At 34.5% G+C, this 57,671-nt stretch carries 62 protein-coding genes and 1 tRNA gene (2 of these 63 cut by a window edge); 15 read left to right on the top strand and 48 right to left on the bottom strand.

The genetic code is table 11. The features are described from left to right. The 29 genes from BKH45_RS00535 to BKH45_RS00395 form a co-directional block, all read right to left on the bottom strand. Positions 1 to 975, bottom strand: partial view of a fatty acid--CoA ligase family protein gene (locus BKH45_RS00535; protein ID WP_095273521.1) — the 5' portion only. 405 nt of this gene lie to the left of the window's left edge; 975 of the gene's 1,380 nt are visible here — the first part of the coding sequence; the start codon lies at positions 973 to 975; the stop codon falls past the left edge of the window. Positions 976 to 1,018: 43 nt separating this feature from the next. Next, positions 1,019 to 2,383, bottom strand: a complete 1,365-nt coding sequence (locus BKH45_RS00530) for a fatty acid--CoA ligase family protein (protein ID WP_095273520.1) — start codon at positions 2,381 to 2,383, stop codon at positions 1,019 to 1,021. Further along, positions 2,376 to 3,113 carry an SDR family oxidoreductase gene (locus tag BKH45_RS00525; RefSeq protein WP_095273519.1) on the bottom strand — a complete coding sequence of 246 codons (738 nt, stop codon included), beginning with the start codon at positions 3,111 to 3,113 and terminating at the stop codon, positions 2,376 to 2,378. Before BKH45_RS00525 ends, BKH45_RS00530 begins: the two co-directional genes overlap by 8 nt. Continuing rightward, the gene (locus tag BKH45_RS00520) at positions 3,110 to 3,412 is read right to left on the bottom strand and encodes an acyl carrier protein (protein WP_095273518.1); all 303 of its coding nucleotides are present in this window, start codon (positions 3,410 to 3,412) and stop codon (positions 3,110 to 3,112) included. The genes BKH45_RS00525 and BKH45_RS00520 overlap by 4 nt, the downstream gene beginning before the upstream one ends. Before the next feature lie 10 nt (positions 3,413 to 3,422). After that, positions 3,423 to 4,193, bottom strand: a complete 771-nt coding sequence (locus tag BKH45_RS00515; RefSeq protein ID WP_095273517.1) for a hypothetical protein — start codon at positions 4,191 to 4,193, stop codon at positions 3,423 to 3,425. Positions 4,194 to 4,244: 51 nt separating this feature from the next. Continuing rightward, positions 4,245 to 5,081, bottom strand: a complete 837-nt coding sequence (locus BKH45_RS00510) for a formyltransferase family protein (RefSeq protein WP_180675547.1) — start codon at positions 5,079 to 5,081, stop codon at positions 4,245 to 4,247. Continuing rightward, positions 5,081 to 5,914, bottom strand: a complete 834-nt coding sequence (locus BKH45_RS00505; RefSeq protein WP_095273515.1) for a hypothetical protein — start codon at positions 5,912 to 5,914, stop codon at positions 5,081 to 5,083. Before BKH45_RS00505 ends, BKH45_RS00510 begins: the two co-directional genes overlap by 1 nt. Before the next feature lie 3 nt (positions 5,915 to 5,917). Then, positions 5,918 to 7,435, bottom strand: coding sequence for an amino acid adenylation domain-containing protein (locus BKH45_RS00500; RefSeq protein ID WP_095273514.1), 1,518 nt, complete (start codon positions 7,433 to 7,435; stop codon positions 5,918 to 5,920). A gap of 128 nt (positions 7,436 to 7,563) precedes the next feature. Continuing rightward, positions 7,564 to 8,001: an SDR family oxidoreductase gene (locus BKH45_RS00495; RefSeq protein WP_257874469.1), complete on the bottom strand. Its 438-nt coding sequence runs from the start codon at positions 7,999 to 8,001 to the stop codon at positions 7,564 to 7,566. Then, positions 7,988 to 8,275 (bottom strand): hypothetical protein, encoded by a 288-nt coding sequence (locus BKH45_RS00490; RefSeq protein ID WP_095273512.1) that lies wholly within the window; start codon positions 8,273 to 8,275, stop codon positions 7,988 to 7,990. Before BKH45_RS00490 ends, BKH45_RS00495 begins: the two co-directional genes overlap by 14 nt. Continuing rightward, positions 8,272 to 9,117: an AAC(3) family N-acetyltransferase gene (locus BKH45_RS00485; protein WP_095273511.1), complete on the bottom strand. Its 846-nt coding sequence runs from the start codon at positions 9,115 to 9,117 to the stop codon at positions 8,272 to 8,274. The genes BKH45_RS00490 and BKH45_RS00485 overlap by 4 nt, the downstream gene beginning before the upstream one ends. An 8-nt stretch (positions 9,118 to 9,125) precedes the next feature. Further along, positions 9,126 to 9,842 carry an SDR family oxidoreductase gene (locus BKH45_RS00480; protein ID WP_095273510.1) on the bottom strand — a complete coding sequence of 239 codons (717 nt, stop codon included), beginning with the start codon at positions 9,840 to 9,842 and terminating at the stop codon, positions 9,126 to 9,128. Then, entirely contained in the window at positions 9,842 to 10,057 is a 216-nt protein-coding gene (locus BKH45_RS00475) for an acyl carrier protein (RefSeq protein WP_095273509.1), read from the bottom strand. The genes BKH45_RS00480 and BKH45_RS00475 overlap by 1 nt, the downstream gene beginning before the upstream one ends. A gap of 15 nt (positions 10,058 to 10,072) precedes the next feature. Further along, complete coding sequence (locus BKH45_RS00470; RefSeq protein WP_095273508.1) at positions 10,073 to 10,729, bottom strand: acetyltransferase; 657 nt, start codon at positions 10,727 to 10,729, stop codon at positions 10,073 to 10,075. Positions 10,730 to 10,894: 165 nt separating this feature from the next. Then, the gene (locus tag BKH45_RS00465; RefSeq protein ID WP_095273507.1) at positions 10,895 to 11,131 is read right to left on the bottom strand and encodes an acyl carrier protein; all 237 of its coding nucleotides are present in this window, start codon (positions 11,129 to 11,131) and stop codon (positions 10,895 to 10,897) included. Then, the gene (locus tag BKH45_RS00460; protein ID WP_095273506.1) at positions 11,132 to 12,214 is read right to left on the bottom strand and encodes a ketoacyl-ACP synthase III; all 1,083 of its coding nucleotides are present in this window, start codon (positions 12,212 to 12,214) and stop codon (positions 11,132 to 11,134) included. Next, a complete protein-coding gene (locus BKH45_RS00455; protein ID WP_095273505.1) occupies positions 12,211 to 12,447 on the bottom strand; it encodes an acyl carrier protein in 237 nt (78 codons plus the stop codon). Before BKH45_RS00455 ends, BKH45_RS00460 begins: the two co-directional genes overlap by 4 nt. Beyond that, positions 12,444 to 13,091, bottom strand: a complete 648-nt coding sequence (locus tag BKH45_RS00450) for an acetyltransferase (RefSeq protein ID WP_095273504.1) — start codon at positions 13,089 to 13,091, stop codon at positions 12,444 to 12,446. Before BKH45_RS00450 ends, BKH45_RS00455 begins: the two co-directional genes overlap by 4 nt. A 1-nt stretch (position 13,092) precedes the next feature. Beyond that, positions 13,093 to 13,842, bottom strand: a complete 750-nt coding sequence (locus tag BKH45_RS00445; protein ID WP_095273503.1) for a galactoside O-acetyltransferase — start codon at positions 13,840 to 13,842, stop codon at positions 13,093 to 13,095. Positions 13,843 to 13,923: 81 nt separating this feature from the next. Then, the gene (locus BKH45_RS00440) at positions 13,924 to 14,208 is read right to left on the bottom strand and encodes a hypothetical protein (protein ID WP_095273502.1); all 285 of its coding nucleotides are present in this window, start codon (positions 14,206 to 14,208) and stop codon (positions 13,924 to 13,926) included. A gap of 64 nt (positions 14,209 to 14,272) precedes the next feature. Next, positions 14,273 to 15,037 carry a glycosyltransferase family 10 gene (locus BKH45_RS00435; RefSeq protein ID WP_095273501.1) on the bottom strand — a complete coding sequence of 255 codons (765 nt, stop codon included), beginning with the start codon at positions 15,035 to 15,037 and terminating at the stop codon, positions 14,273 to 14,275. Then, positions 14,971 to 16,041, bottom strand: coding sequence for a DegT/DnrJ/EryC1/StrS family aminotransferase (locus tag BKH45_RS00430; RefSeq protein WP_095273500.1), 1,071 nt, complete (start codon positions 16,039 to 16,041; stop codon positions 14,971 to 14,973). Before BKH45_RS00430 ends, BKH45_RS00435 begins: the two co-directional genes overlap by 67 nt. A gap of 27 nt (positions 16,042 to 16,068) precedes the next feature. Beyond that, entirely contained in the window at positions 16,069 to 17,094 is a 1,026-nt protein-coding gene (locus BKH45_RS00425) for a radical SAM protein (RefSeq protein ID WP_095273499.1), read from the bottom strand. Further along, positions 17,095 to 18,006: a glucose-1-phosphate thymidylyltransferase RfbA gene (gene rfbA, locus BKH45_RS00420; protein ID WP_095273498.1), complete on the bottom strand. Its 912-nt coding sequence runs from the start codon at positions 18,004 to 18,006 to the stop codon at positions 17,095 to 17,097. A gap of 65 nt (positions 18,007 to 18,071) precedes the next feature. Next, positions 18,072 to 19,001: a glycosyltransferase gene (locus tag BKH45_RS00415; RefSeq protein ID WP_180675546.1), complete on the bottom strand. Its 930-nt coding sequence runs from the start codon at positions 18,999 to 19,001 to the stop codon at positions 18,072 to 18,074. 17 nt (positions 19,002 to 19,018) lie between these two features. Continuing rightward, a complete protein-coding gene (locus tag BKH45_RS00410; RefSeq protein ID WP_095273496.1) occupies positions 19,019 to 19,147 on the bottom strand; it encodes a lipopolysaccharide 1,2-glucosyltransferase in 129 nt (42 codons plus the stop codon). Positions 19,148 to 19,299: 152 nt separating this feature from the next. Further along, a complete protein-coding gene (dnaK, locus tag BKH45_RS00405; protein WP_095273495.1) occupies positions 19,300 to 21,189 on the bottom strand; it encodes a molecular chaperone DnaK in 1,890 nt (629 codons plus the stop codon). 22 nt (positions 21,190 to 21,211) lie between these two features. Further along, on the bottom strand, positions 21,212 to 21,742 hold the full coding sequence (gene grpE / locus BKH45_RS00400) for a nucleotide exchange factor GrpE (protein ID WP_095273494.1): 531 nt from the start codon (positions 21,740 to 21,742) through the stop codon (positions 21,212 to 21,214). Between the two features lie 20 nt (positions 21,743 to 21,762). Next, positions 21,763 to 22,554 (bottom strand): HrcA family transcriptional regulator, encoded by a 792-nt coding sequence (locus BKH45_RS00395; RefSeq protein ID WP_095273493.1) that lies wholly within the window; start codon positions 22,552 to 22,554, stop codon positions 21,763 to 21,765. Between the two features lie 237 nt (positions 22,555 to 22,791). Between BKH45_RS00395 and BKH45_RS00390 the strand changes: the two genes are divergently transcribed. Next, a complete protein-coding gene (locus BKH45_RS00390; protein WP_095273492.1) occupies positions 22,792 to 23,424 on the top strand; it encodes a class II aldolase and adducin N-terminal domain-containing protein in 633 nt (210 codons plus the stop codon). Between the two features lie 64 nt (positions 23,425 to 23,488). Here BKH45_RS00390 and BKH45_RS00385 read toward each other — a convergent pair whose 3' ends face one another. Next, a complete protein-coding gene (locus tag BKH45_RS00385) occupies positions 23,489 to 24,085 on the bottom strand; it encodes a peroxiredoxin (RefSeq protein WP_095273491.1) in 597 nt (198 codons plus the stop codon). A 183-nt stretch (positions 24,086 to 24,268) separates the two neighbouring features. Between BKH45_RS00385 and metK the strand changes: the two genes are divergently transcribed. The 7 genes from metK to BKH45_RS00350 all read left to right on the top strand — a co-directional run bounded on the left by metK (position 24,269) and on the right by BKH45_RS00350 (position 29,702). Further along, positions 24,269 to 25,429 (top strand): methionine adenosyltransferase, encoded by a 1,161-nt coding sequence (gene metK, locus BKH45_RS00380; protein WP_095273490.1) that lies wholly within the window; start codon positions 24,269 to 24,271, stop codon positions 25,427 to 25,429. Between the two features lie 679 nt (positions 25,430 to 26,108). After that, the gene (gene ndk, locus BKH45_RS00375) at positions 26,109 to 26,522 is read left to right on the top strand and encodes a nucleoside-diphosphate kinase (RefSeq protein WP_095273489.1); all 414 of its coding nucleotides are present in this window, start codon (positions 26,109 to 26,111) and stop codon (positions 26,520 to 26,522) included. Positions 26,523 to 26,529: 7 nt separating this feature from the next. Beyond that, positions 26,530 to 26,883: a hypothetical protein gene (locus tag BKH45_RS00370; protein WP_095273488.1), complete on the top strand. Its 354-nt coding sequence runs from the start codon at positions 26,530 to 26,532 to the stop codon at positions 26,881 to 26,883. Between the two features lie 17 nt (positions 26,884 to 26,900). Then, positions 26,901 to 27,050, top strand: coding sequence for a 50S ribosomal protein L32 (gene rpmF / locus BKH45_RS00365; protein WP_095273487.1), 150 nt, complete (start codon positions 26,901 to 26,903; stop codon positions 27,048 to 27,050). A gap of 64 nt (positions 27,051 to 27,114) precedes the next feature. Then, positions 27,115 to 28,104 carry a phosphate acyltransferase PlsX gene (gene plsX / locus BKH45_RS00360; RefSeq protein ID WP_095273486.1) on the top strand — a complete coding sequence of 330 codons (990 nt, stop codon included), beginning with the start codon at positions 27,115 to 27,117 and terminating at the stop codon, positions 28,102 to 28,104. Further along, positions 28,104 to 29,093, top strand: a complete 990-nt coding sequence (locus BKH45_RS00355) for a beta-ketoacyl-ACP synthase III (RefSeq protein ID WP_095273485.1) — start codon at positions 28,104 to 28,106, stop codon at positions 29,091 to 29,093. Before plsX ends, BKH45_RS00355 begins: the two co-directional genes overlap by 1 nt. Before the next feature lie 3 nt (positions 29,094 to 29,096). Beyond that, a complete protein-coding gene (locus tag BKH45_RS00350; protein WP_095273484.1) occupies positions 29,097 to 29,702 on the top strand; it encodes a DUF1643 domain-containing protein in 606 nt (201 codons plus the stop codon). Here BKH45_RS00350 and mnmH read toward each other — a convergent pair. From mnmH to BKH45_RS08755, 6 genes are all read right to left on the bottom strand, one after another. Then, a complete protein-coding gene (gene mnmH / locus BKH45_RS00345; RefSeq protein WP_095273483.1) occupies positions 29,675 to 30,709 on the bottom strand; it encodes a tRNA 2-selenouridine(34) synthase MnmH in 1,035 nt (344 codons plus the stop codon). The two genes, BKH45_RS00350 and mnmH, sit on opposite strands and share 28 nt — an antisense overlap. Next, on the bottom strand, positions 30,696 to 32,720 hold the full coding sequence (locus BKH45_RS00340; RefSeq protein WP_257874458.1) for an alkaline phosphatase family protein: 2,025 nt from the start codon (positions 32,718 to 32,720) through the stop codon (positions 30,696 to 30,698). The genes mnmH and BKH45_RS00340 overlap by 14 nt, the downstream gene beginning before the upstream one ends. After that, complete coding sequence (locus tag BKH45_RS00335; RefSeq protein ID WP_095273482.1) at positions 32,695 to 33,273, bottom strand: hypothetical protein; 579 nt, start codon at positions 33,271 to 33,273, stop codon at positions 32,695 to 32,697. The genes BKH45_RS00340 and BKH45_RS00335 overlap by 26 nt, the downstream gene beginning before the upstream one ends. Beyond that, on the bottom strand, positions 33,270 to 34,409 hold the full coding sequence (locus tag BKH45_RS00330) for a sialidase family protein (protein ID WP_180675545.1): 1,140 nt from the start codon (positions 34,407 to 34,409) through the stop codon (positions 33,270 to 33,272). Before BKH45_RS00330 ends, BKH45_RS00335 begins: the two co-directional genes overlap by 4 nt. Beyond that, positions 34,406 to 35,425: a dihydroorotase gene (gene pyrC, locus BKH45_RS00325; RefSeq protein ID WP_095273480.1), complete on the bottom strand. Its 1,020-nt coding sequence runs from the start codon at positions 35,423 to 35,425 to the stop codon at positions 34,406 to 34,408. Before pyrC ends, BKH45_RS00330 begins: the two co-directional genes overlap by 4 nt. Positions 35,426 to 35,638: 213 nt before the next feature. Further along, positions 35,639 to 35,736: transfer RNA gene (locus BKH45_RS08755), tRNA-Sec, on the bottom strand. A gap of 69 nt (positions 35,737 to 35,805) precedes the next feature. On the opposite strand from BKH45_RS08755, the gene selA reads away from it, so the two are divergent. The 3 genes from selA to BKH45_RS00310 are packed head-to-tail and all read left to right on the top strand — an operon-like array spanning position 35,806 to position 40,083. After that, the gene (gene selA / locus BKH45_RS00320; RefSeq protein ID WP_095273479.1) at positions 35,806 to 37,149 is read left to right on the top strand and encodes an L-seryl-tRNA(Sec) selenium transferase; all 1,344 of its coding nucleotides are present in this window, start codon (positions 35,806 to 35,808) and stop codon (positions 37,147 to 37,149) included. Between the two features lies 1 nt (position 37,150). Next, entirely contained in the window at positions 37,151 to 39,037 is a 1,887-nt protein-coding gene (gene selB / locus BKH45_RS00315) for a selenocysteine-specific translation elongation factor (protein ID WP_095273478.1), read from the top strand. After that, positions 39,034 to 40,083 carry a hypothetical protein gene (locus tag BKH45_RS00310; protein ID WP_095273477.1) on the top strand — a complete coding sequence of 350 codons (1,050 nt, stop codon included), beginning with the start codon at positions 39,034 to 39,036 and terminating at the stop codon, positions 40,081 to 40,083. Before selB ends, BKH45_RS00310 begins: the two co-directional genes overlap by 4 nt. Positions 40,084 to 40,137: 54 nt before the next feature. Here the strand turns inward: BKH45_RS00310 and BKH45_RS00305 are convergent, their stop codons facing one another. From BKH45_RS00305 to gatC, 3 genes are all read right to left on the bottom strand, one after another. Continuing rightward, on the bottom strand, positions 40,138 to 41,508 hold the full coding sequence (locus BKH45_RS00305) for a 3-deoxy-7-phosphoheptulonate synthase class II (RefSeq protein WP_095273476.1): 1,371 nt from the start codon (positions 41,506 to 41,508) through the stop codon (positions 40,138 to 40,140). Between the two features lie 36 nt (positions 41,509 to 41,544). Beyond that, complete coding sequence (locus tag BKH45_RS00300; protein WP_095273475.1) at positions 41,545 to 42,363, bottom strand: TSUP family transporter; 819 nt, start codon at positions 42,361 to 42,363, stop codon at positions 41,545 to 41,547. A gap of 69 nt (positions 42,364 to 42,432) precedes the next feature. Next, entirely contained in the window at positions 42,433 to 42,720 is a 288-nt protein-coding gene (gatC, locus tag BKH45_RS00295) for an Asp-tRNA(Asn)/Glu-tRNA(Gln) amidotransferase subunit GatC (RefSeq protein ID WP_095273474.1), read from the bottom strand. A 453-nt stretch (positions 42,721 to 43,173) separates the two neighbouring features. Here gatC and BKH45_RS00290 point away from each other — a divergent pair, with 453 nt between their 5' ends. After that, positions 43,174 to 45,981 carry an autotransporter outer membrane beta-barrel domain-containing protein gene (locus BKH45_RS00290; RefSeq protein ID WP_095273473.1) on the top strand — a complete coding sequence of 936 codons (2,808 nt, stop codon included), beginning with the start codon at positions 43,174 to 43,176 and terminating at the stop codon, positions 45,979 to 45,981. A gap of 67 nt (positions 45,982 to 46,048) precedes the next feature. Next, positions 46,049 to 46,675, top strand: a complete 627-nt coding sequence (locus BKH45_RS00285; RefSeq protein ID WP_095273472.1) for a hypothetical protein — start codon at positions 46,049 to 46,051, stop codon at positions 46,673 to 46,675. Between the two features lie 163 nt (positions 46,676 to 46,838). Here the strand turns inward: BKH45_RS00285 and tupA are convergent, their stop codons facing one another. Further along, positions 46,839 to 47,633, bottom strand: coding sequence for a tungstate ABC transporter substrate-binding protein TupA (gene tupA / locus BKH45_RS00280; protein ID WP_257874468.1), 795 nt, complete (start codon positions 47,631 to 47,633; stop codon positions 46,839 to 46,841). Positions 47,634 to 47,752: 119 nt separating this feature from the next. Here tupA and BKH45_RS00275 point away from each other — a divergent pair, with 119 nt between their 5' ends. Together BKH45_RS00275 and BKH45_RS00270 are read left to right on the top strand one after the other, a co-directional pair. Continuing rightward, on the top strand, positions 47,753 to 48,442 hold the full coding sequence (locus BKH45_RS00275) for an ABC transporter permease (protein ID WP_095273470.1): 690 nt from the start codon (positions 47,753 to 47,755) through the stop codon (positions 48,440 to 48,442). A 13-nt stretch (positions 48,443 to 48,455) separates the two neighbouring features. Next, positions 48,456 to 49,442, top strand: a complete 987-nt coding sequence (locus tag BKH45_RS00270) for an ABC transporter ATP-binding protein (RefSeq protein WP_180675544.1) — start codon at positions 48,456 to 48,458, stop codon at positions 49,440 to 49,442. Between the two features lie 25 nt (positions 49,443 to 49,467). Here BKH45_RS00270 and BKH45_RS00265 read toward each other — a convergent pair whose 3' ends face one another. From BKH45_RS00265 to prfB, 8 genes are all read right to left on the bottom strand, one after another. After that, positions 49,468 to 50,007, bottom strand: a complete 540-nt coding sequence (locus tag BKH45_RS00265) for a hypothetical protein (RefSeq protein ID WP_095273468.1) — start codon at positions 50,005 to 50,007, stop codon at positions 49,468 to 49,470. A 1-nt stretch (position 50,008) separates the two neighbouring features. Beyond that, positions 50,009 to 52,414, bottom strand: a complete 2,406-nt coding sequence (locus BKH45_RS00260) for a molybdopterin guanine dinucleotide-containing S/N-oxide reductase (RefSeq protein ID WP_095273467.1) — start codon at positions 52,412 to 52,414, stop codon at positions 50,009 to 50,011. 158 nt (positions 52,415 to 52,572) lie between these two features. Continuing rightward, the gene (locus tag BKH45_RS00255; protein ID WP_095273466.1) at positions 52,573 to 53,478 is read right to left on the bottom strand and encodes an ARMT1-like domain-containing protein; all 906 of its coding nucleotides are present in this window, start codon (positions 53,476 to 53,478) and stop codon (positions 52,573 to 52,575) included. Then, positions 53,468 to 53,971: a DUF3972 domain-containing protein gene (locus BKH45_RS00250; RefSeq protein ID WP_095273465.1), complete on the bottom strand. Its 504-nt coding sequence runs from the start codon at positions 53,969 to 53,971 to the stop codon at positions 53,468 to 53,470. Before BKH45_RS00250 ends, BKH45_RS00255 begins: the two co-directional genes overlap by 11 nt. 262 nt (positions 53,972 to 54,233) lie before the next feature. Further along, positions 54,234 to 54,728, bottom strand: a complete 495-nt coding sequence (purE, locus tag BKH45_RS00245; protein ID WP_095273464.1) for a 5-(carboxyamino)imidazole ribonucleotide mutase — start codon at positions 54,726 to 54,728, stop codon at positions 54,234 to 54,236. 11 nt (positions 54,729 to 54,739) lie between these two features. Further along, positions 54,740 to 56,023: a peptidase U32 family protein gene (locus BKH45_RS00240; protein WP_095273647.1), complete on the bottom strand. Its 1,284-nt coding sequence runs from the start codon at positions 56,021 to 56,023 to the stop codon at positions 54,740 to 54,742. A gap of 1 nt (position 56,024) precedes the next feature. Beyond that, positions 56,025 to 56,756 carry a chemotaxis protein gene (locus tag BKH45_RS00235; protein WP_095273463.1) on the bottom strand — a complete coding sequence of 244 codons (732 nt, stop codon included), beginning with the start codon at positions 56,754 to 56,756 and terminating at the stop codon, positions 56,025 to 56,027. 61 nt (positions 56,757 to 56,817) lie between these two features. Further along, positions 56,818 to 57,671, bottom strand: partial view of a peptide chain release factor 2 gene (gene prfB / locus BKH45_RS00230; protein WP_095273462.1) — the 3' portion only. It continues 238 nt past the right edge of the window; 854 of the gene's 1,092 nt are visible here — the last part of the coding sequence; its start codon lies beyond the right edge, outside the window; it ends in the stop codon at positions 56,818 to 56,820.

Here is a 57,671-nt window from a genome sequence, read left to right as displayed (position 1 = left end):
AAATACGCAATTATCTGCATTAAGATAGCCTAGAGTCTGTGTTTTTGATTTGAGCCATAATTCATTGTTGATGATTTTGTATTGCGTGGAGGAAGTGTCTAGTTGGATAAAGCCTTCTTTTGTTTTTGAGTTTTTTGTTTTAATCGCATTGGTTTCGCTTGTTCCAAAGCTTTGCTTAAACCTCACATGAGGCAAAGCAGTTTTAAGATTTTTAAGCACTGAGTGGGGCATGGGTTCAGAGCCATAAACCACAAGCTTCAAAGATCCCAGATTATAATAGTTTTGGGATTGGCTAAGCAATAGTAATTGTAAAAATGAAGGAGAAGCGGGCAAAATTTCTACTTTGTGTGTTTGGATAAGTTCGCATATTGCTTGAGGAGTCCTACTTGTAGGGATACTCAATGTCCCTCCAATGGCAAATTGATTGAACAAAACATCTATACCGGCAATATGGTTGATGAGGAATACTCCGGCTGTGTTGGTTGGATGGAAAGATTTTTGTTTATAAACTTCAAGCATAGCATCCAGGTGATGTAAGATGGCTTTGGGCTTGCCTGTGCTTCCGGAGCTAAAGATAATAAGCCCGCTTGAATGATTTGCTTTTAAAATGTTGAGTAAAGATAAAGAAGAGTGGGAGGTATTGGCTTTGGAATAAGGCGTGATTTGTCCATTTTGTAAAAGATATTCTACTCCAAAGCTTTGGAGATAGTGATCGAAATTATTGGGCAACAAAGGAGCGATAATGCATTTTTTGGCGATCAGAGCAAGAAAGGTCGCAATACCCATAAAACTATAATCACCTATAAGGGCAAGTATGCTTTGATCCGGAATTTGTAAGTTTTTAGATATATCAATGGCTTGTTCAAGGAGATGATCGTAAGTATATTTTTGGTTGTTCTCAATGAGGGCAATGTGATTTTTGTTTGCAATAAAACGTTGGAAAAATGGATGCCAATTTTTTAGGAGACCTTGCATAAAAGATCCCCAAAATAATCTTCACAATTTTGAAGAGGATCATTTATGCCCCCCCCCCCTCAGTTTTTAAGCGTATTTTTTTAAACCTCTCACTCATATTCAAATGTTCTTGAATAACCACTTTTGTAGGGATTTTATAATTAGGGAGATAATTTTTGCAATAATCCCTGATTAACTTCTTTAACCCCAGCTTATCATTGGGATTTAGTTTATGCGTATCTACTACAAGGGCAACACTAATACTTTGTCCTGTAAGGATATGAGGTTCTCCATAAACAAGACAATCTTGAATACCTTCTATTTGAGTAATGATATTTTCAATTTCTTGAGGAAAAACTTTTTCTCCCCCTACATTAATAATTTCTTGAGTGCGTCCTATGATTTTAAGATATTCTTCTCCATTTTCTATCATAGTCTCTACTTTATCCCCTGTGCAAAACCAACCATCTTGAAATACGCAATTATCTGCATTAAGATAGCCTAGAGTCTGTGTTTTTGATTTGAGCCATAATTCATTGTTGATGATTTTGTATTCCAGATTGGGATCATTGAGGGCAATGAAATTTTCTTTTGATTTTGTTTGGGTGATCCCTATCTCTGAAGCTCCAAATGTTTGATGAAAACGGACTTTTGGTAAGGCAATTTTGAGACGTTTAAGTAGGCTGTCAGGCATTATTTCTGTGCCATAGGTGATGAGTTTGAGTGAGCTTAGGTCGTATTTTTTGTGGCATTGATTGAGTAAGAATAGATTGAGGAATGATGGTGAGGCAGGCAAAATAGAAATTTGGTATTCGCAAATGGCTTGGGCAATCCCATCGACATTTTTGCGATCTTTTGGGATAAAGGCACAACCCCCTATGGCTAGAGATTGTAGCATGGTGTTAATCCCCCCGATATGATCAAAGAGCAAAAACAAGAGCATGCAAATGGATTTGGGTTTTTTGGATAAATAAGGGGCTAAAAGATTGTCTAAGTGATGTAAGATGGCTTTGGGCTTGCCTGTGCTTCCGGAGCTAAAGAGGATAAGCCCGCTTGAATGACTTGCCTTGAGATTGAGGATAAGGGGGTGTTTGCCGGATGGGTTTTGGGCTTGGAAGATATGATTTTGGCAGATATAATCAACCTGTCCTTCTTGGAGTTTCATAGGGAGGGTTGGGTCTTGGGAGAGCGGGATGAGAATCATTTGAGATTGCACACAGGCTAAAAATAAAGCAATATTTTCTAGGCTAAAGTCCCCAAGAATTCCTATGCAAGATCCCTTTGGTATGGAGGATAATTTTTTTTCAAAATCTTGCATACTCAAGAGAAGATCGCCATAAGTATAGGTTTTTTCTTCTGTGATTAGGGCATTTGAATTGGGGTCAAAAGAATAGAGCTTTTGGATAAAACGATGTCCGAGATTATCCATGGACACCCCCAAGATAGAGAACTTGCCCGGTAATAAAATCACTTTTTTCATCTATAAAAAACTCAATCCCATGGAGCACATCTTCAAATGTCCCAAACCTCTTGATGGCTTGGGCATTGAGTAGGGCGTCCATTTTTTCTTTGGGAACATTTTTGATGAGATCAGTAGGCACCGGTGTAGGACCTATAGCATTTATGGTGATATGAAATTGGGCTAATTCTTTTGAACAAATTTCAGTGAGATTGACAATAGCTGCTTTGGATGCCCCATAAATGGCTTCTCCTTCCAGTCTCAAAGGAGTCGCGACACTAGCAAAATTGACAATACGAAAATGAGGAATTTGCCCTTGTTTTTTGATAATAGAACAAGTCGCACTCATAATTTTGGCACATTCTCTGATAAACAAAAAACTTCCAAACACATTTGTAGCAAAAATATTTTGCAAGGTTTTATAGGGGCTTAGGAGAATGTGATTCATTGAAGCTATCCCTGCATTGTTGAGGAGAATATCAATTTTTCCAAATTCTTTTTTGATAGTCTTGATCATAGAGATAACATTTTTTTCATCGCTGACATCCAGACTAAAATGTCGGTAATTGGGGTGATTGATGCTAGATTCTCCTCGAGAGCAACCACAAACAATATAGCCTTTTTGCAAATAATAATCACTCAAATCTTTCCCGATACCTTTTCTGGAGCCTGTAATGACTAAGACTTTTTGATTTGTCATTGGGGATTCTTTTGTGAGACAGATTCTAAGATATACTCACTTAGACTTTGGACATCTCTAAAGGGTGAGTTTCTCTGACTCATTGCTTTTTCATCTGCCAAAGTAATGCTGATATTGAGTTCATCATCAAGCAATGTTTCTAAATCAGAGATTAAAGACACTAAAGCCAGGGAGTCCAGATTGCCGCCTTCTCCATAGATTTTGGTTTGTTCATGAGGGGTTTTTAAGGCTTGATTTTCTAATTCATCGCTTAAGTTTTGCAGACTTTTGTAGATGAGATTTTGGATTTTTTCTTTCATGGTTGATTCCTTATTTTTTGATAAAAGCGTAATTAAAAATATTGCTTGTTTGATAGCCATATTTGAAATGCATATTTTTGACACGAGGATTTTTGATCTTATCTACCCACAAAAAAATATGAGTGATGTGAGAATGGAGCATTTTTGTATAATATTGCTCTATTAACTCAATAAGACTAAAAGAATCTGTGCCCAAATTCGCAAGAAAATTAAAATGACTTGTTTTTTCTTTAAGCGTATAAATTAGGTAGGCTGCGATTTGATTGTGGCTATTTTTGATGAGGATTTGTTGGTTTTGGATATAAGATAAAAGCATTTTTTTATCAGGAAAATGATCAAATCTTTTATCAAAATTTTGATATAAACTTTGGTATAAAAACTCCATATCATCCTCTGTTGGATAGAGAATATTTTGGAGTTTTGCAAGTTTGGTTTTGAGTTTTAGTTTATGGGTGGCTAGGGTTATTTTTTCATAAATGGCTTTTTGATAAAAATATTTTTGTATAATATTACTGAGTTCAGGGGGCATTTGACCTTTTTGGATAATCTCCAGGCAGATAGACTCCGGGGGGAGTGTTTGCAAAATTTCATCTAAATCACAAAGATCATCAGAGATAAAATATAAAGAGCTAAACCCATCTTTTGGTAACAAAAAAACCAGGCTTTTAGCGCTTTTTTGAGCATAGACATCCTGATGGACAGGGGTGAAATAATTACTATAGGAGCTATGGGAAAATTCTTTTTGCCAATGTTGGATAATACGGGGTTGTGTAAGTTTCATGCACAACTCTTATCAAAAAAATTATCATAGAAGATAGGAGAATCCCAAATCTTAAGTTTCTCTAGCCCCCCCCCCCCATTGCTGCTTAAGAAGCATATAAATATTGTCTTTGCACAAAAATAGTGATGGAGATTCTGAAAATGGGGCATTAATAGAATAGGATTCAATAATATATTGTCTGTGCGATAGAAAAATTTTAGGTTTAGGTATGACTCCATTGGCATCCATGCTTCTTAGAAATGCACTGATTTTGGGTCTTTCCCAATGAATGTCCAAAATGCCATTGTTGGGCAATTGTTTTGAAGTATGCATTTGGAATGGGAGATGAGGCATGGGGGAGCTTATCAAAGTATTATTTAAAAGATTTTCTCTGATTTCTCTAAAAGCTTCCACTCCTAACTCCATGAGTATTTTAATCAGCCTTAAGCTTGTCATTTCCGGGGTGAGGGAAATTTGTTTTTGAATAATAATATCCCCACTATCTAAGGTATTTGTAGCGATATGCCAAGTAATGCCGGCTAATTTATCTTGGTTGTAGATACTCCAAATAGGGGCATTGACTCCTTTATGTAGGGGAAGTAGAGCATTGTGAAAATTAATAATTTTAAAATAAGGTTTTGAAAGGATATCTTGAGGGAAGATATAATTATTATTTGCGCTGATTATAAGAGTTTTTTCAGAGATATTTGAGAGAAATTGTGTGATTTTTGTTGGGCAATCATAGGCATGATAAGGGATATAGTGTTTTTGACAAAATTGCTTGATCATGCATAGAGCATGAGGTTTATAAGAAATAACTTCAAGGGAAGGCTTTTTATCTAATAAAATTTTTAGAATTTCAAGGGCAATGTTCCCACCCCCTATAATCAAAATCTTTTCAAAAAACATCATGCAGCTTTTTGAAAAAGGCAGGACTCTAAGAGTATGCCGGGATTATATTCCTCTAGCCCCCCCCCCCATTGTTTAATTGCAGGAGTTTTGATATATATAAAATTTTTTAATCCATCGGGTATAAAACCTTCTATTTTATACATATTCATCGCCTTTGTATTGTGAGTATCACACCATAGATAAACAAATTCTATAGCAAAATTGTTTAATTTTTGATAAAAACATCGCCATATTTCTATCAAACTTTCTTTACCTCCATAATTGGCAATATAGTTGATATACACTCCCTTCCCGCGATGTTCAAAGATAAGGTAACTTATAATTTTATTATTTTTGTATAGAGATAAAATATTGCCATTTTTTATCCAATTTTGGATTGTTTCAAGATGAGGGAAGTGATCGAAATAGATATTGAAATCTTTTTGTATAAGGGCTTGAATTTCTTTGGCATCCAAAGGGGGCGGGTTGTAGAAAGAAGTTTTTAAGAAGGGGTGGTATAGCTTTTTTTTGAGACGCGCGTAAAGGGCTTTTTTCTCCAAAAACTCAAAGGAAATATCTTCTTGTTTTTGTAGAATTTCTATACATAAAGTTTGCTTATTTTCCAGATAAAAAAGAGTATTTTTGAGTTCTTCTAAATAATTGGTAAAAAAATAGAGTCTAAAAAATCCGGATTCTTTTTTAAGAATGATGATAGAATGAGGGGTAATTTTTACTTCATAAAATCTATTTTCATAAGTATAAAAATTTGTATAAGTTGGTTGTTTTTGGGCTTTGATAATAGAGATTTGAGAAATAATCTTATCTAAACCCATTGTAATGAAATTTTGCATACTCTAGCTTTGTGTTTTGATAATATTTTTGATAGCCATTCTATCAATTTTGCCATTTGCATTCAAGGGCAGAGCATCTAGTCGGATGTATCGTTGAGGATACATATATTTGGGGATTTTGTTCTTGAGATGACTGATAATTTCTTTTTTGTCAATTTTTTGATGGCTTTGATAGCATAAGATGATTTGATTATCTTCATACAAGGCACAGAGATTTTGCAAGGCTTTCATGTCTCCTAAAGCCATTTCAATTTCACCAAGTTCTATGCGGTAGCCATTATGTTTGATTTGATAGTCTTTGCGTCCTGCCAGGATGAGTTCTCCATAGGAGTTATACTGAGCAAGATCCCCTGTTTGATATACTTTGTCATAGTATTTGTTATGCAAGGGATTTTGGATAAAAACTTGAGTTGATTTTTGAGAGTTTTGGAAATATTGCAATGACAAGCAAGACCCGCGAATATAAATTTCGCCAATATGGTAGGGTTGGGTAATGAGATGGTTATGCTCATCAAGAAGGAATATTTGAGTGTTTTTGCAAGGTTTGCCTATAGGGATAGGTTGTGTGTCTTCAAAATCTCTATCTACCAAATAGTAAGCGCAAATATCTGTGATTTCACTAGGTCCATAGAGATTGCCAAAAATTGCATTTGGATAATGCTTCCTAAAATAATTCAAAACTCTTGGACTCATAGCTTCCCCGCCAAAAAAGATTCTCTCAAGCTTGGGGCGTATGGTTGAGAGTAGATCCAAATTAGCTATTTGAGTGAGGATGGAGGGCACCCAATAAATATAATTGATATTTTTTTCTTCAAGATATTGAAGGCTTTGGGCAGGGAATAAGAATTTTTCTTCAGGAATGAGTATGAGTTTATTGCCGATTGCAAATGTGGGGTAGATGTCAAAGAGAGATTTATCAAAATAAAAAGGTGATTGATTGCCTATAATATCTTCAGGTTTAGGTCTTATTTTTTCTTCACTCAAAATCCATTCAATATAATCAATAATGGATCGGTGAGAAACAACCACTCCCTTAGGAACTCCTGTTGAACCGGAAGTATTGATAATATAAGCCGGATCGGTATCAATAAGGTGTTGGTAATTGGTGATGGTATTAACAACAGGGGTTAAAAGATCTTCTATGATCAAAATATTTCTATCCTCAAATAATCCTTCTAACTTCTTTTTATTTTCTTCATCCGTAATTATCAAAGCAGGGGATATATTCTTCACAATAGCTTCGAGTCTTTCTTGAGGACTTTTAATATCTAAGGGCATATAAATATTCCCTGATAATAAAATCCCTGTAAGACTTATGAGTGCTTGAATATTTTTGGGAAGAAAGATAGCGATGACACTAGGGTGCTCAGGCAAGTGATTTTTGCTTAAATGAGTCGAAAGATTACAAGCAAGATGGTAAAAATCTTGGAAACTCATGGATTGATTGGCATCTATGAAGCCTATTTTATGGGGGTATTTTGCAAGGGTTATTTGTAAATACTCAATCACATTGATTTTCATCTAAGACCTGTTTATTTGATTTATTTTTTGCGCTATAAGGCTTTTTTATTTCAGTACTGAATGTGATTACCACGATGGCGCTTTTTAATTATTTTGATAAAATTTTCGTAATTATAGCACAACCGTGCTTAATACCCAACGGAGGTTTTACCCCCATCAAGGACAATATTTTGCCCTGTTATCCAACCGGAGCGCGCAGAAAGCAAGAATTCTACCAAATAAGATACATCTTGAGGTTTCCCTACTCCTAATGGAGGGGCCAAAAGAGTATCTTGGAGATGTTGGGTAGCGCGTGTTTGGATATTGCCTAATATAATAGAGTTTATCCTTACTTGGGGAGAGAGTTCGTGGGATAAACTCCTGCTTAAAGAGTCCAACCCCGCCTTGGAAGCAGCATAGACAGAAGTTCCTTTATAGCCTATTTTTGCGCTGATACTTGAGATGAGGATAACATTTTTGAGATGATTTTGATTGGGTTTTTTGAGCAAAGCAGCCATGATCTCACAACAAGAGAAAAGATTGATATTGAATGTCTCTAGGGCATAGGAATAATCAAAATGTTTGATAGAGCCAAAATTTGAATTTCCTGCGCAATGGACAAAGGATTCTATTATCCCCCCCCCCCCCTAAGAAATTCTGTAATTGTGGCTTAATAGTTGCTATTTGGTTGCAATCCAGGAGAAGTTTTTGATGGGGTTGTTTGGGATCTAATTGGGGTAAGATTTTATCGAGAGATTTTTCTTCTCTGCCGCAGAGAAGTAGGGGATAAGTTTTGGATAAAGTAGTGGCAATTTGAGTGCCAATATCCGAACTTGCTCCTGTCAAGAATACGTATTTCATAGGGCTGTCTTTTTTTCATAAATATAAGTTTTATCTAGAAAATCTCTAGGATAAGGGTATTCAAGCATGAAATCTATATTGTCTGAAATTGCTTGAGTGATGGTGTCAAAAGAAGTTTTTTCATCAACGATTTGGATTTGTGTTTTGCCGATTTTGGCTTCTTTGATGGCATGATAGCTATTGAGAGTTTTGTTGAGAGTGTCATCTTTAAAGGCTTCTACATTAGCATACCTCACAGGCAAAATAAAAGTCTCTTTTTTGATCGCATTTGGTAAAATTATATTCCCTTCAAAGTTTTTGTCATACCGGTAGGGGACTTCTAGCATTTTTTCTATATAATGAGAATAAGTGAAGCAATCACAAACTCTATTGCCAAAGAAGAGAAATTTAACGTGTTGTTTGTGGTGGAGTTTGTCAAAAACAGATCCTTTCCCGCAAGAGTGTTTGCCAATATCCAGAAGCGTGGTATCTTTGCCAATAAGCGCGCAAGACATGAGGGGATCTAGAGTGCGTTTGGCTTGTGGGAGTTTCCTAAAATATTCACTCAAAATTCCCATGGGGGATTTGGTGTGGCAAGGATCAAAATCTTCTTTAGCGCAAAAGCTAAAACTAAAAGTAGGGACGATCAAATTAGCCACATTTAATGAAGCAAAAATATCAAAAAGATGCCCCAGTAATTCTTGTTTTGACAATGCGGCATTGGGAATTCCAAAGCTTAGCTCAGAGTGGATAAATAAATAATCGCACTCTTGGGCTTTGATTTCCATTAGGGCTTGGGCAATGTCATTTTTGGTAATAGGGTTGTTCTGATGGGTAAATAAGATGAGATTGTTTTCTTCCATAGTTTTCCTTAAACGCTATAGCCACCATCAACAACAATTTGCTGACCGGTGATCCATCCGGATTGGAGCAAAAATGCCACCGCTTCTGCAATATCCTCTACTCTCCCTTCCCCTAAAGGGTATTTTTTAAGAACCCTTTCTTTGGTTTGTGAATCATAAATGATTTTTGCCATTTTGGTGTCAAATATAGTACCGGGCAAGATTGAATTGACTTTAATTTCAGGGGCAAGCTCTAAACTCAAGCTTTTCATATAAGCATCTAATCCTGCCTTAGTAGAAGCATAAAATCCATCTCCGGCCTCACATTTTTTGCTTGCAATACTTGAGATGAAGATGATATTCTTCAAGTATTTTTTTGTATTTTTTTTCAATAGAGCCTTGCAGATACTCATTGCAGAATAGAGGTTGACATTTGCACAAAAAAGCATTTCTTCATAACTGAATTTTTTCGCATAAGAAGCGTAGTTGATACCTGCACAATGGATAAAAGATTCAATTTCCATCTCTTGAAGTAGCAAATGTATTGATTTCTCAAGTGATGTAATGTCGTTGAGATCGGCTAAAAATATTTTGTGATTTTTGGGATTGTGTAGTGAGTTGCGTGTTGATTGAAGTCTGTTTGTGTCTCTGGCACATAAAATCAAATTGTGCTTAATGGAGAGTTTTTTTGCTATGGTTTGACCGATTCCGGAATTTGCCCCTGTGAGCAAAATATAGGAGTTCATTATCGTTTCTTTTGGATGAGTGCGACCAGATCACCTACAGTTTTGGCTGATTTGATTTCATTGGTATAAAGCACTATGCCGTATTCTTTATCCAAAAATGTAATCAGTGTAATGATGCTGAGACTATCCCAATCTTCAAAATCCTCTAATAAATCTTTATCATTGATAACATCAAGCTCTAGTATATCTTGCAGTTTTTTATAGATTTTTTCCATTTGTTACTCCTTGTTTTATGGGTTAAAATTAAAGAATTCGTTTTGTCCGATGACTTCAGCAGGGTTACCAAATGCGATGGAGTTATTTTTGATACGTTTAAAAACAACACTTGCCCCTGAAATTTTGCAGTTGTCGCCAATTTTTGATTTTGGGAAAAACATAGTTCCCATACCTGCATAGTTTCCATTCCCCATTGAGGTAAATCCTCCAAACCCACAGTGGGAATTGATGACGTTGAAATTTCCAATAACACAATCATGTCCTATTGCACAAAATCCATTGACGATATTACCAATACCTATTTTGACATTTGCGGCGATAGAATTAAATGGCGCTATAATATTGCCTTCCCCAATATTATGGGTATTGGTAACAAAAGCTTTTGGAGAAATCAAGTTATAAAACTTCACCCCTCTTTGTTTGAATAAATGATAAAGTCTATAACGTGCCAAAGGCATACCAATAGCAATAACAATATAATCATCTTCTTGAAAATCATAATCATCATAATGCCCTAAAAAAAACGACTCCAATCCATAAGGAGCTAAATCATTGCTTGTAGAAAGAAATCCTTTAAAAACAATACTTTTATCTGTAGCCATCACATCTGATAAATACTGATAACACTCACTCCCAAATCCTCCTGCTCCAATAAAAAAGATATTTTTCATCTCAAGCACTTCTTTTGGAAATATAAGAGGGATAACAAGGAGAAGTCATAGAGTTCATAAAAGAAGCTAAGCAAATAGAGGATCTGATAGCTTTGGCTTGTTCTTTGGATAAGGTCATCAAGATGATATAAGTAAAATAAGCAAAGGCTAAAGGAGGAATGAGTTTTACCTGCCCCCCCCCCGTTGAGATTTTTTAGTTTCAATGAGATCACAAATATCTTGAAGTGTTTGAGCGCTGCAGAGTTCATCAAGATTGATAAAAACACCATAGTGCTTTTGCGCGTATGACATAAGGGCGATCATTGCCAAACTATCCCATTCTTCAAAACAACAGAGTGCTTCATTAGGTTGCAAGGTTGGGATATCAAGCAATTCTTGAAGTTTGTCTGTAAGGGGCTGCATTTATTCCTCCATAGTGATGATATTAAGATAGGGGATTTTGTTGATATCCATGATAATCCCGGATAAAGTTAGCCCCACCCCAAACCCACCTAAACATAATTTTAGGGGCTGTGATTTTAGTTCTTCAGTGAGGTTGAAGCACAAATTTAAGGGGATAGTTATCCCACTTCCATTGCCAAAATTTTCTACAATATTATTAGGCATTTTTTCATAAGAGATTTTTAATTTATCCGCAAGCTTTTGAAGCATAAATTTATTGGGTTGGTGAAAAATATAATAATCAATCTCTTCTTTTTTGAGGTGAGCATCTTGGAGGAGTGATTCTACCATCTTTGGGACATATTCTTGGACGAAGCTAAACACTGAAGCCCCCTCCATCACCAAATTGTCCAAATTTCTGATATTGCCATCTTTGTCTTGAAAATCTTGGGAGCTTTTGGGATTGCTTGGAAGTTTGAACCCTCCTGCGGGGATGTGGATAGCGAGCGCATTTTCGCCAAAGGTTTTGTTATAGCAAAAAATCTCTTGTTTGCTTTCATCTTTTTGTGCAATTTTTTCTACAATAGTGATGCTGCCTCCATCGCCTACAAGCGGGTAGCTATTCCTGTCTCTTTTATTGACTTTTTTGCTTAAAATATCTGTATTGGCTATAGCTACTTTGTGGATATTGGGATTATCGAGCATAAAAAATGCTTGGAATAATCCATGTATAAAACCGGCGCAGCCTTGATTGAAGTCAAAACATAAAATATCTTTTTTTAACCCGACCTTATCTTGTATGATAGTTGAAGTTTGTGGGATGAGATAATCAGGAGATTGAGTAATATAAATAAAAGCATCAATTTCGTCGGGGTTGATGATTTTGTCTTCAAAAAGTTGCTTGAAGCCTTTGATGATAAAATCAGAAGCAAGTTGGTTTTCGCCGGAAATTCTGTGTTTATGATAACCCATCAATTCTTTGAGTATTTGAGATTTTTTAGGGGGAAAATTATAGTTTTTAATTTCATCATCAAAGTAGCTTTCATTTTTGGGCAAAATAGAAATAATAGAGGAGATTTTTTTGTTATAAAATCTGAAATTCATCTTTTGCTTTCCTCAACCAATTTGGCAATATCTGCAATGGTGTTGAAATAATGAGGCGTAATTTTACTCCCATCAATAGAGATTTGGAATTCTTTGTCTAAAGATGCCACCAAAGATACAATATCAAAAGAGTCAAATATCCCATCCTCAATAAATTGTGTATCTTCAGCAGGTTCAATATCTACCCTAAGTTCGCAGATGATTTGCTTGATTTTTTCTTCTGTTTTGTTCATGAGTTCTCCTTATTTGTGCCGATGACTTCTGCAGGGTTACCAAGGGCGATAGAGTTGGGTTTGAGTTGTTTGGATACGACTGAATTTGCCGAAATGATGCAGTTATGGGTAATGTTTGTTTTGGGCGTGAGGGTTACTTTGTGCGCGAGGAAATTCGAATCACCCACGCTTGCTCCCCCACCAAAAGAAACATAAGAGCTGATAAAATTATAATTCCCTACCTTGCAATCATGCCCTACTAAGGCATACATTCCAATGATATTGGCATTTCCTATCAGAGTATTTAAGCCAATGCCACTAAATGGCGCTATAATATTGCCTTCCCCAATATTATGGGTATTGGTAACAAAAGCTTTTGGAGAAATCAAGTTATAAAACTTCACCCCTCTTTGTTTGAATAAATGATAAAGTCTATAACGTGCCAAAGGCATACCAATAGCAATAACAATATAATCATCTTCTTGAAAATCATAATCATCATAATGCCCTAAAAAAAACGACTCCAATCCATAAGGAGCTAAATCATTGCTTGTAGAAAGAAATCCTTTAAAAACAATACTTTTATCTGTAGCCATCACATCTGATAAATACTGATAACACTCACTCCCAAATCCTCCTGCTCCAATAAAAAAGATATTTTTCATCTCAAGCACTTCTTTTGGAAATATAAGAGGGATAACAAGGAGAAGTCATAGAGTTCATAAAAGAAGCTAAGCAAATAGAGGATCTGATAGCTTTGGCTTGTTCTTTGGATAAGGTCATCAAGATGATATAAGTAAAATAAGCAAAGGCTAAAGGAGGAATGAGTTTTACCTGCCCCCCCCCCCGTTGAGATTTTTGGCTTAAAAATTCTTCTTCAAGCTTGAGAATTTCTTTTTTGCGCTCCAGGATTCTTCTGGCAGGGATGCCAAAATAAACACCCCAAGATTTTGTCGGGCGACTCACCAGACTCAAAGCCCCCACACTTACCCCCTCTGCTAAGCTCCCCCCGGGCAATATGATAGAATTGCATCCCAGGAGAGAATATTTTCCCAGCACGATTGGTTTTGAGGTTATTCTCCTGTATTTTTCATCTACACAAGGACCCACAAGCCCATTTCCCAAAAAATCATCACTACTCCCAAGTATCTTAGAGTGGATACTCACAGAGGCAAAATCCTCAATATAAATCCCTTCTTCTTTGCACATGAGGACACTTCCTGTGCTGATATGAACATAATTGCCAATCTCAATATGACCTGAGAGGATAACAAAATCATCAATCCTTACATTGGATTTGATAGAAATATTTTGGGCTTGATAAATGCTTGCTTTTTTGCTTATAAGAACGTTTTTGCCTATGGATTTGAAGTTCAGGTTTTGTAATTCTTCTTGAGTATAAAAGCTGGTATTCATAGAGTGCCTAAAATTTTTTATTGCAATTATATCTTAAATGTTTAGAGATTGGAATAGATTTATTTTGTGGGATTTGATGATTTATTTTAGATTTAGCATTTTGTAGAGGGATTTGAGGGTATGAATAATCCCTAATTTTTTGAGTAGCTTGAAAAAGCGCATTTGGCTTATTTTTTGTTTTGTTTTTAGCATAGAAGTCATTTGCAAATAAGCCCCATCATAGTTTTTGAACCAATGTTGGTTTTTCCTTCGATTTGCGCCGGCTAAGTCTTGGGAAAAAATATGATCAAAAAATTCCATCAAATCCCGGAGTTTCTTATGCGGGTAGTTTTGATCATAAAAAACACGCTCTCTTAATATATCCATAAATAAAGTATCATTCTTATCAATTTCGATGATTTTTTGGACTAGGGCATCGAAATTTTTAAAATCATGGGCATTGATGAAGGCTTTTTTGTTTATGCCCCCCCCCCCATTGACTTATTGTAGTGTCTCCCCAATAAATAGGTATAGTTTGGGCTCCAAAAGCTTGGAGAATTTTTTCTGTAATGTAGCCGCTTGTAGAGGAATTTTCAAAAGCGATACTGAATTTGTAGTGTTTCATGAACTCATACTTGCTGCTTGAAAAATCACCCTTTAATATTGGCAATGCTCCTCCAATATTGTTGCGATAAGATCCTGCGCTATCGACTTGTTTATACAAACTTAAAAAATCAAAAAATTCCTCTCTTAAGCGGGAGCTATTAGAGTGAGAATAGATATAATTGCAGAATTTGTTTTTGTCTTTGAGGATTTTGTCTGTAAAATGATGTTTATTTATCGCTCTTTGGAGGTCTTTTTCATAGAGTAAAAATAAGGGGTATCGGATATATCTGTCTTCAAAATGCAGATGATTAAATCCAATGCCATAATCACAAATATTAAAATCAGGGCAGATATTTTCGCCTGTGAAAAAAATACGGATACAATCATATTTGGCATGTTCATATCCAAATACCGAATAAAGGACATAATCAGGGTCTTGACTTTCTACAATGTGATATTTTTCTGAAAGTTTTTGGACAAAATAATTTTCTTCGAACTTTTCACCCCTCCACCAATCAAGTATTTTTAGTTTTATAATCGGTTTCATTTTAGGAGTTGGATAATTTTGTCTTGTGCGTCTTGAGTAAGTCCAACATACAAGGGTAAGCATAAAATCCTGCTTGCTATGTCTTGGGAAATGGGGCAAGGGCAGCTTGAAGGGTTGAAGTTCAATGTATCCAAACTGGGATAAAAATATCTTCTGGGAAAGATACTTTCAAGATTGAGTCGCTCTAGGGCTTGTGTAAGCTTACCTTCATCTTCAAACAATATAGGGAAATAGTGGTAATTGTTGTTTGCATGAGGGTTGCATTCTTGCATACTATAAGTATCTTTTAAATGTCGGTAATAATATTCCCAAATTTTTTGTCTCTCTTGGAGAATGAAATCCATATCTTCTAAAATACACAATCCCATAGCAGCATGAAATTCACTATTTTTTGCATTGATACCTAATGTTTGAGGGTAGTTATTAAAAAGTCCGAAATTAATGATTTTTTTGGCTTCTTCAATCATGGCGCTATCATTACAAATAATAGCCCCTCCTTCAATAGTGTGGAAAAGCTTGGTTGCATGGAAACTAAGGGTAGCTACATCTCCATAGTGAAAAATACTTTTATTTTTATAGGTTACTCCAAAGGCATGGGCAGCATCATAAATGACTTTGAGATGGTGTTTTTGAGCGATATTTTCAATATTTTCTACATCACAAGGATTGCCAAAAACATGCACAGGCAAAATTGCCTTTGTTTGTGGGGTGATATGTGAGGGAAGAAGATCGCTGTGAAGGCAAAAGGTATTTTTGTCAATATCACAAAATCGAGTTTGGAGCTTCTCCCACAAAAGGGTGCTTGTTGTAGCTACAAAGCTAAAAGGAGTGGTGATGACTTCATCGCCACTTTTTAACCCCATAAGAGTATAAGCAATTTGGAGTGCAATAGTTCCATTATTGACAAACAATAGATTTTTTACATCTAAATAAGCGCATAACTTTTCCTCTAATTCTCTGCTTAGAGGTCCAAAATTGGTTAAGTGGTTTGTTTGCCAGATTCTATCAAGATACTTTTGATATTTTTTAGGATCAGGCAAATAAGGCTTATTGACATTGATAAGCATAAAATTCCTTCCATAGACTTTTGATAATCATAAAAATTCGCTATTGGTAACTTCTAAACTGAGCTTATTGAGTGTCCGATTAAAGCTATCATTTCTGCACAGTATCGGGCATTGCGCACAATTAATAGCATTATAGACTTCGCGAATTCTAGATCCTCTCCATATTTGCTCTAGCGTTTGTTTTGACAAATCCCCTAAAAAGTGCTTATCACTTTGTCTGAAATGCAAACATGCCCATACTTTGAAATCTGCACTAATGACTGTGGAAAAAAACATCCCATGACACTTATCATACCCGCGATAAGAAACATCACTCATTTCTTTGTATTTTTGGTAGCTTGCAACGATTTTGAAATCTTTGTCTTCGTATTTGGCGCGCAATTCCTCCAGTAAAGGCAAAATATCCAGAGTGTTGCCGGTAAAAGGTCTAAATTGCGCAAAATCTGCCCCTCTTTCTTTGACGAGTTGGACAAAAGACTCCATATCCCCTTGCGTAAGTTCTGAAGTCAAGAATCCCACTCCAAAACTGGTTTTGGAATTGAGTTCTTTTTTGATTTCGGAAAATAAGGCAATATTTTCAAGAGTCTTTTGAAAATGATGAGGCTTCATTCCGTGAATTTTTTCATACATTTCCGGACTCCCTGCATCCAGACTGATTCTAAAATATTCTAAATTGCTTGCGATAATCCTTGCTTTGTGCTCATCAAGATTCATTCCATGTGAATTCAATCCGATATTCATGCCGGCATTTTTGATAAGATGGATGGCGTATTCAAAATAAGGGCTAATGGTAGGTTCTCCTCCACCGGATAAAATGACGCCTTTATTGTCCAGGCTTTTGAGTCCTTCTACGATTGTTTCAACTTGTTGTTTGGATAGTTCTGCATTATTCTCATTATGACCACAACAACCCGGACATCGATGATTGCATTTGTTGGTCAAATCCAATTCTGTAACGATTAGTGTTTTGTGGGAATTAAAAAAATAGTCTATTTTATTGGTATATTGCAATATTTTTTCATCTGAATTAAAGTTATTTATTTTTTTTTGCATTTAGTTTTTTCCTATAGTTGTAGTTGGGTATAAGCTTGGGTTATTCAGTAATTTTATAAGGTATTCTCCATACCCGCTTTTTTTCAACTCTTGGGCTCTTTGGGTCAAAGCAGCTGCATCAATCCAGCCGTTATTATAAGCGATTTCTTCTATGCAAGCGATTTTATAGCCCTGTCGGTGTTCGATTGTTTGGACAAAACTACTTGCTTCTATAAGGCTATCATGCGTGCCTGTATCCAGCCAAGCAAATCCCCTCCCCAGAATCTCCACTTTAAGTTGAGATTGTTTGAGATAGGCAATATTGACATCTGTAATTTCAAGTTCTCCTCTTGAGGAGGGTTTGAGGGATTTGGCAATTTCAAGCACAGAATTATCATAAAAATACAATCCTGTTAAAGCAAGATTACTTTTGGGATTTTGCGGTTTTTCTTCTATGCCGGTGGCATTAAAATTTTTATCTAAGCTGACAATCCCAAATCTACCGGGATCTTTGACAAAATAACCAAAAACAATAGCCCCACCATTTTGAGGGGGAAGTTGAGAGGATTTTTGAAGAATTTGGCTAAAGCCTTGCCCATAAAAAATATTATCTCCCAGCACAAGACATACGCTATCATTGCCTACAAAATCTTTTCCTAATATAAAACTCTCAGCCAAGCCGTTGGGTTGAGGCTGCACACAATAGCTTATAGACATGCCAAGCCAAGCGCCATCGCCAAATATTTCTTGAAATTTTGCAGTATCTTTGGGTGTAGAGATAATAAGGACTTCACGAATTTTAGCAAGCATGAGGACTGAAAGAGGGTAGTAAATCATAGGTTTGTCATAGATAGGGAGAAGCTGTTTTGATACGGTAAGTGTCGTAGGATAAAGTCTGGTGCCCTTCCCACCTGCCAAAATAATGCCCTTCAAAAAAATCCTTCAGCTTCAAGTTTAATTTCATTTTATAAGATATTTTAACCTAAAGTTTTTAAGATTTATCTTAATGTTTTTACCTGTCTTTTAAGCTTGGCATTTAGTTTTTTGTAGAAGTTGAGTTTGAGAAAAAATAAGGGATTTTTACGGATATAAAATTTGATTTTACAGCTTAATTGATTCTTGCGATAAATATCAAGAATAGTTTTTGGGAGTTGGTTGAGAAACTCTTGATGGAATGGGGTTTGGGACAGATAATAAAACCACAAGTTTGACTTGGGGACATCAGGGTATTTCCATGGCTTTTTATCCCCATCATAATGAAGTTGTATGGGTTCCAGCCTGGCTTGATTGATCTGGTCTTGGGAATAAAAATGAGGGATCAATTTTTCCCATTTCTCTCCATATCTTTCCCATGCGCTGTGGCTAATCATATGCCTTAAACTCAGAGATTGGATATAAGGATAACAAATAATATTTAGCACATCTTGCTCGGCAAGAACAAGTTTATGTGCATTTTTGAATGTATAATCAAGGAATTTTTGCTCTATATTATCTTGGCGTATTTGTTTGAGATTAGCGATGAAATACCCTCCTCCTATGCCATTTTGAACAGCTTGAAATTCTTCTTGCGAAAACTTTTTATACCCTTCTTTCCAGCCTGTAAGCGGGAAAATATCTTTAGGGTTGTTGGATCTAATACCGGCTAAATAGTATTTTTGATGCCCATCCGGTGCTAAAAAACTCTCACTAATATCATTAAGAAAAACAACATCTACATCACTAATAATAATTTTGTCATATTGAGGAAAGAATCTTGAAGCAACAAGTTTATAAAATACTTCTTTGCTGAAGTGATTTTTGGAGATTATTTTATCCCATAAGTCATCAAAAAGATTTTTTGTATGGATAAATTCCAAATAAGAAAAATTAAAAGCTGAAATGATTTGTTGGAGTTTTTGAATTTGTTCTTGAGAAATATCATTATGCAAGACATAGAGTCTATATTCTATCTGCCCCCCCCCCCCACTGAAATATTTTTAGCATTTTTCAGGAGTGAATAAAAAGCTATAGCCGCCGGGATTACATAATGAGTGTCGAAACAAAACATAATAGGGATAATGTGTTTTTTATCCATAAATAATAACCTTTTGAATTTCAAGATTTAAAGAGATTTTATAAAAATCTTCATTAATGCAAGATAAAAATACATAGAAGATAAAAACGACCCTATAGCCAAACTATAGAGTCTAAGAGAAGATATGCCAAAGATATGTGAAGTTAAATCAATTATTCAACTTCTGCATCAATGACATCATCATCTTTCTTACTATTTGCAGATCCACTTGGATTGTTAGTATTTTGGGCGTTATTTTCTTTGGCATACATTGCTTCTGCTAACTTATGACTTGCTTCTGTTAAGGCTTTGAGTTTTGTGTCAATTTCTTCTTTTGAGGCATTTTCATTTTTTAATGTTTCTTTGAGATCATCAAGGGCTTTTTGGATTTTTTCCACTTCGCTTGCTTCAAGTTTGTCTTTAAGTTCTGCCAGACTCTTTTCAGTTTGATATACCAGGGAATCAGCTTGGTTTCTGGATTCAATAGCTTCTTTTCTCTTGGCATCTTCTTCTTTGTGGAGCTCAGCATCTTTGACCATTTTTTCTATTTCGCTATCAGAGAGACCACTTGAACCGGAGATTTTGATCTCTTGAGATTTACCACTTGCTTTATCTTTTGCTGAAACAGTAAGGATACCATTGGCATCAATATCAAAAGTAACTTCAATTTGAGGCACTCCTCTGGGAGCAGCCGGAATCCCTGTAAGATCGAATTTTCCTAATGATTTATTATCTCTGGCAAGTTCTCTTTCTCCTTGTAAAACATGGATAGATACAGCAGGTTGGTTATCTTCAGCTGTTGAGAAGACTTGGGCTTTTTTGGCCGGAATAGTTGTGCCTCTTTCAATCACCTTTGTCATCACACCTCCAAGTGTCTCAATCCCCAAACTCAAAGGAGTAACATCAAGCAATAAGACATCTTTGACATCTCCTTTAAGCACCCCACCTTGGATAGCTGCTCCAATAGCAACAACTTCATCAGGATTCACAGATTTGTTGAGTTCTTTGCCTATGAAATCTTTGACTCTTTGTTGGACTTTTGGAATACGTGTAGAACCACCTACCATGACAACTTCAGAGATGTCGGTCTTGCTCAAATTAGCATCTTTAATAACAAAATCAATTTTTTTGATTGTCTCATCGATGAGATCATCAATTAAACTTTCAAATTTAGCGCGAGTAAGCTTTTTGACTAAGTGCTTAGGACCGCTGGCATCAGCAGTGATAAAGGGTAGATTGATTTCAGTTTCTTGGGCAGAACTCAACTCTTTCTTGGCATTTTCAGCCCCATCTTTGAGTCTTTGGAGTGCCATGACATCTGATTTGATGTCAATACCTGTGTCATCTTTGAATTCTTTGGCAGCCCAATCAATGATCCTATTATCAAAATCATCTCCACCTAAAAATGCATCCCCGCCGGTTGCTAATACCTCTACGACATTATCCCCTGTTTCAAGCACAGTTACATCAAAAGTCCCCCCACCTAAATCATAAACCATGATTTTTTCAGATTCTTTTTTGTCAAGTCCATAAGCAAGAGCAGCTGAGGTAGGCTCATTGATGATCCTCAATACATTAAGCCCTGCAATAGTCCCTGCTTCTTTGGTTGCTTTTCTTTGGCTATCGTTGAAATACGCCGGCACGGTGATAACAGCCTCTGTAACTTCTTCACCCAAATAGGCCTGAGCATCTTCTTTGATCTTCATTAAAATCTTTGCAGAAATTTCTTGGGGAGTATAGACTTTATCAGCAATTTCTATTGCACAAGCCCCATTTCTATCAACAATTTTGTAGGGGAGTCTTTTTTCTGCTTCTTTTGCTTTGTCTTCATTAAACATCAAGCCCATGATTCTTTTGATAGAATAAATAGTTTTTTGCGGGTTGGTAATTGCTTGTCTTTTAGCAGGTTCCCCAACCAAAATTTCCCCTTTGTCTGTGAAAGCAACAATTGAAGGAGTGGTATTTTTACCCTCTTTATTGGCGATAATTTTTGCTTCGTTGCCTTCATAAACTGCCATTGCAGAGTTAGTTGTTCCTAAGTCAATTCCTATTACTTTTGCCATTTTTTTATCCTTTGTGTTGAATTTAATTTTTTGCGATACTTACCATTGCCGGTCTAAGCACTCTTTCTTTGTATTTATAGCCTTTTTGCAAAACCTGAACAATATCACCATCCTCTTTTTGATCAGAGGGGACTTGCATGATTGCATCATGGATATTTGGATCAAATTTTTCATCACATTTGATCGCCTCAATCCCATGCTTGGCTAATACTTTATGCAAATTTTCAATTGTCAGTTCCAATCCTTGTGCAATCGCTTCGCTTGATTGCGCGTCTTTGGCACTCTCAAGAGCTTTTTCAAGTGTGTCTAAGATAGGCAATAAATCACGCGCTATTTTCTCATAAGCATATTCAAGCGCTTGATATTTGTCTCTTTCAAGACGTTTTTTGGTATTTTCAAAATCCGCATGGACACGGACATAATTTTCTTGTAATTCTTGATACTTCTTTTGATAATCCTCCTGTTCCAGGGTATTTTCTTGTTCTTGGTTTTGTGTTTGATCGTCTTGTTGGGCGATATCTTTTTCTTCTGTTTGGGTAGAATCATTTTCCATTTTTACTCCTTATTTTGGGTTTATGAAGCGATTTCTTCATAAAAATTTGCATAATTTTTATCTAATTTCCCTACACAAAACATTCTCGCATTTTTTTCTTGTAGCTTAATGTCTTGCATGATGCCAATATTGCCTTGAGGGATGGTTTTTTCGAAATAAATTCCTTTATCCAGTTTGTCAAAAATTTTCCCTTCTATAATTTCAAAAAATAATTTTTGAAATTCTTGGTATTCCAACATGAAACTCAAGAATTTTATGCCGGAATAATGTAATTTTGGAGTTTGTGTCGCTTTTTCCAATTTTTTGACTAAACTCATTGCGCAAACTTGATAAGCTATCTTCTTGATATCTTCTATTTCTAACCCTATGAGTTCTTTTACAAACCTCTCTATAGAATGATTAAAGGGCAGGGCAATTTGATCATCTTCAAAAACGAGAATCAAGAATTGATTGTCGTGATTGAGGACATCTTTGAGGGTTTGGGTGTTTTTTTCTTTGATAATGCCAAAAATACCATTTTCTTGACAGGCTTTTTGAAATTTTTGGATATTGGTTTGCAAGCATGTATCTTGATAATGGATTTTATTTCTCCAATAGTTTTTGAGCGCTATGTAAGTAGGGATTCTGCCACTACTAATATGAGTTTGCATCAAAATACCTTCATCCGAGAGAACTTTGAAGTAATTCCTTATGGTTGCCGAAGAGATTTTGATACTCAAAGACATTTTTAGAGATTCTGAACCAATGGGTTCTTGAGATTCGATATATCTTTGAATGATTTTATCTAAAAGCAAATCTTTTTTACGATTCATAGCTAAAACCTTAATCCTGAAAAATTGTTTGTCTTATTATACCAAAAAAAGTAAATAGAATTAGCATTCATATAAAAATATTGCTAAAAAATATCAAACTTTAGTCATTTGATATAAACTTATATAAGTTAATAAACTAAATATTCTTAATGTCATTTCTTGAAATATCTGTAACAAAGACTTTATCATGAATGTAATTGTTTGGTTTTGGCAATAAAACATGATAGAATATATTTTATGAATATACATATAAAAAATATCGATCAAAATCTGATCAATGAAATTAGTAGCATATCCTTAGCAATGTTTAGGAAAAGTTTTTTTGGTGTTTTTCATGGGTCTATATCTGCAAGAATATCTCAAAATCGTTTTTTGATCAACAAAAAAGACGCCATATTTGATAGGATAAATAATGATTCTCTGATTATGCTCCATGATAAAGAAGATTATCGTTGGCAAGAAGCAAGCATAGATTCTTTTATCCATTCAAATATCTATCAAAGTCTCACAGAAGCTCGTTTTGCTGTTTATGCTATGCCTCCTTATAGCGTAGCTTATTCTCTTAAGCATAGCGTTTTGTTGCCTAAGGATTATTTTGGGTATCGTTTTTTGGGGAAACAGATTGATATTTTTGATCCAAAAGATTATGATAGTTGGTATGAGAGAGCAGATATTGATATTTTGAGGTATTTTAAACAATCCAAAAAGAATTTTATTTTTATCAGAGGCTATGGTATTTATGCCTATCACAGAGATCTGCATGCTTTAGCAAAAATTATTGCTTTGATTGAGAATAGTTGCAAGGTTTTGTATCTGGGTGGTATGCTTGATGCGGGTTATATTAATGAGGGAAGATTTGATATAGGTTGATATGAGGGAAAAAAATTTTAATAAAATTCTAAGGTTTTATTACCTTAGAATTTTAAAATAGTTTTTAAAGTTTATCTGCATTTTGGGCCAGATATTGTGCTACACCATCGTGAGTAGCTTTCATACCTTTATCGCCTTTTCTCCATCCTGCAGGGCACACTTCGCCATTTTCTTCAAAAAACAAGAGAGCATCAACCATACGGATCATTTCATCAATATTTCTTCCTAATGGAAGATCATTAATAACAGCATGACGAACAATTTGGTTTTTGTCAATCAGAAAAGAACCTCTTAGGGCTACTGCTCCTTCAAAAAGCACATCATAATCTCTGGAAATTTGTTTTGTAATATCTGCTACCATTGGAAAAGTTACATTTCCAATACCGCCTTGATTTACAGGAGTATTTTTCCAAGCAAAATGCACGACTTCCGTATCTGTAGATACACCAATTACATTAAAACCTTTTGCTTGAAAATCTTTGACACGGTGATCAAAAGCAATGATTTCAGAGGGACATACAAATGTAAAATCTTTTGGCCAGAAAAATATAATAGCGCCATTTTTGCCTAAATTTTTTGAAAGTTCAAAATTTTCTACAATTTGATTATTGCCTAATACTGCGGCTGCTTTGAAATCAGGGGCTTTTTTTGTTACTAACATTCTAATTCTCCTTGATGAATTTTAAAATCTAAAATTTTGATAACGAATAATAATTATCATTTGTTCATGATAACAATTGAAAGTTAATTGATGCCCAACATTGATAAAATAGAGTTTTCATTTTTGGGTCATATTTATAAAAAGGTGCTACAATCTCAAAAAATTTAAATACAAGGTGAGTTTATGAAAAATGAGTTTCTTTTTACCTCCGAATCTGTAACAGAAGGTCATCCGGATAAAATGGCTGATCAAATCAGCGATGCAGTTTTAGACTATATTATAGGAAGAGATAAAAATGCCAGAGTTGCTTGTGAAACTCTTGTTTCAAATGGGTTTTGCGTCATTGCAGGAGAGTTGAAGACATCTGTATATGCTCCTATGCAAGAAATTGCAAGGGAAGTGATCAAAAGTATTGGCTATACAGATGCTTTGTATGGTTTTGATTATCGCAGTGCGGCTGTTTTGAATGGGATTGGAGAACAAAGTCCGGATATTAATCAGGGCGTTGATCGTGCTGATGGTGAGATAGGTGCAGGAGATCAGGGTCTGATGTTTGGCTATGCTTGTAAAGAGACTTCTACTTTGATGCCTTTGCCCATTTGGTTAGCCCACCAATTAACAGAAGGACTTGCCCAAAGAAGAAAAGATGGCACACTTCCGTTTTTACGTCCTGATGGTAAGTCTCAAGTAACTGTAAAATATGTTGATGGCAAACCTGTTTGTATCGATACGATAGTGATTTCTACCCAACATTCTCCGGAAGTGGAACAAAAGCATTTAAGAGAAGCGGTGATAGAAGAAATTGTGCATAAAATTCTACCTAAAGAATACCTCAATGATAACATCAAATATCATGTTAATCCTACAGGGAAATTTGTGATTGGTGGTCCACAAGGCGATGCAGGTTTGACAGGACGAAAGATTATTGTAGATACTTATGGGGGAAGTTGCCCACATGGTGGAGGTGCTTTTAGCGGAAAAGATCCCAGTAAGGTCGATAGAAGCGCAGCTTATGCGGCTAGATATGTTGCTAAGAACTTGGTTAGCGCAGGGGTATGCCAGAGAGCTACAGTCCAGTTAGCCTATGCTATTGGTGTAGTAGAGCCTGTTTCTATCTATGTTGATGCGCATGGAAGTTCAAAATTTGAAGATTCGCAGATTGAAGCTTGTGTCCGAAAAGTATTCCGATTGACTCCTAGGGGGATTATAGAAAGTTTGGATTTATTGCGTCCTATTTATAGAAAAACATCTGCTTATGGTCATTTTGGAAGAGAGTTGCCTGAATTTAGTTGGGAAAAAACAGACAAAATAAGTGAAATAAAAGAGTTTTTTGGCATCCGTTAATAATTAATTGTTCAAAAGCTTGACATGCTAAAGATTAAAAATTAACAAAATAATGTAGTTTTATGTTATAAAAATAACTTACTAAATAATGATGGATGCTTGTATTTTTAAGATATTTTATGGATTATGTTTTTGAAATCAATGGTTATCTTAATAAAATAATATTCATGATGAAGATAATTTTGTAAATACAAGTATTTGCCTATTTTTCTATAACTTTAATTTTATAAGAATAAATGAAATGGGATTATTTTTTATATACTTTGAATTATATGGTAAAATATAGATATTATATTTTTTAGCTTTTATTGTTTTTAGTTCAATGATAAAAATATTTTAGAATAAGGTTATGATTGATAATCTAAAAAGATATTATTTTTTTAATAATGTAAAGAATACAATATTTAGAAGCTATGAAATTGAAAAACTGGCAATATTTAAAAATACTAAAAAAATATTCTGCAAATCTTAAAATAACGATGTTGGTAATTTTGTTACGTATTTTGGCATTCTAATCAAAGAAAAATATAAAAATATAAATAATATATTTATATATGCAGAATGAATATAGAGATAAATGGTTTGAAAAATATCGTTTTAAGTGTTTTAAATGTAATTTTTATGTATAATCAACGTTTTATTTATGAGATTAACAAAACAATATTAAGGAGTTTGGTTGATGCAACAGACGCTTTCAATTATTAAACCTGATGGGGTTAAAAAGGGAGTTATAGGCAAGATCATTGATCGTTTTGAGAGCAATGGTTTAAGGGTTGCTGCAATTAAAAAAGTTCAACTTTCAAGTTTTGATGCGCAAGCTTTTTATGGCGTGCACCAACAGAGATCTTTTTTTAATGATTTGGTGAAGTTTATGACAAGTGGTCCTGTTGTTGTAATAGTGCTTGAAGGTGAAAATGCAGTCCTGAAAAATCGAGAATTAATGGGATCTACTAATCCAAAAGAGGCAAAGACAGGGACTATTCGAGCAGATTTTGCAGAAAGTATTGACGCAAATGCTGTTCATGGTAGTGATTGCTTAGAAAATGCAAAAATGGAAATCGAATTTTTCTTTTCAAAAAGGGAAATTTGTTAGTTTTTAGATGAAGATAGAAATGAGAAAAATAACCCAAGTCCCAAAAAGTTTTTGTATGGAAAATCAAGGGCTTAGGCTTGAGGGTGAAATTTATCGCAAATCCTCAAATCTGTTTCTTATGGATGCTTATTTGAAGGGTTCTTTAGAATTAATTTGTGATCGTAGTGGTGATGCTTTTATAAAAAATTTTGACGAATCTTTGGTTTTGTATATTTCAGATGGTATATGGAATATACAAAACCAAAGATTAAAACCTGATGATTTTGATGTCATTGAGTTTTTTGATGGTTTTATTGATATGGGATATATCTTGGAAAGTGAAATAGAATCTATTAAGGCAGATTATCACACCAAAGATTAAATTATAAGGAGTATAAAATGGCAGTTCCGGATAGACGAGTGAGTAAAACAAGAGCGGCAAAAAGAAGGACGCATTATAAAGTAACATTGGCACGCCCTGTTCGAGATAAAGATGGAAGTTGGAAAATGCCTCATCACATCAACAAATTTACAGGTTCTTATAAATAATTATTTTTTTAAGAATTTTAACTAAGAATGTAAATCTTAGTATTTCAAATTACAAGAAGAAGTTATGTTAAAAATAGTGATTGATGCTATGGGTGCAGATAATGGTGTTTCGCCTATTGTTGATGGAGTAAGAAAAGCTTTAGATAATAAGAATTTTCAAGCTATACTTGTTGGGAATGAGGAACTCATAAAGCCGCTTATTTCAAAAGATATAGCAAGTAAAGTTCAGATTGTTCATTGTTTGGATTATATCAAAATGGAAGAATCTGCGTCGGTGGCAGCAAAGAGAAAAGATTCCTCAATATACCAAGGGATGGAGCTTGTTAGGAATTCTCAAGCAGATGCTATTGTTTCAGCAGGTCATAGTGGGGCTACTATGAGTCTAGCGACCTTGAGGGTTGGGAGGATTGAGGGTGTTTCACGACCGGCTATTTGCACATTAATGCCCACAATTGCTTCACATCCCAGCATGATTTTAGACGCAGGAGCAAACACTGATTGCAAACCTGAATATTTGGTAGATTTTGCAATTATGGGTTATGAGTATGCTAAAAGTGTGATGGGCTATCCATCTCCTCGCATAGGTCTTTTGGCAAATGGGGAAGAAGATTCTAAGGGGAATGACTTGACCAAAGAAGCCTTTAAAAGTTTAAAATCTTATGAATTTTTTAAGGGTAATGTCGAGAGTAATGATATTTTTAATGGCAGTATTGACGTGGTTGTTTGTGATGGTTTTAGTGGAAATATTGTTTTAAAAGCAAGTGAAGGAGTAGCTATTGCAATCAATTCAATTCTTAAAAAAGAAATTAAGTCTTCTATGTTGAGAATTTTGGGTGGTTTGTTGTTGAAGGGGGCATTTTATAATCTCAAAAAGAAAATGGATTATGCTGAATACGGAGGTGCTCCGTTGCTGGGAGTTAATAAAACTGTGATTATTAGTCATGGCAAAAGTAATGACAGGGCTATAGAGTGTGCTATTTATCAGGCTATTAAAGCTATAGAGGCAGATGTTTGTGAAAAAATAACTCAAGCCTTTAGCCATAAGGGAAAGTGATGGAAAGATATGCTTCTTTAAAGTCAATTGCTTCTTATGTTCCCAAAAGATGTGTTAAAAATGCAGATTTTGAAAAGATTTTAGATACAAGTGATACATGGATACAAAAGCGCACGGGGATTTTGGAGCGTTATTTTGCTTCTGATGATCAAAATAGTAGCGATTTGGGTGCAGAGGCAGGTAGGATAGCTTTGGAGCGTTCGGGGTTGCAAACTAAAGATATTGATTTGGTAATGGTAGCAACCTTAAGCCCGGATTATTTAGGCATGCCTTCTACTGCTTGTTTAATCAGTGCGAAATTGGGTATTAGAGATAGACCGGCTTTTGATATTACCACAGCTTGCACAGGTTTTATTTATTTGCTTTCATTGGCAAAAGCGTTTATCCTGTCAGGGACTTATGAGCATATTCTTATTATTGGAGCAGAAAAAGTGAGCAGTGTGCTTGATTTTGAGGATAGAAGCACTTGTGTATTGTTTGGTGATGGGGCAGGAGCAGCTGTTGTGAGCGCTAGTTGTGATAAGAAAAATTCTATTGTAGATGTTCATATTTCTTCAGATGGGACTTATTGTGATTTGTTATCTACGCCGCGAGTTGTTAGGCAAAGTCATTTTTTAAAACAAAGTTCTCTGAGCCCATATTTACAAATGAAGGGAAATGAAACATTTAAATTAGGGGTGAAGACATTAGCAAATGATGTTGAAAAGATTATGAAAAAAAACAATGTTTCCTCTGAAGATATTGATTTTTTTATTCCTCATCAAGCCAATCTTAGAATAATTTCCGCAGTAGGCGAACAACTTAATTTTTCTTCAGAGCAAGTAGTCATCACTGTTCAAAAATATGGAAATACTTCTGCGGCAAGTATCCCTATGGCAATGAATGATATTTATGAAAGTGGGAAACTTAAAAATGGTGATCTGATGCTTTTAGATGCTTTTGGAGGAGGAGTTACTTGGGGTTCAGCATTGCTATATTTTGGGGGGTAAGAGGTGCTGTGCAGATCGGACAAAATTGGTTCAAATTATGAGTTTTTTTCTATTTTTTCACAAGATAATCGCTATCGCTTTGTATTGGAGAGAACTTGGGATACTCACAAACCTAAGATTGCTTTGATCACATTGAGTCCTGAAAATGCTAATTCTGATTATTGGGATAGCACATTGTTGGTGTGCAAAGAATTTGCCATGATGCTTGAAGATGGTAAATATGGTGGTTTGTATTTATTGAATCTTTATCCTTATATCACTTCCAAAACTACAGATTTGATTGAATATAATGGGGAGATGTTTGAAAAAAATATTGCTTATATCAGGCATTGCGTTAAAAATAGTGAGAAAGTTTTTTGCGCTTGGGGGGATAATGTTTTTAGAAGAGCAGGTAAATTAAAGCAACACACACAATTAGCTTCAAAACTTTTGATGAGTATACAAGATTATCAATACAAAATCTATTGTTTTGGTGTTTTAAAAAGTTCTCATCCTTGTCATGTCATTCCGAAAGATGGGGGTAATTTACTTTGGCGATTTTTACAAGATTTAAAAAATGGATCTTCATTAAAAAAATATCTCTACAAAGGTTTAAAAGATTTTTCATAATTTTTTTTAATTTCTAAGATTTCCCCAAGCGTGTCTTGAAGGTTTTTGTTATAAATTTTATGAAAATATTTTGTTTTTTTATAGACCTTGTCATAATATTTGACAATAAGGATTTCAGCGATTTTGTATAAATCTTGATGATTCCACAAAATAAGAATTTCATCAAAAAGATTTTTTGTAAGATAGGGCTTAATTTTTCCCATAGCCCATAGAAATTCACTTTCAGGGATATTTTTATAGAGCTTCAAAATCCTTTCAATGCGTGAGGTGATATCGGCTTCAATGAGAATATTTGCTTGATTGTGATAGGCATTCATTAGAGTTTTGGGTATGGTAATAGAGCCAAGTTTTTGTGATTCTGCTTCAATAAACAAAATGGGTTGATTGATTTTTTGACGTAATTCTTCAAAGAGCATATTTTCAAACATCTTTTGTGTGGGTTGTTTCCCGATTTTGAAAGTTGCCATTCCTCCAAAGCTTGATCCATAATGTTTGGCTAAAGATTCTAAGTCAATACTGCATGGATTTAAGGACTGAATAATTTCACTTTTTCCACAACCTGTAGGACCACAAAGAGCGATAAAAGAATGTTTTAAGGGTGAAGAGAAATAGCTTAGCACTTCATTGCGATAACCTTTATAACCATTTTCTAATTTTTGAGTATGGAAACCTATATGTTGAAAAATGATTTGCATGGATTGGCTTCTTTTGCCTCCTCTTGCACAATAAATAAGAAGTTTATTTTTATGATTGAGTATTGCGTGGAGGGATTTATCCTCAGGAATGTTTTCTAGCATTTTTGCAATATTTTTACAAGCAATGCTTGCTCCTAAAATTTTAGCCTTTAAGGGAGAATCTTTGTATAAAGTCCCAATTTGAGCATACTCTTGATTGTCAAAAACAGCCAAATTAATAGCATGAGGAATATGAGAGTATTCATATTCTTGGGGCGTTCTAACATCAATGATATAATCGAATTTTTTATCTCTCTCTTTATTTATCATCATAAATGATATTGCCTTTCATGAATAACCACCAACTCAAAGCCCTTGCTTGGTTGAGTTTATCATAAAGTTTTTTGACTTCTTGGTCGTCATGTTCTTGGGGTTTGGAATCATTGATATACTCAATACCTTCTTGGGGAGTGGCAATAAAACGATGGGTTGCGACAGCAAAATACCCTAAGGCATATCTATTGTTGTCAAACTTTAGGGCATGATTATTGCTAAAAAGAGGTTTTCCAAAACCGGCATATTTGAAACCCTTTGGAGATACGAGTTCTACAATAGTGGGGGCAATATCAATATGAGAGCCAATATTGGCTAATTGTTTGGGGGTAAGTACAGGAGAATAAAGGATTAGGGGAATGGAATTGGTAATTCTATTGTCTCTGTGGGCAGAGGGATACATTCTATCAAAATGATCCCCTGTGATGATGAATAGTGATTGTGGGCATGCTTTTGAGACTTCTTGGACAAAACGGGTAACTTGTTTATCATACCACCACATGTGCCCTAATATATTTGCATTGACGCTGCTGTTAGGAAAATGTGTGTCTAGAAATTTTTGGATTTTATCTAAGGGGACATTGAAATATTTCAAATTGACATCATAAGGAGGGTGATAAGAAGTAGTCATAATCATATTAAATGTGGGTTTGGTAGCTTCTAGAGTATTTTGTTTTATGTAATCAAATAAAATATTATCATAAACTCCCCATAGATTCTCATAAGGTTTTGGATAAGGTTTGTTTTTGGCATAATTTAAAATATTAGTATTGTATAGAATTTGATTGAATCCTTCTTGGGCAGTATATCTATCAAGTTTTTGCCAAACTCCTGATCCCCCATAATAAAATCTTGTATCATAGTCTAGTTGTTTCAAAATACCTCCAATAGCCGTAGGGAAGAGAGGTAAATGTCCAAGCATGGTATTGAGTGGGATATCTGTTTGAAAAAGCCCTGTAATCTGGACATCAAGACTTTTAATAGTCATAGGAGCATTTTGTAAAAAATTTTGCATTTTGAAACCATGTTGGTTATCTATCAAAGATTTTAGCCCTGAACTCAAGTCAATACTATCAAATAAGGGATCAAAAGAGTATTCGCTTAAACTCTCTGAGACAATATAAAAAATATGTTTGATTTGAGTATGGGATGTGTTTGTACTTGTATGGCTGAGTAATTGATACAAATTTAAGGGGGGTTTAGTGTCTTCAGGGAGATTAAAAAATTCTTTAGCGCTTTGTAGAGGGGATTTTTGATAAAAATCACTAAAATGAGAGTTTGCAATTTTTTTATAATCTCGATAAACAAGATAAATATCTCTAAAAGCTCCTGGGGTAATTTTTCTTAAAAAAGAATCTTGTGCAGGTTGTATGTGTTGATCTAATGAAATACCTTTGAAGCCAAAATGTGAATTTATAAGAGTAGTAATAAGTCCTGCAAAAATGATAAATAAGCAAAGGTTAGCTGTTTTCGTGTAGCCAAAAATAGCTTTTTTTGCAATTAGCCAATCAAAAAAAGTAATCATTTTTGAATATAAATAAAAGCAAAATAGGCTAGCCAAGATTAAAAATATAATTTTTAATGTGATGTAATAATCCCCACTTAAGCCCGTCTTGAAGATGGCTTTTTGATCATCAAATATAATACCTAATAAATTACCGTTAAAACTATCGTTATAGATGCTATAGAAGACCATATTAGCAATGCCTAGAAAAATACAAATGACAAATATGAACCTTGCATAAAAAGAAAGGATATGTTTTTGAAAACGACTCAAAATCAAGACAAATCCCAGCAAAAAATAAATAATGCCTATTCCGGCAACGGCTCGATTATCATATTTTGATCCATCAATAAGGACTTGCAAAATTTCTTGAAAGCCCACATTTTCTCCCATTGCATGATGAGCGATACCTATATAAAGAATAAAGGCTATACGGATACATATAAATAAAATAATTAAAAGAAATATGAAGCCTATAGAGTCAAGCAGTGTGCGAATTACTTTCATTTTTCTTGAACCTTTTGAGTGATAAGATGAGGATGCATATAATGGAGAGTATCCATGTGGGGGCATCAATAAAGTAATCAAACAGATTTTTGGAATCCATGATTTGCAATCCATAGCTTAAAAGACATATCAAATAAATAATACCTAATATTTTATGGATAAAATATCCTAAAATACAAATGAGACAACATATAATGATGATGAAATAAGGATTTTGATAATAAATATTGAGAGGGATTAAATTCAATACGCTTAAATAAACAATGAGTCCAAAGAAAAATATAAAAATAAATGCTTTTAAATTTAATAAATTTATCCGATGCGTTTTGAGATTTTCGAATATAATTACTAAGCTTAAGGTAAATAAAAAAACACTCATTTCACCCACAAAACTGTAGGTTAGAATATTGATTGAGAGATTTTTAATAGGGATATTTACAACAATACCGGCTAGTATCATTAAAGCGATATTGGTTGGGCGGGAGATTTTTGCTAAATGACCAAAGTATCCAAAAATTGCCATATATGCAATGGAAAATACATAAAAATTCATTTTTTTGTCCTCAAATAGGATCGGTTGAAACGAATATGGCGAATATTTTTTCTGTCATGAGTATAGACAATATCAATATTATCTCCATCTGTAATAGTAGTGGGATAACTTACCTCGCCATTAGAAGTGGTAGTATAGTCTAAATCCATTATTTTTTCAAAATTTGTAGCAGAAATCATTTTAGAAAGTGTTAAAGTGCCTCTTTGGAGTTTGGGATTTTTGTCTAAAGTATTATGAATCAAATAAATATCTTTATTGAAATTAATAAGATTAGCAGAATTATTATAGTTTTTGATATTTGTTTCTTGTGGGGAGAGGTATTTTTTACCTCCATGAGTACAGATTTGAGAAAACATTGTGTCATCATAGGCATGATGATTCCTAAAGATCACAAGACAATTTGTATTTGAGGTTGGGATTAGGCTTGGTTGAAGTTGTCTATGAAGATGATTAGGCTTGATAATAGAATCAAGATGACCCATAGAATTAAATTTTAAAATCAAAGCGTATTTATCTGCAAGCTCATGGTAAATAGGCAAATAAAATCCTCCATCACTTGTTTGAACAGGTATGGTGCGGACAAGATTGCTAATATTTAAAAAAGGGCTTAGGCGAAGGGTTTGTTGGTAGATAAACTTTTTATGAGACAAAAAGTTATCTACGTAGAGTTGATAAATTTTACTTGTCGCCCACCCTCCAATGCTTGTCCCTACAACAAATAAATAGATTCTATTTTTATTTTTATAAAGAACAGGATTTCCAAGTTTTTTAATATATTGCTTTGATTTTTTACTCAACTCTTCTCTGGAGAGCAGAACAAAAGGTTTGCTCCACAAATGTTTTTTGGCATTATAAATACTTCCATAGATTTTAACATCTTTACTGCCTTCTCGGCTCCCTGCAAAAAAGGCGCTGAGTAAATTTCCATTTTCAAGATAAGTAAGTGTTGCCGCATGGGCAAAAGGGACATTGGGAGGCATAGGAATATCTGTTTTTGTAAAATAGGGCTTTGTATAAGGAGTGGGAGTGAGTGCTATTTGAAAATTTATTTCATTGTGTTGTTTTTGGGATTGGAGATACAAAAACACCCCGCCCAAAAAAACAACTATCAGAATAAAATAAATTTTTTTTATCAAATCGGACTCCATTCAACCATAGTCCCATTGTTTAGAGGGATGAGATTATTTTGTATGAGTTTGATTTGAGTAGGGATCCAAGCATGCTTTCTTTGGAGTTTAATTTCTTTGGATTTTAAATTTGTGATATTATAAATTTGTTTTGCATTGTCGCTGACAAAAGCTTGAAGATTTTCAAGTTTGCCATGTTTTTCAAATAAATCTGCCAATGCGCATAAAATCATAGGTGCAGAAAAAATCCCTCCGGGAGCGTTGTCTTTGAGTTTGTTTTTTTCTAAATGAGGGGCGCTATCAGAACCAAAGCTTACTTTTGGATGGGCTTGTAGTGCAAGATTTAAAAGCATATCTCTATCTTTTGGAGTTTTGAGAATGGGTTTGCAGAAATGATGAGGTCTAAGCCCCGCCCCTAAAATATCATCAAGAGTCATAGTAATATGGTGTAATGTGAGGGTGGCATAAATATTTTCATAGGTTTCTAAAAGATCGATGCTTCGGTAATCACTCATATGCTCAATAATAATTTTAAGTTTTGGAAAAGTTTGCGCAATTTTAGCAAAAATTTTACCAAATTCATATTCCCTATCAAGACAAAAACCATTACTTTCGCCATGTATTGAGAGGATAAAACCTAATTTTTGAGCTATCTCAAATATTTTTAAGGTGCGTGGGGTGAGGATTTCATCTAATCCATTTTGGCTATTAGTTGTTGCGCCTTTGGGATAAAGTTTCAATATCTTTAGACCATTATTTCTAGCTAATACAAGCTCTTCTTCATCCAGGGTATCAGTAATATACAATGCTATGAATGGCATGAAATTTTTATCTTTTGAATTTTGGAGTATTTCTTGTTTGTATTGTAGAGCAAGTTTAGTGGTGGTAATGGGTGTTGTAAGGTTTGGCATTACTACAGCCCCACAAAATTGAGAAGTAGTAAAATCAATGATATTTTTAAGCATTTCACCTTCTCTTAAGTGTAAATGCATATCAAGGGGGTTGTGTAGGGTAATTTCTTGCATATAGCGATCCTTATTTTTTTGACACCAATTTTACTATATTCTATCTATTCATAAGCAAATCAAATACTAAAAGCTACTATAACTTAAATAGTAAGAATTATTTTTAACCAAATGTTAGAATATTATTATAATTATTTTGTGTCAAGTCCTTAAAGATCATCTTAAATATAAAAACAAAAAATAAATCCGGAACTTCATGGCTGTATCTATGTTTGGCGAGAGGGCAGAAGAATCGAACTCCTCAGCACTTAGACACCTAAGCGCTCTATAGGTTTGAAGCCTAAGACACACACCAGTTATGCTTGCCCTCCAACTTAATACAAAACTCAAAGCCATTATATTATAATTGTATCGTTTAAAATTATAATAAAAGGATTTTTTTGAGAGAGTTACGATCCCAACTCCCTAAAATAGATACGATTCTTAAAGAAAAAATATTCAAGAATCATCACCGAGACCTGCTTAAAAAAATTACGCAAGATTATATCCAAACCTTGCGTCAAACAATAATAAATTACGATCAAATTCCAAGCTATGAGGATATTCTTCAAAAAATATCTAAAATCTATAAACAAACCTTATCCCCAAGTCTTTATCCTATTATTAATGCCACAGGAGTGATTGCCCAGACAAATTTAGGGCGAAGTGTTTTTTCTCCCAAACTTCTTGAGGAGATTTTGCCTCTTTTATCCGAATATAATAATCTTGAATATGATATCCAAAAAGGAACTCGAGGGGAAAGGTATAAGCATATCAAAAATCTTGTTTGCGCTCTTTTTGAATGTGAAGATGTCCTTGTGGTCAATAATAATGCAAGCGCTGTACTGCTTATTATCAATACTTTTGCCAAAAATAAAGAAGTGATTATTTCACGTGGAGAGTTGATTGAGATTGGCGGGAGTTTTCGCATACCTGAAGTCATTGTTTGTGCGGGAGGAATTCTCAAAGAGGTTGGTAGCACTAACAAAACGCATTTAAAAGATTATAAAAATGCAATTACACATGAATCTGCCTTGATACTCAAAGCCCATAAGAGTAATTTCAAGCAAATTGGCTTTACTCAAGAGGTTTCTTTGGAGGAGTTGATTTTATTAGCCCAAGAAAATAACTTGATTGATTATTATGATGTAGGGAGTGGCTATATTACAGGGATTCCTAATATCTGCGAACCTTCTTTGATTGAAATTGCCAAACATAACCCTTCGCTTGTAAGTTTTAGCGGGGATAAATTACTGGGAGGTCCCCAAGCAGGAATTATTTTTGGCAAAAAAGATCTCATTGCAAAGCTTAAAGAAAATCATTTATTGCGCGCATTGCGTGTGGATAAATTTACGATTTTTGCATTACAGGCTACTTTTAGGGCTTATTTAGAAAATAAATTTGATGATATCCCTACGATTGCCATGCTCAATCAATCTCTAGAAACCTTGTTTCAAAAAGCTCAAGATCTCCTCAATCTTATTGAAAAAATACCTTATCTGAAATGTGAGGTGATCAATTTGTTTTCCAAGGCAGGAGGGGGAAGTTTGCCCGATAAAGAATTTCCTTCATGGGGGGTGAGTATTTCTCATAGTCGCCTAAAAGCTCAAATTCTAGGGGATAAAATTCGTCAAAAAGGGTTGATTGGCAGGATTCAAAATGAACAAATTTTGCTTGATATGCGATGCATACAAGCACATCATCTGGCCCAAATCTATAGAATTTTTATAGAAATAGGAAATTAAGATGGAAAATGATCTCATTGTCGGGCTGGGAGGTCATATTGATCATGGCAAAACAAGTCTTATCAAAGCCCTTAATGGTTTTGATGGAGATGAGAGATTAGAAGAGAAACAAAGGGGGATTACCTTAGATATTAGTTTTTCGAATCTTTATTTGCCCCCTGATCTTGATAATACTATAGGCAGAAATATTTCTTTTGTTGATGTTCCCGGACATGAGAAGTTGATTAAAAATATGATTGCCGGGGCTTTTGGAATTGATGTTTTTTTGCTTGTGATTGCTTGTGATGATGGGATAATGCCCCAAAGTGTTGAACATCTTCAAATTGCAGATATATTGGGTATTCAACAAGCTATTTGTGTAATAAGCAAGGCTGATTTAATGCCTAATCTTACTTCTTTTGAAGATTTGAAACAACGTATTCTTGATATGTTTAGCAAGCTCAAAAATACTAAACTCTATGCGATTTTGGATTTTAGTATTCATCAAAGACAAACTCATCAAAAACTTCTTGAATTTTTAAAGAAAATCCCAAAACCCCAAAAAAAAGATTCTTTATTTTTCAGGTATTATATTGATAGGGCATTTAGTATTGCCGGGGCAGGGAGTGTTGTAACAGGGAGTGTATTAAGCGGGAGCGTGCAAAAAGATGAGAAAGTCTATATCTGTGATCTGGATACAGAAGTAAGTATTAAAAGCATCAAAAATCATAATACCTACGTAGAAAGCGCAACTCCAAGTCATCGTATTGCCTTTAACCTCAAGGGGGTCAATGTTTCTAGTCTCAAAAGAGGTTTTTTAATCAGTAAAAAAGGCTATATAAGAGGTTTTGATACTCTTGATGTTGTGATTTATCCACTCAAAGATACCCCTAATCTCCATAATCTGGAGGTGCAATTTTTTATTGGAGCAAAAAAATGCAATGCCAAAATTTATTTATTAGATTTAACTTTACAAAACAAAGAAGTCCCCTATCTTTTGGCTACATTGAAAACACATGAGAGGATTTTTAGTGTTTTTGGAGAAAAATTTATCTTGAGAAATACTGATAGAACAATTGCAGGAGGGGAGATTCTTAATCCCATTGCTGATCCTATTAAGAAAAAACAAAAATCTTCTTATTTGAATTTTTTATTTAAAAAAGACTTTCAAAATGCTTTTTTGCTTTGTTGTAAGATTCACAAGAGAGGTTTTGGATTGATTAGTTCTATGCAGCGTTTTGATCTCGCCCACAAAGAAGCTATTAAAATTGCTTCTACTCTTGGAGAGCTTTTTTTAGATGAGAAGAATCTGGTTATTTATCACCCTCAAACATTCAAAACAATCCGGCAAGACATTTTAGATATTTTTCTCAAAAATAAAAATGCACTTCTTTCTGCTTCAAGCCTTGGGCTTAAGATTAAATGGGCATCTTTGGAATTCATTCAAAAAGCGCTTGATGATTTGAAACAAGCCAATCTTATTTGCAAAAAAGAGGGTCTTTATCTTTCTAAAGAAAATAAGGTTAAAAATATAAATGACTATCTTCAAGAAAATATCTTTGAAGTGATTCATGCTCAAGGCTTTACCCCTCTTGCTCCTTATAATATTTATGATGAACTCAATATTGATAGAAAAATTGGAAATAGCGCTTTGAAAGCCTTAAGTGCAGCTCAAAAAGTTATTCGCTTAGAACATAATCTTTTTGTAGCTACAGATATTTTGAATCAAATACATAAAAATATGCGAAAGATTATTGAAGAAAAAGGCTATATAGATATTGTTCTATTTAAGGAAAAATATGCTTTTAGTCGTAAATACTTGATTGCTTATTTAGATTATTTAGATAGATTTGATGATATTAAAAATCAAGATGGCAAACGCATTCTTAAATATCAAGGCAAACAATGAGATTAGATTTTATCCAAAACTATCCCCTAAATCTTCAAGCCAATGAAATTCTTTTTTCTAATATTTATCCAAATCTTTCTCCCATTGATCCCAAAGATTATGCCCAACATAAGCAAGATATAGAAGAATTTAGCGATTTTTTTGGAGGAAGGGAGGCTTATAGTTTTGGATTTCTTTGCACAGATTGGTTTTTTTTGCTTGAACAAATAGCTAAAAATGGTTTGATAGCTTATGGAATCTCCAATCACCAGCAAGGTTATCAAGCTTGCAAGCTGTTAGGAAATTTTCCTTATAAGTTGATTCCGGACTCCCAAAGTGGAAAAATAGAAATAGATTCTATCAAAAAAGCCATCATGAATAAATGTCGCTGTTTTATTGTGCCTTTTGTGAACGAAGATATTTTAAGTATCAATGATATTGTAAGTATTCAGATGTTGTTACAAGAAGAACTCAAAGATTATATTCTTATTATAGATATTAGTCTTGCTCAAAGCTTTCAATACCCTATTCCAAAAATTCTTAATTCCCACACATTGTTTTTGCTTAATGGAGAATCAATAGGTTTATTGCGTGCTCATGGGAGTATTATCGCCAAGGATTTTGCTTACCCATTTTTATTCCCTCCCAACTTGAGTAATCCTATGGTTTTTAAAGCCCTCAATCAAGGGGTTAAAAACCCTCTTCAAGTCTCTTATCAAGATAGTAAAAAACTCTTTTATTCTTGTTTGAAAGAAAGTCTTGGGGATGATTTGTCTCTTTTTGTTCCATTGGAAAATACACTCCCTAATTCCTTACCCCTAAGGTTTGCTTCTATTAAGGCAAGAAATTTTCTCCAAGCTCTTCTTTTGCATAAAATTTATGCTATTAATGGTCAAGAGTGTCTCTATGGACTTACCAGACCTTCATTTGTCTTACAAGAAATGGGTTATACTCAATTACAAGCGCGCGAGCTTATAAGTGTTAGTTACAGACATCTGGAGGATATGAAAAATTTGTGCGAAATTTTGAAGGATATTTATTTGCAAATCCGTTTATTAGAAATTTAAAAATCTATGTGCCATTATTAGGCATACTGAAAAATTCAAATTTTTCAGTATTATTTAGCATGCTTTTGAATTTTTGGGAATATTTCTATTTTTAAGAATATCAGCAATTAAAAATGCCAATTCAATAGCTTGTGTTGCATTCAACCTGGGATCGCATTGAGTGTTGTAATTACAGCCCAATCCCGCTTCAGTAATGGCTTGGGACCCTCCCAGGCATTCAGTAACATCTTGCCCGGTCATTTCTAAATGCACTCCTCCGGCGTAGCTCCCTTCACTTTGATGGATTTCAAAAAAACTCTTGACTTCACTAAGGACCCTCTCAAATACGCGTGTTTTGTATCCTGAACTTGCTTTTATGGTATTGCCATGCATAGGATCGCAACTCCAAAGAATTTCTCTACCTTCAGGATTGATAGATTCAAGGAGTTTAGGCAAGCATTCTTTGATGTTATCTGCCCCCATGCGCACAATAAGATTGAGACGTCCGGATTCATTTTTTGGGTTCAAAATATCACAAATTCCTAATATGTCTTTCTTAGTAGCCTTGGGTCCTATTTTAACCCCAACGGGATTTTTTACCCCACGTAAAAATTCTAAATGCGCTTCATTGAGTCCTCTAGTCCTCTCTCCAATCCAAAGCATATGCGCAGAACAGTCATACCATTGCCCACTTAGGCTATCTTGACGCACAAGTTGCTCTTCATAATTAAGTAAAAGTGCCTCATGACTTGTATAAAATTCAGTTTCTTTAAGCGTAGGTGTGTTTTGGGTGTTGATCCCGCATGCTTTCATAAAGCCTAAGGTTTGCGTAATACGCTCAGCAAGCTCTTCATATTTTTTACCAAATGCGTTATTTTTGACAAAACTTAAATTCCAACGATGCACTTCATTAAGATCAGCTAGCCCACCTTGGGCAAAAGCACGGATAAGATTAAGTGTGGCAGCGCTTTGATGATAGGCTCGAAGCATTCTTTGGGGATCGGGCATCCTGGATTGGGAATCAAACTCAGCCCCATTAATCATATCTCCACGATAACTGGGTAATTCTACCCCATCGACACATTCAGTATCTGAAGAACGCGGTTTGGCAAATTGACCTGCAAGCCTTCCTACTTTGATAATTGGGCAACTACCTGCAAAAGTTAAAATTGCCCCCATTTGAATGATTATTTTAAACATATCACGGATATTTATGGCATTAAATTCATCAAATGATTCAGCGCAATCTCCTCCTTGCAATAAAAATGCCCTTCCCTTGGAGGCTTCTTTGAGTCTCTCTTGAAGATTTCTTGCTTCTCCTGCAAAAACTAAAGGAGGATAATTTTTAAGCTCTGTTTCAACTGCTTGTAAGGCTTGATTGTCCGGATAAACAGGGTGTTGTTTGATAGGAAATTTTCTCCATGATTTTAAATTCCATTCTTTCATCTATTTCTTCCTATTGCTAAAAATTATCCTTTTATTCTATCCAAAACTTTTCAATAAGCCTCCATCGTGTGAAAAAGATTTTAGCAAAAGCGAAATAAACATGATGGCAAAAGAAAGGATCACAAAGATTTTGATGATTCTTGCACCTCGTTTGATGGCTAATTTACTCCCGATATACCCACCCAAAATATTAGCAATAATAAGAGGTATTCCAAGCATATAAAGAACATGATGAGATAGAGCAAAAGCGCCAAAAGAACCCAATCCTGAAGCTAGATTGAGCGCTTTGGCACTGGCAGAGGCATTGATGAGATCCATTTGCAAGAAAAGATAAAAACACAAAATCAAAAAAGTCCCTGTCCCTGGTCCAAAAAACCCATCATATACCCCCATAAAAAAACTGAGTAAAGGCGCATAGACAAACATTTCAAGTGCATTGAAATCTTGTTGGGTATTTTTAGTGCAATGTTTGGGTATAAAAATCCCAAGAGCACTGATGGGAAGCAAAAACAAGATAATTGAAGCAATTTTTTCCTCATCAAAAGAAAGGATTAATTTTGTCCCTATATACGCCCCAACAAGAGAAAAAATGATGCTTAAAAATGTGATTTTATAAAGAAGTTTTTTGTGTCTGATAAAATTACTCAGAGCGCCGGCAGTGCCAAAGATAACAACAAATTTATTGGTCCCTAGTGCATATTGAGGGGGAATGCCCGCCAGAAGAAGTGAGGGCATTGAAATTAATCCACCCCCTCCTGCAATACTATCAATAAAGCCGGCAACAAAAAAGACTCCCATCAAGATGAAGATGACAAAAATATCCAAATTTTCATATATATTCAAGGAGGATTGCATTGATTTTTCTCAAATTGAGTATGCCAACATGAATATTTTATTTTTCATTTTTAACTTAGAGTGTGAAATTTATTCGATAATTTTTGGCACAATAAAGTATCCGTCTTGAGAACCGGGAGCATTTTTGAGCACAATTTGAGCGATGAGAGGATCATTATTTTTGCAATCTTGGCGTAAGGGGGTTTTGGCTTGTGTTTGTGAAGAGTTTGGAGTGTCTTCAATCTCAAGTTGGGAAATATTATCTACAAAACCTAAAATATCATTCAAATCTTTCTTAATTGCTTCTTTTTTATCTTCATCAAGGGCTATCATACCTAATTTTTCAAGTTTTTGAAGTAATTTATCATCAATCATCATTGCTTTATCCTTATATGTATCTGGATTTATTATTTGAAATTTTTTAGCAATTGTATCTAAAAGTTTCTTGATATTTTCCCTCATAGAATTAGAAAATTTCAAGCTAAATTTTTCTAGGGGAATTATTTTATTTCATAAAATTTTTAATTTTTAAAAAATAAGGCTTTATCGGGAGGAGACATTAAAAGCCTATATGTAAGGATAGTATATTAAAATAAAGCAATTTTCTTTATGATAAAAATTTTTTATTTTTTGACTAATAAAAATTAAATTTGTATTTTTTATAAATATCTGTTATAGTTTTAGAATTAGGGAGAATAATATTATTTTGATAATTAATATTAATTATATCTAAAATTTATAACCGGATAGATGAAGTATTTTATGAGGCACAAGAAAAAATGTGGGCAAGAGAAATGGGGAAAAATAAGGATTCTATACAAAAGGCAGTAAATGAAAAAAACGGATCTTAGTTTTTCAAAAATATTAGCGATTCAGGTAGGGGTTTTGCTAGGGATTGCACAAGGAGTTGAGACTCCCAATACGGGATTTGAAAGAGTAGAAACAAGAAACTTAAGAGAAAATGTTTCTTATAACACTATTGATGGGGCTAAAACAAGATTGATTAACTCTTCAATCGCGATTCAAACAGGTTTTAGAGTTGATGAGAAGGGAAATATTTTATTTGGCACAACAGGCACAAGCGAAAAAATGTTCCCTCAAGATGAAGGCAGTAGTAGCAGTATTTTAGATCGAGATTTTAGTTCTTATGAGATTTCTAAAGTTTATTTTCAATCCTTAAACACAACAGACATGAAACGATTAAGCGCTCAATATTTATTTATTAATAATTGGGATTCTATAACACCTGTGATTGCCAAAAGCTTAAGCGGTTTTAGTGGTGTATGCAAAAATTTTGAATGTTCTTTTACTGATAACAAAATTGAAAAAGAAGTATTTATTGGCATGGGTGGAAAAAATATAGGAGAATTAGGATTTTTTGTCGGTACCTATCAAGAATCCGGAAGTCCTGACAGCTTAGGACAAGTATTGAGCGCAGATACTATAACGACTATAGGGGGCACAGGAGATTATGCTTATGGAATCAGAAGCATTGGGATTATCAATGCCAACGCAATGACTGCAATTGGGGGTAATGGAATAGGAAGCGATGGTCTTTATAATGAAGATCATCTTATAGCAGGGAATATTATAGCTATTGGGGGGAAGAAGGGAAATGGGATAACCAATATAACCAATAGAAGTCTCCTTAAATCCAACAATATGACGATTATTGGTGGGATAGAAGCAGATACATATGGAATATTTAATTCCGGAGGAGATATAAATACTAACTTTCTCACAGTCATAGCAGGGAAAAGTTCCAAAGCTGCAGGTCTTTATAATCAAGGAAAAGTTACCGCCAATGGAATAATAGTACTGACGACTCCGGATAGAGGGATAGGAATGATCAATGATAATCCCGGTAAGATTGATGTTGATGAGTTAGTGATTGTGGGTAGAGGTAGCTATGCGGCGCTTCGGGCTTATAAGGGCAGTCAATTGCAAGCTAAGAATATCTATTTGCAAGGGTATGGGATTCATAATGAGGGATCTATCAAGACTCATCATTTGTTTGTCAATGATTTTTCAACCATTAGAGGTGGTATTACCCTGGATACTTCTGAAGAATCTTCATTAGTGTTTAATCTTTTAAATAAATGGGAAGACTTTAAAGAGCCTTATTTAACTATCAAAGCAGGTAATCTGACCCTTAATTCCAATACAAAAGTTCAAGTAAAAATTTCTAATGAAACAATACTTAAGAGTAATCTTTCTTATGATAAAACATATGAACTTTTGTCTATGAGAGAAGGTGGTAAGCTTGAAGATAACCGCACTAATAAAACTATTGAGTTTTCCGGATTGAGCGCTTCTCCAAAAACCAGAGTTGATTCAAATGGGATTGCATTCACTTTCACAGATTTTTCTATACCCACACAAGAGCCTCCTTTGTCTGAAAAGCCTACAGATGTGTTGAATGAAAAATCTGAATCTTTGGGTATTTCGCCCTCACAAATACAAAATATAACAGATAAAATTTCCTCAATTTCTCCTGAGGCTTTGTTGATTCTTACTTCCATGATTGAAGGTAATGCTAAGGGGAGCAAATTTCAAGAAGTTGCCATTAATGAAGGCTTGAAAAATTTTAACACCAATCCTAATTTGCTTCATTCTTTGATTGAACAAACCGATAAAACACTCCAAGAAAATACGACAAATATGGGTATTTTTTCTCAAAAAACTACAGAATATCTTGGGCAACAAGTTGGTTTTCGTATCCAGGGGCTTGCTTTTGACAAAAAAATTTCAAAAATAAAATTTACTCAGATAATGCGTCGGTATGCCTTAGCAAGTAATAGCAAAAATAATATTTATTTACCGGATGTTAGAGAGAGAAATTCTGCATGGATTCATGCAGGAGGTTCTTATTATCGGTCATCTTCAACAGCTGCTGTTCCTTCAAATACATCTTCATTTAATCTAACCATAGGCTATGATAGAGAATTAATTTCTGAGAGTCAATCAAGTCTTATTTTGGGTGGGTTATTTAATTATAATTCAGGTGTATTTTCTCAAGATTCCCATAAGGAAGTTTTTAATTCTTTTTCATTAGGAGTTTATACAAATTTTACTTTTTTAAATCATGAAATTCAAAGCATACTTTCCGGAAATCAACTTTTAAGCACTCAAAAAATTAGCAACCAAGCGCTCATGATTGATAATGACAGTTATACAAATAATAGTTTGGCTTTTAACCTTACAAATTTTTATAAATACAAAATTGTATTGAATGAAAATCATTCCGTGAAACCTCTTATTTTATTAAACTATAGTTTTATGTACACACCTTCTTCAAGTTCAAAAATATTTGATTTAAAAGAATCTTTTGAAAATATGTTAGCAGCAGGAGTAGGGGGTGAATATATTTTACATACAGATTCGATGAATCATACATTTCAAGCATTAGGAAGGTATCATTTTTTAGATATTCAAAAAAGTCGTGCTATTGCCTTTAAGGGATCAAATATTTTTATTAATTATGATTTGAATCCTTCAAAAACTTGGTTTAGACTGAGTTATAATGGAAAATTTTGGGTGAATTCTTCTTTGAGTGTTGATATATCTTTGAGTGGAGATATGAGTATTGATCGTGATTTATTTGGAGTAGGCAATATCGGACTCAATTATATATGGTAAAATTTTTATTTTTCAAGATATTTCTATAAAATCAATGATAGAATGCCTTAAATATTTAGAGGTTTAAATGAAAAAAATTATTTTAAGTTTATTGATTTTGTTGTTTGATTTAGGAGTGGGTATTGCCAAAGAGTTTCAAACAGATATTACCAATAAGACAGATAGAGTAGATGAGGATGAACCTAAAAAAAATACTCTTGAAGAAAAAGATAAACAAGAACTTCAAAATTTTATAAATGAAAAAATGGGTTTTGCAAAAAAGTCTAAATGGGATTGGAGTATTTTGGGTCCTGTAGTAATCTCAAAAATGATTGATTTTAAAAATAATAAAAATAATTTTGCTATGAATGGGATTCTTGATATTTCTGTAATGCCGGGAGTAACTTATGAAATGATCCAAGACTTGAAGATTGGATTTAATGTAGGCATAGGATCGCAATTTGGTATCAATAAGGTTTCTTATGTATTGCCTTTAGAGATTGGTTTGTTTTATGCTTTTTATAAAGATTATTCTATTTTTGGAGGGAGTAATTATAGCTATGGAGGGTTGATTAATGATTTGAGTTTATATGTTGGGATCAATTTGAAACATTATTTATTAAAGATTGGCTATGTTCCTTATGCTTTTGCAAGTATAGATTCCTCAAAAATTTTAGGTCAAGGATTTTATTTTGGGTTTGGAGGGGCATTTTAGATAAAGATACCAGAAAATAAAATTCTAGTATTTTATTTTTGATATTTGTTATTTGAAAATTTTATTGGTGTATTTTTCAAAAAATGAGACCCGGTTGAATCTTATCCGGATCTCATTTTTAAAACAATAAAAATTAATTTAACAAAATATATAATATATTTTGTTAATGAGCTTTTCTGCTTGTTGCATCAGGGGTAAAAAGAATCTGTCCGTTGATCTTAAAATTTTCAATGAGAGACTGGACTTTTGGACTTCTTATCCAAGTGCTAAATTTTTGGGCATTTTTATAATCTACATTTTTGCATTTTTTTGGATTTACCGCGATTACAGAATAGAAATTTTTGAGCTCATTTTCTCCTTCAATAAGAATTGCTAATGGTTTTTGATTTTTTAAGGTAGAAACATATTTAATATAAGTCCCTCTATCTGTGAGGGTAAGAGCGTCTTGTTCGTTTGCAATATTGATAGTAGCCAGCATTCCTTGACCGCTTTGTATATACCATTCTTCTTTATCGGGGATACTTCCTGTTTGTTTCCACAAGAGTATCTCACGATTATTGGTGCCGGATTTATCGCCTCTGGAGATGAATTTGATTTTATCTTTACGAATAAGGTCAAAAGCTTGTTTGAGATTTTTGTTTTTAAATAGGTTGGCATATTTTTGATCCCCAATAACAATGAAATCATTATACATTACGGGTTTTCTGTCTATGCCATAACCTGCAGCAATATATTGTTTTTCTACTTGTGGAGAATGCACCAAAAGAACATCAACATCACAGTTTTGACCAAGTTTAAGAGCATTGCCTGTGCCTACACTCACCCATTTGAGGTCGATTCCTGTATCTTTTTTGAAAATAGGGGCAAGCACATCAAGTAGCCCCGTGTTATCAGTGCTTGTGGTGGTTGCCATTTTGAGATCTTTGGCATCAAGAGAGAGAGTTGCAATAAAGACCATTAAGAGTATTGTGAGTAATTTATTTTTTAGCCTAAACATTGTATAATCCTTTAGCGTTATTGAATTTTATCCTATCGATTTACATTATATCAAATTTATATCTTTTAAAAGGCTTAATCTTGGATTTTATCACTGAAGGTTTTTTACAAGCATTAAAGCTTATTATTCACCTGGATCCTGAAACGATGAGTGCAGTGCTCGTAACTATCAAAACTTCAAGCATTTCAGTTGTAATTGCTTTAAGTATAGGATTGCCTCTTGGGTTTATGCTGGGGTATTTTGATTTTTTTATGAAAAAACCTCTTAAGCTGTGTGTTGATACACTCTTGGCAATGCCTACAGTTGTGATAGGATTGATTATTTATGCCTTAATTAGTTATCGTGGTCCTTTAGGAGAATATGGGTTGCTTTATACACTTCCGGGTATTATTATTGGGCAAAGTGTTCTTGCTTTGCCTATTATTATTTCTTTGAGTGCCAGCGCAATTGAAAATATTGATAAAAAGCTTTCTCTTACCCTTAAGTCGTTTGGGCTTACACCATTACAGATGATTTCAAGCACAATATTTGAACTTCGATATATATTATTGGCAAGTGTTATTGTGGCTTATAGTCGCGTGATTTCTGAAATAGGAGTAGGGATGATGGTAGGAGGAAATATCAAATGGCATACTCGCACAATCACAACGGCTATTTCTTTGGAAACCAGCAAGGGTGAATTTGCTCTTGCTATTGCACTGGGAATTTTATTGGTAGGGATGGCATTATTGATCAACATAATTTTATATTTTTTAAAGAGTAGGGCATGAGGAGATGAGGGGCATGCGCGAAAGTGTTTATAAAATTGACATGCTTAAAAAAAATTATGATAAAAAACAAGTTCTTAGTATCTCTAACTTAGAAATTTATTCCGGTGAAATTGTGGGTATCACAGGGAGGAACGGATCCGGAAAATCAACTTTGTTACGTGCAATGGCATACTTAGAGTATCCCAACGAAGGGGGAGTGGCTTATAAGGGTTTTTTAAATCCTCCTTTAAGGTTGAAAAGAGAAATTGCCTTAATGTTTTCTGAACCCACACTTTTGAAGCGCAGCGTAAAGGAGAATTTAATATTTGGACTTAAAGTCAGAGGAAGGAAATATTCTCAAGGGGAGGTTTTTGAAGTCTTAGAATTAGTAGGACTGGAGCCAAGTAAATTTATCAATCGGTTCTATCATGAACTTAGCAGTGGAGAATCCCAACGTGTTGCTCTTGCTTCAAGATTGATTTTTTCTCCAAAGACATTGCTTTTAGATGAGCCTACCAATAGTTTGGATTCTGATGGGTTGCCTCGATTGAATGAAGCCATTAAGTATGCCCATCAAAAATTTGGATCAACGATTGTTATTGCTGCGCATGATAAAAGTTGGCTCAGTCAAATTATTTCCAGGGAGATCCAATTGCATTTTGGCAGGGTGATTGATCCCATAGCAAGTATATTTTTCTCTCGTCATTGGCATCGCGATGAAAGGGGAGAATTATTTTATGATTTTGGTGATGGACAGATATTGAGATTGAAAAATAGTTCTTTGATTGGGAAAAAGGTGGGTGCTGAAATTAAAGTATCTTGGATAAAGATTTTTTATAATCAAATCGCAGAGGGATATTTTGGAAAAATCATCGCAATCACTCAAAATAAAGATGAGGTGATTCTTTCTGTTGAAATTGGGATAGAAAGGATGAAAACCATCATAAGCAAGGAAGAATATTTAAAAGAGAAGCCTTATGTTTATCAAGATATTTGGTTGAAAATTGGCATGGAAGAGTGAAACTCTTCCATATTATTTCATTTGATTATTCATCATCAGTAGCATAACCATCTGTGGCATGCGCTTTGAGATACTGTATGATAATATCAGCTTCTTTATCTGTAGGCATAGCAAATGCTCTCATTGTCGTGAAAAGACCATCCCATTCCATCATATTGTGTTCCTTGGGTGCATGCGCTGCATGACACATTGAACAAGTATCATAATACAAGAATTCAGCATCCGCCCAAGCTTCTGCTTGATCTTTGTTAAGCTCTTTTTTAGGAAGAGAAACTTCTAGAGTATCTGTTGTTACTTCAGCGGTTTTTAGTTTGATAAAAGGAAGTTCTAAATTTTTTGTCCCATAAAGAGTTTTTTTATCATTATTTTTTAGATAGCCTTTAACTTTGATGACTATTTTGTCCCCTGCTTGGCCAATCTCTTCTCCGGGTGTCCCTCTGGCAATTGTTCCTATAATGTTTTTTCCGTCTTTATCATAAACGTTTGTATTATCCATCACATAAAGAGTCTGTGCATGCAACCAAGCACCCAAAATTATAAAAAAGAAAATCAAAATTTTTTTCATATTATGCTCCTACAATATCAGGGACTGATATAGATTTGTAAGCTGTAATCACTTCATCTTTACCAAGTTTTTTAATATTTACAAGTGCGGTATTTACAGAAGTTGCTTGTGCCATTTGACTGGTTGGACGCGAAGAGGTCAAAACATTGACATGTCCGGCATTGCATCTTGGTGTTTTGTCTTTGATATTTTCAGGATCATACCAAGCTCCCTCTTGAATAGCAAGAACGCCTTCTCGGATATTATCTGTAACAAAAGCACCTGCGAGAAGCCTACCTCTAGCATTAAAAACTTCTACAACTTCTCCATGTCTAATACCAAGTTTTTTAGCATCTTGAGTATTTATCATAACAGGTTCGCGACCTTGTATTTTATAAATATCTCTTATCCAAGTATTATCAAGTTGAGAATGGACGCGATATCTGGGGTGAGGAGAAACCAAATGGAAAGGATATTTTTTAGTTTCTTTTGATCCTAGCCATTCAGCAGGTTCAAACCATGTAGGATAGCCTTTGAAGTCCGGGAGATTGTAAGAAGCAAATTTTTGTGAATAAATTTGAATTTTGCCACTCTCGGTTGCAAGTTTATTTTCAATAGGATCGGCACGAAATTCAGCATGACGGACATATTTTCTTGCATCATTTGGGATATCAAATTCTACATACCCATCTTGCCAAAATTTATCAAAATCTTTAAATGCAGGACCATCACTTTTTTCATAAAATCCTTTAATCCATTCCAGATAGGATTTACCACCGGTGTAGCGTTTTTCAAATTTTTCTCCCCCGAGCCTGGAAGCCAAAAGTCTGAAAATTTCAAAATCATCTTTTGATTCATAAACAGGTTCAATTACTTTTTTCATTGCATAAATTACATTTCTTGAATAAGTGCCTCCTGAAGTAATATCATCTCTTTCAAGTGTGCAAGTTGATGGGAAGACAATATCAGCCATTTTTGCCAGAGGAGTCCACCAAGGCTCATGAACGACCACGGTATCAACACTTCTTAGGGCAGAAATAAGTTCATTAGTATTAGGGTGATGTCCTAACAATGAAGCGCCACATACATAGACCATATCAACCTTTGGGAATTTGATTTGTTTGCCTTTAAAATTGATTTGTTTGCCCGGATTAAGAATAGCTTCAGAGATTCTGGAAGCGGGGATGGAATTTTCTACTCTATTTCTGCCTTGTGAGAGACCCGGAGTAGTGCGGTAGCCCGAATTAGCTTGCCCACCACCGGCATAATGCATTGAAAATCCAAACCCTCCTCCGGGAAGTCCAATTTGTCCAATCATGCTAGCAAGGCTAATGAGTGCCCAGTCAGCTTGTTCTCCATGTTGGGCTCTTTGCATTGCCCAGTTGCCGGCCAAAAAAGTTCGAGTAGAAACAAATAAATCTGCCAATTCTTTAATCTTAGAAGCCGGGACTTCAGTAATTTTTTCAGCCCATTCGGGAGTTTTAGGTATATTATCTCCGGATTTTCCTAGCAAATAAGGTAGAAATTTATCAAATCCATCTGTATATTTTTGTATGAAATTTTTATCATATTTTCCTGAAGTATAAAGATAATGCATCATGCTTAACATCAATGCAACGTCTGTATTAGGGCGGATTTTAATCCAATCAGCTCCAAACATTTGTGCTGTCTCGGTATAAATTGGATCAATAGAGATGAATTTGATCCCTGCTTTTTTGTATTGAGGATAGTAAGTATCATTGACATGGTTAGGAACCACATAATCAATACGATTGCACTTAAATAAGTCTGTTCCCCACATAACATAGACTTTGCAATTAGCAATCATTTCTTCATGTGTGGTTTGGAGTGAATACACTTCCATATCCCCCATAATTGTAGGATTGACTCTGCCGGCTGCTCCATTGCTATATTCACCATCTGTCCCTACAGCTCCTCCCAAAGTTGTATTAAAAAATCTACCTGCAACGATATTGGAATTATGCAATCTCCCTACATGTCCCCAGCCGCCATAGCTTCCGTTGTAGATATTTTCTCGTGGAATTTCTTTTAGCTTTTTAGTAACAAGATCAAGGGCAACATCCCAGCTAACACGAACAAACTCTTCTTTGCCGCGTTTGGTTTTGTTGTTTTTCTTGCCTTCTAAGTAGCTTTTTCTCACACAAGGGTATTTTATTCGTGTATCTGAATATACCCTATCAATCATGCCTTTAACCATAATAGAAGGATTGGCATCAGTTTTTTGAGGGATAATGTCCTTTAATATGCCATCTTCAACTTTGGCAATAAATGGACCAAAATGTGTAGCATGAGGGATCATTTGAGTTTTTTTAAATACACCCACTGCCCCTAAGGGTTGAGTACCTAACATGCTTAGAGATGCAATACTTGCACTACCTTTAAGCATATCTCGTCTTGAAATAGGCATAAAATCTCCTTTTTGTTTTTAAGATTTGCAATTATATCGGTATTCCATAAAAAAAACAAATAATGGTTGTATAAATAAATATATAATGTAATTAAATTATAAAAAACTAGAATTATTATCTATATTTTAAGAAATTGAAATTTTATAAGATGATTTTATCAAAAATTTTGAGAATATGTTTTAGTGTTTTGTCTAAAAATCATTTTACCTATAGGGATATTCAGGTGATTAGCGACAACTTCGCATTTGATTTTAAAAAGCAAAAATACTCTGGAATCTGCCCTAGATTCCAGACATTCAAAATTTCCCATTCCTTTGGCAAGAATTAAATCAGCTTTATCAAATAATTTTTGAGTTTTTGTGTTGGCAAGCTCATAAATAAATCCCGGACTTTTGACTCCGCTATCTTGAACTTCACAAATTTCAAAGATTTTTTTGCATTCAGGGTAAAAATGCAAATCAGCAAATGTGATATCATTGATAATGGGAGATCCTCTGGTTAAATAAATAAGATGTACATGAGGATAAAGTGTTTTGAGCGCCTCAAGAAGAACTTCATCAAAAATATTTTCACCTGCATTATCTCCAAAGTAAAGTAAGGTTTTTGAGGATTCAAGCTTATGAGCAAACTCATCAAAATCAAACAAGCCAAAATCTAAATTTTCAAGATTAAAATTTTGAGTATGAATATCAAATTTTGTTTGGCTGCCATAATCGATGATATTCCCTAATGCAGCTATCTTGATTGCCCATTTTAGGTAAGCATGAGGATTTTGGAATAAAGGTTTGTTTTTTAGCACAAAATCAGTGATTTCTCTTGCTTTGTGGATGCATTCTGCTTTGATAGATTGGTAAATATCAGATATGCAAGATATAGAAGCAATACTATCATAAACATCAATAGCTACTTGTGGGGGAGGAGCTTGAATATGATGGAGTGAATGGAGCAAGGAGGTTATTGTTGTAGTTATTTTTTGAGAAGTTTCTTGAGATAAGGAAGCGAGATGGAGTGTTTGTTGGCATTGGTTATTGAGACAACTAAAGCATTCTTTTTTAATCTTCATTTTTGTGAGCACCACTCAAGCTAGAGACTTTTCCCCACATAAGACGATATTTTCTTTGCATAAATTCAATTTCTTCTTTTGCTTTTTGGAGTTGGGTTGCCATTACTTCCATTATTTTTTTGTCTTCATCATAAACTTCTTGTGTGGAAATGAGGGCTTCTTTGAGGAAACTATTTTCATTTTTGAATGCGCTAATGGTTTCATCTTTGGCCATAACAACTTTGTCATGCAGACCCAAAATTGTATTGATGGTTTTTTCTACAAACATAGGATCAAGCGTATTTCCACTCATATCTGCAGATACAAGATTGTTTTCAACACGTTTGATAATGGCATCTGCCCCGCTTGAGGCATCAATCAATAATATATGGTTATGCTTTTTGCTTTGGATGCTGCCTTCTTCAATAAGTTCTAAGACTTTCTTTTCCTCAATTCCAGAGACTTTGATAAATTCTTCCAAACTCATCCATGTTGGAGATTTTTTATTTTCCATTTTGCCTCTTTTTATAAATACTTTGAAATCTATTTTACTAAATTTTTCCCAAAAATTTTATTTTTTGTGTTTATAAATTTGTTTTTTGTTCTTTATTTTTTTTTGAATACAGAATAAAATAAATAGCATTTTTTTTGCAAAATGCCGGAATAATATCTCAAAATAATATAGTATTATAATTTAAAATTTAATAATTAAATATTATCAAAATAAATATTTAAATATAAATTATAAAAAGATTATTTTTTAAATTTTTTAAAAATTAAATTCTTACTTCAATTTGTTTAGAATCTATTTCAAGTTTTTTGGCTTTCATGATTCTATCTTCTGCAAGCTTAGATCCCAATTCATTGTTTTTGAGACTTAAAATTTGCATAGCCAGATAGGCTGCATTGATAACCCCTGCTTTGCCAATGGCCACAGTGCCTACGGGCATTCCTGCAGGCATTTGAACAGTCGAAAGCAGAGCGTCTAAACCATCAAGGGCTCCTCCATTCAAGGGAACACCAATGACGGGTTTGCAAGTTTGAGAAGCAATTGCTCCTGCAAGATGGGCTGCCATTCCTGCTGCGGCTATAAATACCTGCGCCCCCTTTTTTTCACTTTCTTGGACATATTCTCTTGTCCTGTCAGGACTTCGGTGTGCAGAACTGATAATAACTTCATATTTAACATCAAATTGTTTAAATATTTCAATACATTCACTTACAATACTCCAATCGCTTTTACTTCCCATGATAATGGATACAAAATCCATTTTTACTCCTTTTATGTATTGATTTTGGTTCTCAAAAAACTATAAGCAGGCAATTTTTGTGGGAGCTTAACAGGATGAGTGTTGCCACTGTGAATTTGATGAAGCTCTTGATTGTTTTCCAGAAGAATTTTATATAAAGATAAAAAATATTTTCCATTTTCTTCATATATTTTGCCGATTTCATTATCAACACATTGGATTTTATATTCAGGTGGGGTAATAATTTCGTAGGGATAATTAATATGAGTGGTGTATTTACATAAAAAATATTCTCCCCCCTCATCTACCTCGCCATTAACTTGATAACTTCCTTCGCTGATAGCTGTAAAATGATTTTGGGTATCAAGTCTTTCATAAGGACGCTTGATGAGATAACCATCTGTAAAGCCACGATTCTTGAGGGTGTGGAGTTCATCTTGATAGAATTGAGTTCTGTAAATGCCATTATAATAGTCATTGATTGCCATTTTGTAAGTGCGTGCTGTGATGCCGGCATAATAGGTTGATTTGGTGCGTCCTTCGATTTTTAACGCATCAATCACTCCTGAGTCTAGAATTTCTTGAATATGACTTGAAAGATTAAGATCTTTGGAATTAAAAATATGCGTCCCTATGCCTTCTTCTTCCACAAGACGCATCATAACTCCATTGTCGGGATTTTTGACATAGTATTCATAATCAAATCTGCAATCATTTGCACAACTTCCACGGTTGGGGACACGTCCATTTTGAAGAGAAGATATAAGACATCTCCCTGAAAAAGCAAAGCACATGCTACCATGAACAAAAATTTCTAATTCAAGATCAGGTAAGTGTTTTTTAATCTCAATAGCATCTTTGAGACTAAGTTCTCTTGCTGCTACGATTCGTCTAGCTCCCATCTCATAGAATACTTCTGCATCAAGAATATTCAAAACATTTGCTTGAGTAGAGAGATGAATAGGGATTTGAGGGGCAATTTTTTTACTAAGTTTTAAAACACCCGGAGTTGCAATAATAAAAGCATCGGGGCTTAGATCTGCCATTTTTTCAATATGAGTTTCAAGAAGCTTGAGTTGAGCGTTAAATGGGAAACCATTAATAGTAACAAATACTTTTTTGCCTTTAGCATGGGCATAATCAATACCTTCTTTAAAGGTGGTTAAATCGAATTCTTTGCTTGCTCGATTTCGGAGTGAGAAATGACTTACTCCCCCATAAACTGCATCTGCTCCATAATCTAGCGCAATTTTGAGTTTGGTAAGATTCCCTGCCGGTGAGAGAAGTTGTACTTTTTTTGATGATGATTGAATCATTTTATTGCTTGCCAAAAGAAGCAATGAGTGCTTCAATATCTTCTTCGCTTGCCATGTCCTTTTTGTCGTCTCCTGCAATATATACAGCAGAGCTTACACGTTTAGAATCATCAATTTTGCCTTCAAAAAGAGAATTCATATATTGTGCTAATGCCCTCATCACATTAATGACTCGTTCAATTTTTTGGCGATGAATATCTTGAAATTGCATAATATCCATTGCTTGCACAGAAGCATCCGAACAATTATGTGCATTTTGAGTGATAGATTTGAGAGTTGTTGTTATTTGTTTTGTCTCCTCCAGAGAATTACTAAAGGTTTCGACATGTGGGAATTTTTTGGTTAATTTTTCAAAAATATCTTGATTTTTTTGTAGATATTTTTGAATTTCTTTAGATAATTTGACAATGTTATCTGCGCCATTGCTAATATGATCGAGTTGGTCAAAAATTTGACTTGCTTTTACTTCGGAGTCTTTGGTAACATCATCAAGCTGATGGACAACTTTATGTTCATCAGTAGGGGGAGGTGGAGGCCATTTTTTGCCTGCTTCGACTTTATAATTTTTGGGATCAATATAGCCGGCACTCAATTCTTCATTTTGATCAACAGAGTGTTTTTCTTCTTTTGGTTTTTGAATATCTTTTTTGGAAGATTTTTCTTTGGAGGCTACATCGACGTCCAAATCAATATCTCCGGACATTATTAAAGCATCTAATTCTTCTTGAGTCATTCCTTCTCCTTAATAACTAACTATAGTATTATAAATTTTTTTAGTATATTTTACATTAATGTTAAGCTTTTGATATTAATACTCCTTCAATAATTTCATCAATATCTCCATCAAGTATGGCTTCAACATTGCTATAAGCAATATTACTTCTGGCATCTTTTACTTGTTGATAGGGGGCTAAAACATAGCTTCTGATTTGATGTCCCCATCCAATTTCACTTTTTTCTTCAGAAGCGTTTGAGGTATTTTGTTTTTCAAGCTCAAGCTCGTAAAGCTTAGATTTTAACATTTTTAAAGCTGTAGCTTTGTTTTTATGTTGGCTTCTATCATTTTGGCATTGAACAACAATTCCTGTAGGCAAATGAGTGATCCTAATAGCAGATTCAGTTTTATTGACATGTTGTCCTCCTGCGCCACTTGCACGATATGTATCAATCCTAAGATCCTTTTCTTCAATAACAATATCAATATCATCATCAACTTCAGGACTCACCTGCACACTAGCAAAACTTGTATGGCGTTTGGCATTGGCATCAAAAGGAGAGATACGCACGAGACGATGAATGCCATTCTCGCTTTTCATATAACCATAAGCATTTTCACCTTTAATGAGGAATGCAACACCTTTGATTCCGGCTTCCTCACCAACTTGATAATCCAAAATTTCACTCTTGAAACCCCTACGTTCTGCCCATCGTAAATACATACGATAAAGAATGCTTCCCCAATCTTGACTTTCAGTTCCTCCGGCTCCCGGTTGTATGGTAACAATTGCATTTGCCATATCATTTTCACCACTTAGCATCACTTCAATTTCAACTTTTTTAATCCTTGATTCCAGAGAGGAAGATTCTGCAAAAAGTAATTCTAAAGTGGTGGCATCATTGTCTGAACAAACAAGTCCAAAAAGTTCAT

The organism is Helicobacter sp. 11S03491-1 (genome assembly GCF_002272835.1).
In the GTDB taxonomy this organism is placed as follows: Bacteria; Campylobacterota; Campylobacteria; order Campylobacterales; family Helicobacteraceae; genus Helicobacter_J.
This window is presented reverse-complemented; position numbering and strand designations above follow the sequence as displayed.

Bases quoted from the DNA above. Each gene is read 5' to 3' on its own strand.
- BKH45_RS00530 (WP_095273520.1), bottom strand. From the start codon at position 2,383: ATGGATAATCTCGGACATCGTTTTATCCAAAAGCTCTATTCTTTTGAC.
- BKH45_RS00525 (WP_095273519.1), bottom strand. From the start codon at position 3,113: ATGACAAATCAAAAAGTCTTAGTCATTACAGGCTCCAGAAAAGGTATC.
- BKH45_RS00520 (WP_095273518.1), bottom strand. From the start codon at position 3,412: ATGAAAGAAAAAATCCAAAATCTCATCTACAAAAGTCTGCAAAACTTA.
- BKH45_RS00515 (WP_095273517.1), bottom strand. From the start codon at position 4,193: ATGAAACTTACACAACCCCGTATTATCCAACATTGGCAAAAAGAATTT.
- BKH45_RS00510 (WP_180675547.1), bottom strand. From the start codon at position 5,081: ATGTTTTTTGAAAAGATTTTGATTATAGGGGGTGGGAACATTGCCCTT.
- BKH45_RS00505 (WP_095273515.1), bottom strand. From the start codon at position 5,914: ATGCAAAATTTCATTACAATGGGTTTAGATAAGATTATTTCTCAAATC.
- BKH45_RS00500 (WP_095273514.1), bottom strand. From the start codon at position 7,435: ATGAAAATCAATGTGATTGAGTATTTACAAATAACCCTTGCAAAATAC.
- BKH45_RS00490 (WP_095273512.1), bottom strand. From the start codon at position 8,275: ATGAAATACGTATTCTTGACAGGAGCAAGTTCGGATATTGGCACTCAA.
- BKH45_RS00485 (WP_095273511.1), bottom strand. From the start codon at position 9,117: ATGGAAGAAAACAATCTCATCTTATTTACCCATCAGAACAACCCTATT.
- BKH45_RS00480 (WP_095273510.1), bottom strand. From the start codon at position 9,842: ATGAACTCCTATATTTTGCTCACAGGGGCAAATTCCGGAATCGGTCAA.
- BKH45_RS00475 (WP_095273509.1), bottom strand. From the start codon at position 10,057: ATGGAAAAAATCTATAAAAAACTGCAAGATATACTAGAGCTTGATGTT.
- BKH45_RS00470 (WP_095273508.1), bottom strand. From the start codon at position 10,729: ATGAAAAATATCTTTTTTATTGGAGCAGGAGGATTTGGGAGTGAGTGT.
- BKH45_RS00465 (WP_095273507.1), bottom strand. From the start codon at position 11,131: ATGCAGCCCCTTACAGACAAACTTCAAGAATTGCTTGATATCCCAACC.
- BKH45_RS00460 (WP_095273506.1), bottom strand. From the start codon at position 12,214: ATGAATTTCAGATTTTATAACAAAAAAATCTCCTCTATTATTTCTATT.
- BKH45_RS00455 (WP_095273505.1), bottom strand. From the start codon at position 12,447: ATGAACAAAACAGAAGAAAAAATCAAGCAAATCATCTGCGAACTTAGG.
- BKH45_RS00450 (WP_095273504.1), bottom strand. From the start codon at position 13,091: ATGAAAAATATCTTTTTTATTGGAGCAGGAGGATTTGGGAGTGAGTGT.
- BKH45_RS00445 (WP_095273503.1), bottom strand. From the start codon at position 13,842: ATGAATACCAGCTTTTATACTCAAGAAGAATTACAAAACCTGAACTTC.
- BKH45_RS00440 (WP_095273502.1), bottom strand. From the start codon at position 14,208: ATGGATATATTAAGAGAGCGTGTTTTTTATGATCAAAACTACCCGCAT.
- BKH45_RS00435 (WP_095273501.1), bottom strand. From the start codon at position 15,037: ATGCTTACCCTTGTATGTTGGACTTACTCAAGACGCACAAGACAAAAT.
- BKH45_RS00430 (WP_095273500.1), bottom strand. From the start codon at position 16,041: ATGCTTATCAATGTCAATAAGCCTTATTTGCCTGATCCTAAAAAATAT.
- BKH45_RS00425 (WP_095273499.1), bottom strand. From the start codon at position 17,094: ATGCAAAAAAAAATAAATAACTTTAATTCAGATGAAAAAATATTGCAA.
- BKH45_RS00410 (WP_095273496.1), bottom strand. From the start codon at position 19,147: ATGGATAAAAAACACATTATCCCTATTATGTTTTGTTTCGACACTCAT.
- dnaK (WP_095273495.1), bottom strand. From the start codon at position 21,189: ATGGCAAAAGTAATAGGAATTGACTTAGGAACAACTAACTCTGCAATG.
- grpE (WP_095273494.1), bottom strand. From the start codon at position 21,742: ATGGAAAATGATTCTACCCAAACAGAAGAAAAAGATATCGCCCAACAA.
- BKH45_RS00395 (WP_095273493.1), bottom strand. From the start codon at position 22,554: ATGAATCGTAAAAAAGATTTGCTTTTAGATAAAATCATTCAAAGATAT.
- BKH45_RS00390 (WP_095273492.1), top strand. From the start codon at position 22,792: ATGAATATACATATAAAAAATATCGATCAAAATCTGATCAATGAAATT.
- BKH45_RS00385 (WP_095273491.1), bottom strand. From the start codon at position 24,085: ATGTTAGTAACAAAAAAAGCCCCTGATTTCAAAGCAGCCGCAGTATTA.
- metK (WP_095273490.1), top strand. From the start codon at position 24,269: ATGAAAAATGAGTTTCTTTTTACCTCCGAATCTGTAACAGAAGGTCAT.
- ndk (WP_095273489.1), top strand. From the start codon at position 26,109: ATGCAACAGACGCTTTCAATTATTAAACCTGATGGGGTTAAAAAGGGA.
- BKH45_RS00370 (WP_095273488.1), top strand. From the start codon at position 26,530: ATGAAGATAGAAATGAGAAAAATAACCCAAGTCCCAAAAAGTTTTTGT.
- rpmF (WP_095273487.1), top strand. From the start codon at position 26,901: ATGGCAGTTCCGGATAGACGAGTGAGTAAAACAAGAGCGGCAAAAAGA.
- plsX (WP_095273486.1), top strand. From the start codon at position 27,115: ATGTTAAAAATAGTGATTGATGCTATGGGTGCAGATAATGGTGTTTCG.
- BKH45_RS00355 (WP_095273485.1), top strand. From the start codon at position 28,104: ATGGAAAGATATGCTTCTTTAAAGTCAATTGCTTCTTATGTTCCCAAA.
- mnmH (WP_095273483.1), bottom strand. From the start codon at position 30,709: ATGATGATAAATAAAGAGAGAGATAAAAAATTCGATTATATCATTGAT.
- BKH45_RS00340 (WP_257874458.1), bottom strand. From the start codon at position 32,720: ATGAAAGTAATTCGCACACTGCTTGACTCTATAGGCTTCATATTTCTT.
- BKH45_RS00335 (WP_095273482.1), bottom strand. From the start codon at position 33,273: ATGAATTTTTATGTATTTTCCATTGCATATATGGCAATTTTTGGATAC.
- pyrC (WP_095273480.1), bottom strand. From the start codon at position 35,425: ATGCAAGAAATTACCCTACACAACCCCCTTGATATGCATTTACACTTA.
- selB (WP_095273478.1), top strand. From the start codon at position 37,151: ATGGAAAATGATCTCATTGTCGGGCTGGGAGGTCATATTGATCATGGC.
- BKH45_RS00310 (WP_095273477.1), top strand. From the start codon at position 39,034: ATGAGATTAGATTTTATCCAAAACTATCCCCTAAATCTTCAAGCCAAT.
- BKH45_RS00305 (WP_095273476.1), bottom strand. From the start codon at position 41,508: ATGAAAGAATGGAATTTAAAATCATGGAGAAAATTTCCTATCAAACAA.
- BKH45_RS00300 (WP_095273475.1), bottom strand. From the start codon at position 42,363: ATGCAATCCTCCTTGAATATATATGAAAATTTGGATATTTTTGTCATC.
- gatC (WP_095273474.1), bottom strand. From the start codon at position 42,720: ATGATGATTGATGATAAATTACTTCAAAAACTTGAAAAATTAGGTATG.
- BKH45_RS00290 (WP_095273473.1), top strand. From the start codon at position 43,174: ATGAAAAAAACGGATCTTAGTTTTTCAAAAATATTAGCGATTCAGGTA.
- BKH45_RS00285 (WP_095273472.1), top strand. From the start codon at position 46,049: ATGAAAAAAATTATTTTAAGTTTATTGATTTTGTTGTTTGATTTAGGA.
- tupA (WP_257874468.1), bottom strand. From the start codon at position 47,633: ATGGTCTTTATTGCAACTCTCTCTCTTGATGCCAAAGATCTCAAAATG.
- BKH45_RS00270 (WP_180675544.1), top strand. From the start codon at position 48,456: ATGCGCGAAAGTGTTTATAAAATTGACATGCTTAAAAAAAATTATGAT.
- BKH45_RS00265 (WP_095273468.1), bottom strand. From the start codon at position 50,007: ATGAAAAAAATTTTGATTTTCTTTTTTATAATTTTGGGTGCTTGGTTG.
- BKH45_RS00260 (WP_095273467.1), bottom strand. From the start codon at position 52,414: ATGCCTATTTCAAGACGAGATATGCTTAAAGGTAGTGCAAGTATTGCA.
- BKH45_RS00255 (WP_095273466.1), bottom strand. From the start codon at position 53,478: ATGAAGATTAAAAAAGAATGCTTTAGTTGTCTCAATAACCAATGCCAA.
- BKH45_RS00250 (WP_095273465.1), bottom strand. From the start codon at position 53,971: ATGGAAAATAAAAAATCTCCAACATGGATGAGTTTGGAAGAATTTATC.
- purE (WP_095273464.1), bottom strand. From the start codon at position 54,728: ATGGATTTTGTATCCATTATCATGGGAAGTAAAAGCGATTGGAGTATT.
- BKH45_RS00240 (WP_095273647.1), bottom strand. From the start codon at position 56,023: ATGATTCAATCATCATCAAAAAAAGTACAACTTCTCTCACCGGCAGGG.
- BKH45_RS00235 (WP_095273463.1), bottom strand. From the start codon at position 56,756: ATGACTCAAGAAGAATTAGATGCTTTAATAATGTCCGGAGATATTGAT.